This is a genomic window from Rhizobium sp. PP-CC-3G-465 (assembly GCF_004343445.1).
GTDB classification, from domain to species: Bacteria; Pseudomonadota; Alphaproteobacteria; order Rhizobiales; family Rhizobiaceae; genus Ferranicluibacter; species Ferranicluibacter rubi.
Genome location: NZ_SLYH01000013.1, coordinates 1 through 54,653 on the forward strand (window position 1 = coordinate 1; position 54,653 = coordinate 54,653).

Sequence of the window (54,653 nt, forward strand, 5' to 3'; positions counted from 1 at the left end):
CTTCTCCAACCATTCCGTTCCGCTCCTGTCGATGAAGGAGCATATCAAGCGGCCAAAATCACAAAAGAAAAGGTGGGATGTTCATCGCGCTCACGTTTAATAAACAATAGGATCACCGAAATGAGTGCGCTTCCAGTAACCAGGGCGATTTGCCTCTTGCGTTAAAGAGGCCCTAGGCTGTGGACGATTGGTTGGCGCATGTACGTTCCTACATAATAATCGACGCGCGGGTCTGACAGAACGAATGCGGCTGTTGACATTTTATTTCACGGGTTATGACCGCCACTAGCCCCAAGGTGCAGATTTATCGGACGCCTTACCAGATGCCGATCGAAGCGCCGCTGGCGCCCGACATAATTAGGCAGTCTCATGCTCGTACGACCAGATCCCGGAGACCTAAAGGCGGGCCTTGGTTCCGCCGTCAGTGCCGCCGCCGCCGAAAACCTTCATCCGTGGTTCCTAAAGGCGGCGACAGCTTTAATGCATCAATCAAAATTTGTAACCGACGACCGCCATAAACGATGGCTGGATCTTTTTCGCGACGATCGGGCTGTCTGCCGCATCGCCAATCAAAACGCCCAAACCCGCCTCACCCCGAACGAGCCAGTTCTTCGTGACCATATAAGTCGCTGTAGCTGTAAAATCGACGCGCTTGAGACCCGCGTCCGGCTCATACTTGCGCAGGCCAGAAAATTCCGACTGGGCAGGTGTAACACCGAAGTATGATTGCATGTGCTTATCGTTGGCGACTGTGGCCGATACGCCAGCCCCCACAAAGAAACTTTCGTTTACGGGCGCGGTGTATTCAGCGCCAACTGTTCCGATCAGACTTTCGCTCCCATTGATTGTCTGGTCGAGTTCTGCATAAATTTCCAGTCCTTCCCATTTATAGGTAGCCTTCGCTCCGATGGTTGCGGCAAAGTCGATATCGCCGAGGCCTCTTAGCCTGTTGCTGTCATCTTCATCGCGGCCCATTTCGTAGCCCACCTTACCGGCCAGCGAAAAACCATTGTGCTCAAGCACGGTTACGGAAACACCGCGTGGGTCGATCGTCAGCCAGTCGCCATAGGTGATGATGACTGCCGGTATGGGGCTGACTTTAAAGTCGCCGCTACCTTCGTACTCAGGAGCGTACATCGCGCCGGCGCCGATGATCAAACCCCATTTAGGCTCAGCTTGCTGGGGTTCAAAACGAGTATTGTCGAAAGCGGGCTCGGCGACCTGATCCGTAGCGTCGGCGGCAAGCGCGTCGAACGAGAATGCCATCATCGCCAGAGTAGTCCCTATCGCGGATAACCGGGCAAATTGTCTCGTTGTGTTCAGGGGCTGCATTTCTGCTCCATTATTTTGGCCTTTACACGCGATGCCAAAACAGCGACGCGGGTGGTGCTCTTGTTTTGCCATGTGAGCTGCGTCATCGGGATGTTGTTTTGTTACGGTTTGTTACGGCTGCTCAAGGAAACCAGAGTTGGCATCCCGTCTGGTCAGGCGCCTGTAACTTGAAAGCCAGACTGAGGCACTCGTTGGGTTCGCCACCCCTGCGAGGAGTGCTCGTGGCTGTGACGCAGGCATTGTTGCCGTCATGAACGGCATACCAGACCCGTCATCTCGGATTTAAGACCAAGGTGCCTTCAGCTCCATGCTCACCGACGCGGGTGCCTTTTGGGAAAGCGACGGCGTAGCAACGTAGTGAATTGCCCTTCTCCCTACGATTTTGGCCCATCAAATAGCTTTTGGAAAAACCAATCGCACGACGAGCCCAGTCGGCTTGTTGGTATCAAATTCGACGCGACCACCGTGATCGCGAACGATCTCGTCGACAATCGAGAGGCCCAGCCCAAATCCGGTCTGTTCGCTTTTCTTGGTCCTGGCCGCGTCTACCTGAAAGAACGGCTCTAGGACACGTTGCCTGAAGAGCTCGGGTATGCCGGGGCCGATGTCCCGGACCTCGATGCAGAGCGCTTGCTGCGTCAAGCTCAGCGCCATCTCGACTTCTTCCCCGAACTTGATGCCGTTCTCGCAAAGGTTCGTTACCGCCCTTGTTAACGCCATGGGCTTGCCGGGCCAGATTAGGCGACCGGGGCCAGCGTAGCTGATTTTCGCACCAACGTCGGAGAAGTCGTCACAGATCGTCTGCATGATACTCGCGACATCGGTGCGCTCGACAACTTCCTTACCGCGATCATCGCGAAGGTAGTCCAACGTCACATCGATCATGGCGTTGATGTGCTGGACATCAGCGAGTATCTGATCGCGCACCACAGTGTCTGTAATTCGATCCAGCCGAAGGCGCACGCGGGTCAAGGGTGTACGCAGATCGTGACTGACGCTGCGCAGCATGGCTGTTCGACTGCGCATCATGTCGTGGATACGTGTCCGCATGTTGTTGAGAGCCCGCGCTAGGTCTACGATTTCCTCACTCCCTTCTTCCGGCAGGGGTGTAGAATGGGAAAGAAACGCCTCGGTGTCCTTGATCTTGGTGGATATGTTTGCCAAGGGGCCGCTTAGGAACTTGATCGCAAACAACGAGAAAAGAATCCCAAGTATTAGGAAGGCTAACGCATAATACAACATCGGCCCGGTGAGATCATTTGTAAAAATACTGTCGGGATAAGTCTTGTAGAGAAGAACCTCACTATCGTTGACGGGCATAGAGAGCATCGGCGTTCGATCGACAATCAAAACCTTTGCGCCATCGGGTAAGGCTTCGTCAGTCGGAAACAGATACGTGAGAAGATTTCCAAAATTCGACCGAAACCCGTCCGGAGCGGGAAGCGCGTGAAAAGCAGCCTTGCTGATGATCTCGATATCAATGCCGACTTCCGCAGATCGCGAAATGATGCGCTGCCGTTCATCGGCGCCGGCACCATCCAGAAGATAAGCCAGCGTCAGAGCTCGTTGCCCGATGAGGTCGACAGTCACGACGCCATCATATTCAAACATGTTCATGCGTTCGATTAACCTGCCTGACGTTATGACCGACACGGTTGAAAGCACGATGACGAGCATGAGTTGGCTGCGGATCGACTTGACCGCAAAGCTAGGAAAACGCATCAGGCTTCCACGACCGTTGCTGTGAACATATATCCCCCGAGCCGCACCGTTCTCAAAAGCACCGGATCCGAGGGGTCGGCCTCAATTTTCTGACGAAGTCGCCGGACGTGGACGTCCACGCTGCGCTCAATAGGGCCCGCAAGACCTGAGTGCGTCAGTGTTAAAAGCTCTTCGCGCGTAATCACCCGACCCGGGTTTCGGCAAAATGCCAGAAGAAGATCGAATTCGGTCGTCGTGAGCGCAATCCTGGCGTTGGTTGCATCGTGCACCTGCCGCCGTATCGGATCAATGCGCCAGCCGTCGAAGCGAAGGGGCGTCTGGCGGTCGGTCGGGGCAAATCCGTAGGCCGCGCGGCGCAACGCGCTGCGGATGCGGGCAATGACTTCCCGCGGACTGAACGGCTTGGTGATGTAGTCATCGGCGCCGACTTCCAGTCCGACGATCCTGTCCACCTCCTCACCGAGCGCTGTTATCAATATGATCGGGATCGTCTTGTCGGCCCGCAGACGCCGGCAAAGGCTGATCCCATCTTCTCCAGGCAGCATGACATCGAGGACGATGAGATCGAAGGTCACGTTCCGCATGCGGGCGAACATTTCGCTGCCATCTTCGACCGTCGTGGCTAACATGCCATTTTCGCGCATGGTTTCAGCCAGTAGCTGACCTATTTCGCGGTCATCTTCGACGATGAGTATGTGGGGAGTGCGTTTCGTCGTGTTCAACAATGTCTCCCTGGCCCTGTTGGCACGCATCAAATCGTGAGGGACGCTCGAAGCGCCATGACTGATCAAAGCGGCCCCACGATGTATCATGTCAGGCTTCCGTAGTGAGGTTCGTCAAGTTCCTGCGCAGGCAATAGTCCCCGAAACCTCGTTGAAGTCCAGTCGCCCAGATCGGACACGATCAGATGGATTGCCGGAATGACGATCAGCGACAGCAAGGTCGAGGCAAGCAGTCCACCCGAGACTGCAATTGCCATCGGCGCGCGAAACTCACCGCCATCGCCTATCGCAAACATCGACGGCACCATGCCACCAACCATTGCAAGCGTCGTCATGATGATCGGGCGAACTCGCTGTTTGCAGGCCTCTACCATGGCTTCGTAACGTGAATGGCCGTGAGCTTCGATCTCAACCGCGAAGTCGACCAGCATGATCGAGTTCTTCGTCACGATACCCATCAGCATCAAGATCCCGATGACGACGGGAAGCGAAACCGCGGTGTCCGTGAGAAAGAGGGCGGCCGCGACGCCTCCCACCGACAAAGGTAGCGCCGCAAGGATCGTTAGCGGCGTAAACACATTGCCGAACAGCAGTATCAGGACGATGAGCACAAGCATCAGACCGGAACCCATGGCCACAATGAAATTGCTGAACACGTCGCCCTGCGTATCGGAATCCCCGGTCGCCTGGGTCCGCACGCCTTCAGGCAAGGTTCGGACCGTCTCGAGATTGGCCAGCCGATCAGCAGCCTGACCCAATGTAAGGCCGTTGCCTATGTCAGCGCCAATCTTGACAGTACGCTCCCGATCGAGACGGTCTATGGAAGATACCGTTTCGTCGAAGCCGAACTCGACCAAGCTTGACAACGGCACGCTCTGACCGGCGGCCGTAGGCACGCCTAGCAGTTCGATCGTCGCGAGATCGTCGCGGCTGCCTCGTGCCAGCAGCAGACGAATAGGGATTTGCCGACCGCTTTCGATGAACGTCGGCAGATTGCTGTCGATATCACCGATCGTCGAAATTCTGAGAGTTTCAGCAATCATTGCAGTTGAGACGCCAAGGACCGCTGCTTTGTCCGCCTTAACGGTCATTCTAAGCTCAGGTCGCATTGCGGCGTTGTCCGTTGACGGATTGATAAACCCTTCTTGGGTTGCCATTTCTGCAACGATGGCGTCAGCTGCTATTTGAGCCTTGTCGCCATCCGTGCTGAGGACTGCGAATGTAATCTCCCGCTCTCCGCTTCCGGTGAGAAACTGGAGACGAACATCCGGGATCGTCGACAACATTCTCGCTATCGCGTCTTCGACCGCAAACGACGATCGCTCTCGTTCAGACTTGTGGAGAAGATCGATGGAAACCGCGGCACGGCGAACGTCCAGTTCACCGGATGGGCTGGCACCGCCTTGCACAAACACCCCCTTGACCTCTTTTAAGCCACGAATTCGTTGGGCTATCACGTCCGTGACGGCCCGGGTCTCAGCAAGGGTCGATCCCGAGGGAAGTTCCACAGACAAAGCGAGACGGCCTTTGTCCTCTTCCGGCAGAAATCCGGTGGGCACGGTGAGCAGGGCCATGATGGAGACCGCAAAGAAAGACACGGCGGTGGCCAAGGTCGTCCATTTGCGCCGCAGTGTCAGCCTCAGCACCTTCTCGTAGATGCGCCCTGCAAAGCCTTGCGGCTTTTCAGCCGGTGGAATGCTCGACATGATGTAGGCCGCCATGATCGGCGTAATCAGCCGGGCGACAATCAGGGAGAAGAACACCGAAATGGCAACGGTCAGACCAAATTCCCTGAAGTAGAGGCCGACGACGCCTTTCATCAGGCCGACAGGCGCGAATACGGCTATGATCGTCGCCGAGATGGCGATCACGACCAAACCTATTTCACCCGTCGCATCGAGCGCTGCGCGATACGCCGACTTGCCCATATTGCGATGTCGAACGACATTCTCGATTTCGACGATCGCATCATCGACAAGGATGCCCGTGACCAGCGTAATGGCAAGCAGGCTCAGGATGTTCAGGGAGAAACCGAGCATGCTGATGGCAGAGAATGTCGGGAGGATCGACAGCGGCAGGGCGACAGCGGCCACAAGTGTCGCACGCCAGTCGTGCAGGAAAAGGAAAACGACCATGACCGCGAGGGCTGCGCCCTCAAGGAGCGTATTGATTGCCGACTGGTAGTTGCCCGCCGTGAAGCTCACGCTGTCGTCGACAACCTGAACTTTTACGAGGGGATATTGCGATCCAAAAGTCTGCAGCGCTTCGGCCACCGCTGCGGCCACGGCAACGTCACTTGCACCAAGCGATTTGAATATGGAAAATCCGACCACGTCTGAGCCATCCAGAGTCGCAAAATCGCGAGGTTCGGCCACCGTGTCCGAAATCTTGCCAAGCTCGCCAAGGAGAATATGGCGGTTCCCGGGGGTCGCAACCCGAAGCCCTGCAAGGTCGTCGACCGTATCGACCGCTGCTTCCGTCGTCAGCGCCTGCTCACGGCCATTGAGTTCACTTCGTCCGCCCGATACGTCCAGTTGGGTCCGCATCAAACTTTCGTTCACCGTGCTCGCCGTCAGGGAATACGCATGAAGGCGGTTCGGATCCAGTTCCACATGGATCTCGCGATCTGTGCCACCGATGCGATCAATCCGGCCGACACCTGCTACGCCCTGCAACTCCCGGATAAGCTTGTCATCGATGAACCATGAGATATCCGCCTTGCTCATCGCTTCTCCAGAGACGGCATAAGTGACGACAGCCTGTGATTCCTGCTCCATCCGTTCGATGATCGGCTCATTGATCGTGTCCGGCAGGTCGGATCTGATTTTTGTGATGGCATCTCGAACGTCGGTGACAGCGCGGTCGGTCGAGACCACGCCCAGTTCGAACGCAACTCTTGTTGTCGATCGACCTTCGGTGATGGTGGATGTGATCTCGTCAACACCTGTCAGAGAGGCAACCGCGTTCTCGACGAGCCTTGTCACCTCAGTCTCAAGCTCGCTTGGCTTGACCCCGGCCTGTTCGATCGTGACGGTAACAAGGGGTACATTAATGGCCGGAAAATATGTGATCGGCAATTTCGTAAAACTGTATATCCCGGCAATCGTAAGGCCGACGAAGAGCAGGATCGACGGGAGAGGATTGCGGATAGCCCACGCGGAAATGTTCATGTTCATCGCGCGGCACCACCATCGATCTTCAGGAAGGAGAGTTTGTCAGCTTCGGGATCTGTGCTGCGAACGGCCAGGATCTTTTCGCCCGCTTTGAGGAAGCTACCCGATCTAATGACGACGATCTCGCCATCCTTGACACCAGAGAGCAATTCTATCGTGCTACCCGCCGGAGAGCCCAAGGTAACGCTTCGAGCGCGCACTAGGTCGTTTTCGACCACGAAGACACTGGACTTGCCATCCTGGCTTCTGACCGCTGTGGCCGGGACAACAACATTCGACCGTTGACCCGTCTCGATGCGACCGTAGACGAACGCGCCTGGAACCAGACCCTGCCCCTGGACGAGTTCCACCCGCACCAACCCCATCCTGGTGCCAGGGTCGATCCGCGCTGCGCTCAACCGGACACGGCCATGGATCGGGCCGGTTCTTCCTGGAACAATTATCTCAGCGCCCATTCCTTCCTTCAGGCGAATAAAGCTCGCTTCGCTGACACTGGCTTCCACCTCGACCAGACTGTCCTGTGCCATGGAAAACAATGGATCACCCGAAGGCGACGTAACGCTTCCCACACGCGCGTTGCGGATCAGGATGAGGCCCGATGCCGTCGCCCGGACGGTGCTGCGCTCGATCGTCAAAGCAATTTCGGACCGCTCAAGCTCGACCAGTTTTCGATCGGCCTCAGCCAGCGTCAAGGCTTGCTGTGCCATTTCAAGCTGCGACTTCGCCCGTGAAAAGGCGTTTTCGTGTTCATCCAGGAGCTGCTGGGACACGACACCTTTTCCGAAAAGAGACCGGCTTCGCTCCACGGCCTTGCGGGTTTCGCGCGCTGTAACAGAGGCAACGTCGATGCGACTGTTTTCCTGAGCTACGGCTACCGCAACGCGTGACAACTGGACAGTGTTTCTCTCAAGCAGAAGCTCTGCCTGCGCCACATCCAGCAATGCCAGCGGCTGGCCTTTTCTAACAACATCACCTGCCTCCACAAGGATTTGCCTAATCTCCTTGCCCTCGATGAGTGCGTTGACCCTCATTTCCTCTTTCGCGATCAGAGTTCCAACCACCGCGACGTGGTCGTAAACAGTTGCGCGTTCGGCCGCGCCTACTGTGACTGTCTTGACTAGCTGGGCCATCGAACCCCCGGCTGAGGAGAGCGTCATCGATGAAAACAGCGCTGAAATCAGAACGGACTTCGTTGAGCGCCGAATGATGGAATTAAGCTGACTTTGACGTGTCATGGGATGCGCCGATGTTAGCCGTCGGCACCTTGCAGACGATCACTGCTGCGAGTTTATTCAGCGCCGCCCGTGACCGGCATGTTGATTTTTTACGATTTGTTACAGTCGGTCCAGTGCAGTTGTTTCGTCCGTAGCGGCCACTTCCGCCTGCCAAATGGGTCGGCGGCGTTCCCACATGTCTCAAGGCCGTGCTCTACCGGGGCGCCTATTCTGCCATGGACAGGACTACAAGGCATCGGCGCGGCATCCGAAAGCCTCTTTCTGTTGCCACTGGCCTCGTTCGACCTCGCGGACAAGGCGTCCACTACGGAAATCGTGCAATTTATCGCACGGGTGTTGGTGATGGGGCTGGCCGGCTAGTGGTTCGCGATGTTGTGCTGGGTGATCGCGTCGCGTCGTCTGCCGCTGGCCCTGGCGGCTCAGCTTCGATTGTAGCCGAAACGCTCTTCGGCCTTGCCCGCAGCTTCATGTTCGAGGGCCGGTTTCCATCACCTGCCGAGGCAAAAAGAGCGACATTGCAGTTTGCCCGTGTCTGTTTCACGATCGAAGTTTTCACCCTTTCCCAATGCAAGTCAGTACCGGCGCAAATATCGTGATCTTCGTAATTCTAGCCCGCTTCGTGCTGGAGCTTGGAGAGGTTCTGTCGTTGAATGCAATGGAAGAAGCTGATGACATTTATCGCAACATCGAGTTTGATGCGGACATTGAGGCTCTCGACTCGCAGATGAGTGAGATGGTAAAATTTGCCGAGATTGCCGCCTAGCCTGCCGCCGAGATAGAGGATGCCTTCTTCCGGCAGATGCTGGCAATACAGTGTGAAACACTGTCTAATGGACTCGATCCGCTGCGGCGACTACTCCATAGAGTCGTAGATTGATCTCGAATACTGCGCCAACGGTAAACCCTGTTTAATCTTAAAAACTATGTCAGCATTGGCAAGATAGGAACGACCGAAAGAAAACAGCTCTGCTTCGCCGCGGCTTATAGCATTTGCCGCAAGCTCGGGCGTATAGCTTCCGTTGCCGATCAGGATGCCGCCGTAGTGGCGACGGAGAAACTGCGTTGCAGTTTCTCTGAGATAGTCATAGACGACATCTTCTTCGATGCCGACATGGACATAGGCGGCTCGTCGCTTTTCGAGTTCACCCAGAGCGAACACCAGCGTGTCCTGATCGCCTTCTATGTGAAGCATCTCGGACATGTAGTCGGCAGGTGACAGGCGAATGCCGATCCGGTCCGCGCCGATCTCCTCAGCGCAGGCGTCGAAGACGTCGAGTAGAAAGCGCGCTCGGTTCTCCAGGCTTCCGCCCCATCGGTCGGTACGGCGGTTGGTATGCTGCTTGAGAAACTGGTCGATAAGATAGCTGTTAGCACCGTGCAGTTCCACGCCGTCGAACCCAGCACGGCGGGCATTGGTTGCAGCCTGCGCAAAGGCCTGGATCGCGGATTTAGCCTGCAAGTCCGACATCTCGAGCGGCGGCTCGTTGTTGAAAACATAATAGCGCTCTCCGTGCCTTCTGCCATCGTCGAACACGGCAGATGGTGCGAGAGCGGGCGCGCCGCTGTAGAAGGAATGGGCCATGCGTCCCATGTGCCAGAGCTGAGTGAAGATCAAGCCACCTCGCTCATGCACGGCATCGGTGACCTCAGCCCAGCGGCGGATGTGGGAATCGAGATAGAGACCAGGAATGCCAGCGCCACCCCTCGCCTCCGGCGCGACAAGCGTGCCCTCGGTGATCAGCAGGCCCGCTGCGGCGCGCGAGGCATAGTGCTCGATGGCACTAGGCGCCGGAGCGAAATCGAGTTCGGAACGATTGCGGGTGCAGGGCGCCAGCACGATTCTGTTGCTAAGTGTCAGTGTCGAATTGAGACGAAGCGTCGAGAAGAGGCTCGCAACAGTTGCGGGCGGCATATCGCTTGCGACGGGTCCGGAGGTCGGATGGACGTTCACGGAAGCTCTCCAACCATTAGAATTTAAATTTTCAAATTTGACAATAGTTCCTGATTGCAGCGATATCGATGCTTTATTTCTAACTTCAGAATTAGGATTTCTAAATTGGCTTCTATTTCAGGCGTGGATATGAATGCCCTACTGGCGCTGGAAACGGTAGCTCGGCAGGGCACGGTGTTGGCCGCTGCGGCAGAAATGCATGTCAGTCCAGGCGCAGTCAGCCAGCAGATCAAGAAGGCTGAAGCGCAGATCGGGGTGCCGATCTTCCAGCGCAGCGCAAACGGCCTGACGCTGACACTGGCGGGCCAGAAGATGCTGCCGGCGCTGACGTCCGCGAGCCGGCAGATCGCCGAGGCGATCAAGAGCGCGCGACTGTCCGACGAGAATATCCTGACGATCACTGCCGGCTCGGCTTTTGCCGCCAGTTGGCTAGTGCCGCGATTGGGCCGGTTTTCCGCCCTCCATCCGCACTATCAGTTGCGCTTCGTGGCAACGAGCAAGCTCATCGACTTTGCTCGCAGCGATATCGATCTCGGCATACGCCTTGGCACCGGCGCATGGCCTGACGTCAAAGTGGAAAAACTCGTCGATCAGCAGGCGTTTCCGATCTGTGCCCCGACGCTCGCAGGATCGCTGAAACAACCCACGGACTTGGCGCGCGTGCCCGTGCTCTTCGATGAAGGAACCGCTTTCTCTTGGAAATTGTGGTTTGAAAAGGCAGGTCTGGATGCGAAGTTTGCAATCAACGGCCCATCCTTTACCGACCCCCTGCTGGCATTCGGTGCGGTCACGGCCGGCCAGGGCGTCATGCTTGGCTGGTCGATCCTAGTTGCCGATGCCCTTGCCGACGGACGAATCGTCAGGCCATTCGAAACCGCGATCGACAGCGGCATCGCCTATTGGCTGGTCACGACACCAGCATCCTGCCGGACGGAGAAGGTGCGTCTGTTCCGTGCCTGGCTGATCGGTGAACTGATCCAGTCCTTCCCATGAACGACCGCTTCGGCTTTGACACCGCCCTTAGCTTGCGATGCAAATGAAACGGTTCATTTCATTGTAAACCTCTTTGGAGGAACGAGATTTCAACGGCTCGTCTCCCGGCGCGGCTGACCGCACAGTCCCCTGACGATATTCTGCGCTTCTGATCAGCAACTGTTCCTCGCTCGTCCACTCCACGCCGTTCAGCGCCTGTTGTTGGCCTCCTCGGAGCGACTGCCGGGTGACCAAAAACGGTTGCGCCACCTGTCATGAGATGAAATGACATGACCGTCCCATAAAAGGAGATGTGGCATGGACGAAGCTATAGCCTCAACCGTTTCCGATACCGAACTGCTTGTCAAACTCACGGCAAAAATCGTCGCCGCCTATGTTAGCAAGCATGTCATTCCCGCCTCCGAACTGGCAGTCCTTATTGCCGACGTCCATACCGCCCTCAACACCACCTCCGTCGAGGTCCTCCCGCCAGCCGCTGCGGAGAAGCAAAAACCGGCCGTCTCTGTGCGAAAGTCGCTGCAGGACGACCAGATCACCTGCCTGGAATGCGGGAACGGGTTCAAGTCGCTGAAACGTCACCTGATGACGCATCATTCCATTTCCCCGGACGAGTATCGCGAAAAGTGGGCGTTGCCTGCAGACTATCCGACGGTCGCTCCGGCCTATGCAGAAGCACGGTCACGTCTTGCTCGCGAGCTGGGCCTCGGCCAGCGCCGCAAGAAAGCCGCCACATAGAAAGCGACGGATTGCGACACCGCCGAGGCTTGTCGTTCACACGTTCTTCGCAGTCGCGCGATGAAGTTGCCGAGCCGGCTCCAGCACTAGCGGCGCATTCACACCCGCTACGACCGCTGCGCCCACACCTTTTCCTCGAGCATGTGCATTTCAGCGGTCGCTATATTCCAATTGTTTTAAGAGACCTTACCGTAGTTATTCGACAGGCTTGGCAAACCCAGAATCGCTTCATAGCGGAGACACTGGCCCTCAAGCAGCCGCAGCCTTTTTCCAGCCCGACCCGCCGCCCTGCGCCGCCGCCCGGTTTTGCTGGCTGGACTGTGCCGGGTGACCGACCTTTTCCAATTTGAACCTGGAGATCAGGCGCGCGAGCGTCGAGACCTCGTCATCAAGCCTGTTGGTTCCCGCCGTGGACTGTTCCACCATAGCCGCATTCTGCTGGGTCATCTGGTCCATCTGGTTGACGGAAGTGTTGACCTCGGCCAGTCCGGTCGACTGCTCCCTGGACGCGATGGCGATCGAATGAACATGGTCGTTGATCTTCACTACGTGGCTTGCGATGAGCGACAACGCCTCTCCCGTGGCTGTGACCAGCTTCACGCCAGACTGTACCTCCTCGCTAGAGCGATGGATCAATGTCTTGATGTCCTTCGCCGCACCAGCCGAGCGCTGGGCAAGTTCGCGGACTTCCTGCGCCACAACGGCAAAGCCCTTGCCTGCGTCGCCAGCACGGGCCGCCTCAACGCCAGCATTGAGGGCAAGCAAATTGGTCTGGAAAGCGATCTCGTCAATCACGTTTATGATCTGACCGATTTCAGTCGAGGCATTTTCGATCCTGCCCATCGCCGAAACCGCGTCCCGGACCACAGCGCTCGACTGCTCTGTGCTCCGGCGGGCCTCGTCCACCATATGGCTGGCCTCAAGCGACCTGTCCGTGGAATTTTTGACAGCGGACGTGATCTCTTCGAGCGCTGCGGAGGTTTCCTCGAGCGATGCAGCCTGTTGTTCTGTGCGCCTCGACAGATCGTCGGAGGCGGCACGCAACTCACCCGTGCCCCCGCTGATTGTGTCGATCGCGAACTTCACTTCAGCAAGAACGGCCTTTAGGTTCGACATTGTGGTGTTAACGTTTTGCTGCAGTTCATAAAACGCCCCCTGAAAATCACCTTGCATCTCTTCCGTAAGGTCGCCTTCAGCGAGAGCCGCGACGACGCGTCGCGTTTCGGCAACGCCCATATCGACCGATGTAACCAGCTCGTTCACGCTTTTTGCAAACCTGTTGAGATCGGGATTGGCATAGTCCTTGTCGATGCGTTGCGTAAAGTCACCAGCAACAGCAGCGGCAACAACAATGCCGATAGTGGACTGAAGATCAGCGCTTTTCGCCTGAAGAGCCGCTTCCTGGGCATTCAGGTCACGGACCTTGATGCCGTTCTGCTTGAACACTTCGACAGCGCGGGCCATCTCCCCGATCTCGTCACGGCGATCGGCCGACGGAATGGCGCTTGCGAGATCGCCACCAGCAAGTGTTGCCATACTGCGGGTCAGATGGCCAATCGGTTGCGCGATAGCCCTGGCACCAAACACGGCCGATCCGACAAGCGTCAGGACAACCAGCATTCCGATGCCCAGGCTGATTTGAACCGCCATGCTTTGAGCGCTGTCCATTTGAACCCCGGCCGCATCAGCGCGCTTTTTGGCGGCATCGACATTTTCGTCGAGAAGCTTGCTCATCTCGTCTGTCATGCCACTCATCTGCGCTGCATCGCTGCGTTCGCTCGCAAGCGTCGTGGTGACGTCCACGGCGGACGACGCGAGCTTTTCATCGATCCGTCTCGAGAAGGCCTCGAACGTCACCTTCCAGTTGTTGCTCAGATCAAGGATTTTTCGGGTGCGATCAATGTTTGCCTGCAACGTCATCGACGCAAGTGCTTCGTTCAGATATTTTTCAGCCGAAGCGTGGCGCTTCAGGGCGAAGTCTCTCGCCTCGCCAGCTTCGTCCGGCGACTGGGCCAGACGCAGGTCAAGCATGCCAACAATCATCCCCCGCATCGAGGCTTTGGCATCCACCAGATCGCGGGAGATGACCAATTGCTTGCGCCCGAAATCCGAACTGCGGTTGACGGACTGGTTTCCCAACCCGACAGACACCAACATTCCGATGACCATGATGATGCCAACGACGGACATCGCCGTCAACTTCGAGCTGATACGTGTAGGAGTAAGTGCATAGGCCATGTTTGTTTCCTGAAGCAGAGACAGGAAGCCATCATGCTTCTCGTTCCAGCGTTAACAGCAAATAGAATTCATTCTACTGATTGCGGAATTGACGGCTTAAACCCGTTGGTAGCTTCAGTATATAATTACTCACTTAAATTTTTGTTACAGTTTTATAACAGGAGCAAGCGACAGGCAAAGTTGGCTACATTGCCAAGATAAGGCAACTGCTCCTGGGTGGACGCTTGTTTGACGAGTCATTGGATACCCTACGCTCAAAGATATCCGCACTTGTGAACCGGAAGGTGCGCGCGACGAAAACCCGAAAGCCCCTCAACTAGGAAGTAACAAGTTGTTGTCGAATGGTTTCCAGTTGTTCCGTGACGACCACCCAATGGTCCCGCAATTTGACGGCAGTCGCCAGCAATTCGTCAGCGTCGACCAGACAAGCGGCCGGAGGTACGGGTGCTCGAGAGGATGACAATCGGCCAGAACTATGTGTAGCAAACATGATAACTTTTCCCATGGATCGCCCTTTCAAGGATCTGATAGCTGAAGTGCCTGCGATTAGGTATTGTCATGAGTGGGATAGGCCCTAGCGACTTTTGCCTGCAGATCGTGTGCCGGGGAGATTTGTGGTTTTGTCTGCAAGTAGGTGTGTTCCTGGGGAGCATGGCGCACCGACGCCTTGCCAGTCTTAAATGCGCTCAGCATCCGCGAGATTCGGGAGACCTCATCGACCAATGCGTGACTGGCAGCGGTGGACTGCTCCACCATCGCGGCATTCTGCTGTGTGCTTTGGTCCATGCTGTTGACGGCGCTGTTGATACCATGAAGCGCGGTTGACTGTTCCCGGGCGGCCACGACGATCGAGCCGATATGGTGGTCGATTTCCTGGACTTCGTTGATGATAGCGACAAGCGCACCACCGGTCTCCTCGACCAGTGACACTCCGGCTTTGACCTGTTGAGAGGAGGTGGTGATCAATCTCTTGATGTCCTTTGCGGCTCTGGCGGAGCGTTGCGCAAGCTCGCGAACCTCATGAGCGACGACAGCAAAGCCTCTTCCGGCGTCGCCTGCCCGCGCAGCCTCCACGCCGGCATTCAGGGCAAGAAGGTTTGTCTGGAAGGCGATTTCGTCAATCACCCCGATGATGCTTGATATTTCTTGCGATGATGTATCGATCATACCCATAGCGGCCACCGCCTGCTGCACGATCCGACCTGACATTTCAGCCCCGGTGCGTGCCTTTGTGACAAGCTGCCCCGCTTCTTCTGCACGACGGCTCGAATCCGTGACCGCGGTGGTGATCTCCTCAAGCGCGGCAGCTGTTTCTTCGATGGAAGCAGCCTGTTGCTCGGTACGTCTGGCGAGGTCGTCCGCCGCGACGCGAACCTGTTCTGCGCCGGAATGAATTTCCGAGGCGCTGGTGCCGATCTGTCGGATCGTCGCGGAGAGTTGCTCAAGGGCATGATTGAAATCGTCGCGTAAGGGATGATAGGCATCCGGCAGGTCATCGGTGATGCGATAGCTGACATCTTTCTCGACGATGGCTGACATGGCTTTGCCGAAGCAATCCGAGACCCGTTTTTGTTCGGCAGCGATCGCATCCGCCTGCGCTTTCTGCTTAGCGACTTCGGCCTCCTCAATATAGATTGAGATTGCCAGATCCATGTCAAGCAGGACAGCTTTCACCAGGCTGGCAATCGCCTTTCCGAAATCCGCTGCCTGTGTCCGATTTCTGGAGAAGATGCCGCTCTTGGGGAACGTCTCTTCCACGGCACTTTTGATAAGGTGGTCAAGAATGATCGCATAGCCGCCGATGTACCACCTTGGTTCGAGGCCGATGCGGGCGTGAACCGAACCGATCGTCCGGACTTTGTTGACATACTCTTCATCGAAGTTGCCGCCGGAAATACTGTTCCAGTGTCCCTGCTGTGCCCCTTTGGCTCTGGCAATATGATCTTCTGAAGAGAAAAACCGCCGGACTTCAGGACTTTTGCGAAGCTGGGCATAGAATTTATCGAGGCCATGAGGGAGTTCCCGGTCGACTAGGGTCTTGAGCGAGCGAATACTGGCGAGGCCCGCCGCATCAATTTCCATGAATTCGAGGCGCCGGTCGACATCTTGGTTCATCGAGGACGTATTGTCCAATGCGACAGGGGTTTGAAGGGTGGTCCGCAAGCTGGAATGGTTGGCCATGGCTTTCTCCGAGGAAAAGTGGATTGAATAATCAGAGTTAGAATGCGGGTTTTGAGGAAGGCGACCCTCAAACTTCCCTCTTAAGCAACCTGATGCCCTGACTACGTCGTGCTCGTTCTTGTTTCTTTAGCTCGCTCTCAACGAACCTCGACGTAGAGCGAATAGATCTTCCTGTTCATGGGATGATATCCCGTTGGCATCAGCCTTTTTGCGTGCTCATCTCTGGTTCAAATTCCAGAATCCAACAGCATACGTCATGTTGCTTTTAGACCGCTACTTCGCTCAGTGACCGCCATTGGAACGTTTTTTAAACGCCGATCAGCTAGGTCGTGTTCTCACCCAGAGATTCCCACATAAGAGTTTTATTTTGCATTATCATAGGGTTGTGAAGTAGACTCCAACCGTTTCTCAATCAGGCGAAAAGCGCTCAGTTGAGGAACTGGACCGGCAATTCCAGTTAAGAAATGGACGGAAATCGTTCAGGGCCTCAGCTTTTGAAGCTTAACGTAACCAAAGCGACGAGGGTCATATGCAGACGACGGGCATTGTGCAGGGCTACTCAGCCGGTCAGACGAATGATGAAAACTCGGAAAGCCTCCGACGAATGTCGGGCATTTCTTCGCGGCATTTCCTAAAGCTCGTGGAAGATCAAGGCCAGATCGGCTTTTGGTCTTTGGACTTTGCGAACAGTCATATCGTTGGCTCGGTGGGACTGTATCGCTGCCTGGGACTCGAGCCGTCGAGGATGCTGGAATTTTCTGACCTTGTGAAGATGATGCATCCCGACGATCGCGATCTCAACTCGGATATGCTGATCACAATTCAGTCCGGCCAAGCGATCAATAGGGAGTTTCGAGTTATCCGCCCCGATCAGACCCTGCGATGGATCCAGAACAAAGCCGAGGTCATCGTTGATGCCGTAGGGGTCCCGACACGCGCTGTCGGGTTGATCATCGATGTCACCGAACAGCACGAGGCGCGAATAGCCGTCGAGGAGGGGTGGCATAGCTACCGAAGCCTCATCGCGGCGATGGCCGCAGTCAAGTGGCGTATGCTACCAAATGGCAAGATCATCTCTTTGCGGAATTGGGAAGAGCTTTCAGGGCAAACTTTAGCCGAGGCCGACGCCTGGGGATGGTTGGCCGCAATTCACCCAGCTGAGCGCGAAGCAGCGCGTCTCCTTTGGGCAGAGTGCATCTCGACCGGCCGTCCCTATGCCATCGACCTCCACGTCCAGTGTATAGACGGTATTTACCGCCCTTATCTGGTGCGCGGTGCGCCGGTCCTAAATCCGAACGGTAGCGTACGCGAGTGGATTGGCCTTCTTATAGCAACCGCAGCCCGCAATGCCACTGACGGCGGCACAGTTGACGACAAGGCCATGTCATTGAAGGCCGCCCAAATCCGTGCCGCACGGGCGCTTTTAAATTGGAGCATTGAGGATCTGTCAGCAAAAGCCGAAGTGTCAATCTCGACAATTCGTCGCCTGGAACACGACACCGGGAAAGCTATCAGGCTCCATCATATGGAAGCTATCCGCGAGGCTTTGGAACAGGGCGGAGTACGCTTTGGATACGACGTCAATGCTGGAACGACTATCAGCCTGACCGAGGCATCGTCGTAGAAGGAGGCAACACTAAGCGTTCCCAGTGCCACCATGGTACACATGCCAGCAGTTTTGAACCCGACTCGCGCCCCACAGACGCCTATCTGGCATGGGTTCGGTCAAGCAACGACCCTGTTTCTGCCAAGCGTGTCAATACCGCGTGAATTTTCCCCAGAAGGGGGTGCGGATAAAAAGTTGGACTGTTTCATAAGATCAGGCCGAGACTTTACGATATTCGACCGGGCTGAGTGAGCCCAGCGATATCTTGATGCGCTTCTCATTGTACCAGCAGATATAGGCATCCACCTCGCCAACGAACTGTTCGATCGTCATGGCCTTCCACTCCCGAGGATAGAAGAGTTCGTTTTTCAACCGGCCGAAGAAGCCTTCGCACGCGGCGTTGTCTTGCGAGCAACCCTTTCGGGACATCGAACGAACCAGTTTCGCTTCGCTGATCCGGGTTAGCCAGCCTGGCCAGCGATAATGAGCTCCGCGATCGGAATGAACGATTGGCCGTTCTTCTACTTCGGTCACGGTCACAATGGCTGCATCCAGCATGGTGTTGACCAGCTGTGCATCAGGTTGCGTTCCAATCGACCAACTGATGACCATGCCGTCGAAGCAGTCGATGATAGGCGAAAGGTAGACCTTCCCAGCTGGGATCTGGAACTCGGTGATGTCTGTCAGCCACTTCACGTTCGGCGCATTCGCATGGAAGTCGCGATTGATTATGTTCTCGGGCGCCGGACTGCTTTCTCCCATATAGGATCCGAAACGCTTTCGACGTGGTCTTGCGACCACCAGTTGCTCCTGCTTCATTAAGCGCTGGACCACCTTTTCCGAGATTTTCACGCTCTGCCTGGCCAACGACGCCTGTAGTCTGCGATAGCCGTAACAACGATGGTTCGTTTCAAAGATTTCCGTCATGCTGCGGCGGATGGCGACATATTTGTCTGCCAGGCCCGCACGGATCCTGTGGTAGAAGTAGGAGCTGCGCGCCAAGCCCAATTGGGCAAGCAGTTCCGGCACTCGATAGATATTCCTAAGGGCGTCAACCAGCTGTGTCTTCTCCCGATTACTCAGGATCTGCAGATCGACGCCCAGGCCTTTTTTTAGCAGTTCATTGGCCTTCTTTAGGAGATCATGCTCGAGTTGCAACTGGCGGACATCACGCTGGAGGGCTTCAAGCTGTCGCTCGAGTTCTTCACGTTCTGGCGCTTTAGCGTTGGTTTTGCGGCGTTGCATGGATGAAGAAGCCTCCTGACCGAGAAGCTGCGGCCTGCTGATTATTTCTTGGTACAATTGTAAAAAAATCGTAGCGCTGAGAAAGAGCGCCTAGGCAGTTCGGCCCAAGGTTGAGTACTTCTCAATCTGCAATAGGGAACCGCTGCTCGAACAGTGTTCGTGAAACGTCCTTTCCTCAAATTGAGAAATAGAAGAGAGCGGCGTCTCAATTTGTGGCGGGTTGACCACCTCAAGCTTTGATGGCCGCTCTCTACGCTCAAAAGCAGTCAAACGCTTCCTTAAATTTCTTTACGTCAAAATTGGGGATAATTAACGCTTAAGTAGCATAGTCTTATTCTGTTTTATGGCGGCGCTCGTCGAATATTGTCGACAGCACCACCCGTACTTAGGAGGATGCATGCAAGAGCTGCTCAAGCGCGCGAACCAGTTCGACGCTGCGTCGTTTCGCGATCTTCATGTTATTCTCGACGCTCTACCGATCGCGCTGTCCTGGGCCACCTTGCCCGATGGCAAAATACAATTTGTCAATCGCGCCTTCATGCGCCTATTCGGCTACGAGGAGAAGCACTTTGCCACCGTCGATCAATGGATTGCGGAAGTATACAAGAGCAAGTTAGAGCAGACCGCGGCCCGCCGTCGCTGGGCGGCACTGTGGCAAGGCAGACAGTCTGGCGTACAGGAGATCGAGCCGCATGAAATACGCGTGCGATGCGCAGGGGGCTTATTCCGGACGACACAACATCGGGGTATGCTTCTCTGGGACATCGGGATCGGTGTGGCCACCTTTGAAGACATTTCGGACCGCAAGCTCGCCGAAGACGCAATGCGCCGGATCGCGTTCGAAGATCCGCTGACAGAGCTTGCAAACCGCCGGGCGCTTCAAGACAGGTGGCAAATCGAAGTTGGCTGTCGAAGCAAAACCCAGCCGTTAACGATGGCGGTAATACTGGTTGACCTCGACGGCTTCAAGCCAGTCAATGACCAGCTCGGGCACGAGGCTGGGGACGAAATCCTGAAGATGGTTGCGGCCAAGCTCCGGGAATCGGTACGCGATACCGATCTTGTGGGGCGCGTTGGCGGTGACGAATTCATGGTTCTTTTGTCCCGACTACCGGACGCCGGTGAGGCGGAAGCAGTCTGTCGGAGGATCCACGAGGCACTCGCCACGCCATTCCGCTACGAGGGGACCAATCTTAGCATCGGTTCTAGTCTGGGGATCAGCCTCTATCCCCAGGATGGTCAAACACTACAGGCATTGATGCGGCACGCCGATCAGGCCCTGTACCGCCGTAAAAAACAGGATGCGGGGGATGGGAGTGGTTTGTTAACCCCTGCTGCCTGACGGGGTAGGTCCATCCCCTCCCTAATAGCACATGAGAGGCCTTCAAAACTCTTCCCAGTCCACTTGCCCCAGGGCCATGGTCGCTGATCCCCGTGCTGCTCGTGGCAAAGCATATTCCGTTCTGGTCATACGGGCCGCCGGCGCCGGAGCAAGCCGCTGCTGAAGCAAAGGTGCTTTGGCCGCATGGTTGAACTTGAACTGATCGAGAAGTTCGAACAGGGCCGCAGCTTCGCGGCAAATCCATGGCCGGAAGCGGTCTGCTCCTCGACCATCGCAGCGTTCTACTGCGTCCCTTGATCCACCGTGTTGACGGCATGATTTATCTCGCCAAGCGCCGTGGATTGCTCACGGGCCGCCTCAACGATCGCACAATATTGGTCTCAATATCCTGGACCTGGGTTGCGATCTCCTGCAGAGCGGAACCGGCTTTTGTTACGAGCGACACGCCATTCTGTACCTGGATGCCTGGTGCTGTAGTCAGAGTCTTGATCTCCTTTGCCGCCTTTGCAGACCGTTGGGCAAGCTCACGCACCTCCTGTGCAACGACCGCAAAACCCTTGCCGGCCTCACCGGCACGTGCCGCCTAGATACCTGCGTTCAGCGCCAGAAGATTGGTCTGGAAAGCGATTTCATCGATGACACCGATTGTGTTCGATATCTCGCGCGAAGACGCCCCGATTTGGCCCATGGCGCCAATAGCGTCTCGCACCACCTGGCCGGAGTCCTGCGGATACTCGGGCGTCGTCTCCTTGACGCCGGATTGGCTGTGCCGGTCGTCCAGCACCTTAAGCACCAGCGCGTAGGCCCTGTGAACCTTCTAAGAATTCCGCTCTACAATTGTAGCATCTGGAAGTCTCCCGTTTCCAATGCGGCATGTTCAAGTTCGATCTTTAAGTCGATATTCGGCTCGGCTTCAGTGATCACCGTTCAAGACCCCCTAGGGCCCTTGTCACTCCACAACCCCGAAAAGATTACCATCTCTTGGAATTTTCGACTTCCCGCGCGTGGTTAGCAGGAGACTTGCTGCAGGGACTTTCCATCCCTCTCTGATCCTGTGGGGTCGTCCTTCTTTCTCGCGCTGCATATAAAGGTTTTCAGCGAACGCATAAAATTTACAAATCAAATATCCAACTTAGTTGACATCGGTTCAATTTAATTTCAAGGTGGATTGTCGACTGGGAGGCGACCCTCATGGAACTACGATTGTTCACTGCTGCTTTGTATCCGTCCGCCAGGCTCACGAGCCTTGTATTGCCATTTCTTGCGTTTGCGGCAATGCCAGCCCATGCCGAACCCAACGGCGAACTGGTGATTTTGCAATGGCTTACCGGCTCGGAACTCGACAGCTTCAAGCGGATCGAAGCGGCTTTCTCAAAGGCCTATCCTGACGTGACCGTTCGTGAAGTCGCGGTGACTTGGTCGGGCGATCCCCGCGGCAGCCTGCGCGCGTCTCTGATGGGCGGCGAGAGCGCCGACGTCATGGTCAATACTTGGCCGACCTTCCGACGCGAACTCGTAGATGCAGGCCTCCTGCGTCCACTCAACGAGGCTTATGCGGCGAAGAACTGGAGCGGAAAAATCGATCCATCCTGGCGTGACCTCGGCTCGATCGACGGGCAGATGTACGGCCTGACCTACACTTACGGAGACCGTTCCGGCTTCTGGTATCGCAAGCAGACGCTGGCGGAAGCTGGCATCGAAGCGCCGCCTAAGGACTGGAAGGCCTTGCTCGCCAGCTTTGCCAGGCTGCGCGAAAAGAACGTGACGCCGATAGCGGTGCCGGCCAAGTTCTGGGCGCATGCGGAGATCTTCGAGTCACTTCTCCTGCGCATGCAAGGAACCGCGTTTTCCAAAGCTCTGGCAAACCGCGAGGTCGCTTGGACCGACGACCGCGTGAAAAACATCCTTCGCAAATGGCGTGAACTGATCGATGCGGGCTGCTGCGCCAAGCCGGCCGGCATGCTCAGCACCGATTGGGACAATGCCGCCGACCAGGTACTTCAGCAGCGCAGCAGTGCTTATGTGCAGCTCGGCATGTGGATCAGCAACAGGGCTGTCAAGGCCTACAAGCTCGACGGAAAGACGGATTTCGGACTGTTTCAGTTTCCGGCCATGGGCATGGGCCACGACAACGCTTCCAGCCTCGACAGCAAGGAGATCGTCTCGCTGGCAAGCGGACGCAATACGGAGGCCGCCGACGCCTTCCTCGACTTCATGGTCGGGAAGGAGACCGCAACCATCCTGGCGGAAAGCGGGCTGGCGTCACCTTCAAAGCTGGTCGATCCCTCGATCTACCCGCCGGCGATCCAGGCGTCCAACGCCTTCCTAGCGCAGTCGGACGTTACCTTCGTGCTGGGCGATACCTTGCCCGGCGAACTGACGGACGAGTACCGGGTTCAGCTTCAGCGTTTCCTGCAGGACATGAGCGACGCGAATATCGACGCCGTGACGCAGGCGCTGGAAGCCAAAGCAGCGAGCCTGAACTGATATGGTCGCACCCGCAACCGTGGAAAGGCTCGAACGGGAAGCCGAGCCACGCGGCAGGACACGCTGGTACGGAACGGACGGGGGCGCTGCCCTCGTCCTGCTCGCTCCGATGCTGGTGTTGTTTGCCTGCTCCGTGGTTTATCCGCTCATCGAAACCATCCGCCTGTCCTTATATGACGCCCGTGGGCTTGGCGTTCCGCGCTGGGTCGGGTTTGGCAACTACACGACACTGGCCAGCGACCCCAACTTCCGTTCGGCCCTTTCCACGACGCTCACCTGGACGTTGGCGACCACCGTTCTGTCGGTCGGTATCGGCTGGGCGCTCGCCGTGCTCTGCGCCTTCGCACCTCGGGCGACATCTCCGTTCCGGCTGATGATCTTCAGTGCCTATGGCATCGCCGAGGCCGTCAGCGGCTTCATCTGGCTCGGCATCTACCGGCCGGACGACAGCGGTCTTCTCAACGCCATCCTCGGCGCCATCGGGCTTTCCGATCTTCGCCATGCCTGGCTTGGCGATACAACGACGGCGCTATGGGGCATCATCGTCGCTTATGCGTGGACGCAGGTCGGCCTGCCGCTAATGACCTGTTTCGCCGCCGTTCGCACCATTCCGAAAACGATCTTCGAGGCAGCCTATATCGATGACGCCCGGCCACTTTCGGTGATGCGGCATATTCTCGTGCCGCTGTCGCTTCCCGGGCTTGCCGTTGCTGTTTTCATCAATCTTTTGAATAGCCTGCGCGCTTTCGACATGATCTTCGTCCTCACGGGCGGGGGGCCGGCACGCTCTACCGAAACGGTTGGCTATTTCATGTATCGCGAATCTATGTTGCAATTCAAACTCGGATACGGCGCCGCCGCGACCGTTATCCTTCTGCTGGGTGTGTTCATCGTCTCCATTCCGTTGCTGCGGCAAAGATCGGCGGAGGCGAAATGATCGGGCGCGCACCACTTTGGATCTCTATCCTTGTCGGCGTGATCGCCGTCGCCTGGATCGTGCCGCTCGTAGGCCTCCTAATGACCTCCCTGCGCCCGGCGGGCGAGATCGCCTCGGGCGGCTGGTGGAGCCTGACCGAGGTGACGCCGACGCTCGACGCATGGCGAACTGTGTGGACGAAGTATCCGCTGGTCTCGGCCTTCTGGACGTCGCTGTCCCTCACCGGTCTTGCAACGCTCCTGACGATGCTCCTGGCCCCGGCTGCTGCCTTCGCTTTTCAGTTCCTGTCGTTTCCCGGGCGGCGGATCTTGCTGCTCATCATCGTCAATTCGTTCGTCCTGCCTCAGCAGGTTGTCATCATCCCGCTCTTCACGCTCTGGCGGGATCTGGGAATGATCGACAATCTGTGGGCCGTCGTCATTCCCTATGTCGGCCTGTCCTTCGCCTGGTCGATCTTCCTGGTGAAAAATTTTCTAGCCGACTTCCCAAAGGATTTGATCGAGGCCGCACGGGTAGATGGCTGCGCGCCCATCTCAACCTTCCTCTACGTCGTCTTGCCCAACGCCATGACACCGATCGCTGCCATCGGCATCCTGCAGTTCCTGTGGACTTGGAACTCGATGCTGCTGCCGATGCTCTACCTTCGCAGCGAACTGCCATTGACGGTGCTTCTGGCGCGCATTGCCGGCTCCTTTGAGCCCAATCTTGATCAGCAGGCCGTGGCTGCGATCGTGACGACGGCGGCACCACTTTTGGCCTTCATCGTTTTCCAGCGCTTCTTCGCCGCAGATGCGCGCAACAGATCCGGAGGCAAGGAATGAACGACGACCTTGAGCGACGCAAGCGTCCGACGATCCACGATGTCGCACAGCGTGCGGGCGTCGCGGTCGGAACGGTATCGCGCTATCTTAACGGGCAGGAGGTCCGCCGCTCCAAGCGTGCGGACATTGAAAAGGCGGTCGAGGACCTCGGCTTCCGGCGGAGCGCGGTGGCCGCTGCCATGAAGAGCGAGCGAACCGGCCTGATTGGTTTTCTGGCCCCGACATTCGACGAATTCCATGCCGGCCTCCTCAACCATCTCGCACGCAGTTTTCGCCAGAGCGGGCGTAAGCTGCTCACCTATTCGCATGAAACCGACGACGTCCTCTTGCGCGAGGCGCTCGAATTTCTGATCGAACAGCGTGTCGATGCCTTGGTCATGGCCGGCCTCCCGCGCTCCGAGGACCTCATCTCCACGTTCCGTTCCGAAGGTATACCGGTCGTCGTCTACAACAACGATGTGCGCGGCGAACGGCTCGATCGGGTCTTTGTCGACAATTTCAAGGCAGCAAGCCGTGCGGTCGGACATCTCGTCGATGTCGGTCATCGTAACATCGCGCTTGTCGCGGGCGATCCGCTCGACTCCAGCGGTGTGGAGCGGCGTCTTGGGTACGAGGAAGCACTGCGCCGCCACGGTATTCCGCTCGACCCGGCTTATGTTTTTGCCGGCGACTGGAAAACGGAGGCTGGCTACAACGCACTCCAGGGCTTTATGGCACTGCCCGATCCACCGACGGCGGTCTTTTCCTCGAACTACCGCATGACAACTGGCATGCTGGAATGGCTGCGCGGGCACGGCATGCGCACGCCAGAAGATATAGCTATCGTCAGTTTCGACGACGTCGATCTCTTCCGGCTCTACAATGAGGGCATTACGGCCGTGGCGCAGCCGCTCCCGCACATCGCCGACGCCATCGCGAGTTATGTCCTTACGCGCCTCGGAGACGCCGAGGTGCCGGACATCCGCTCCCGCACGCTCGAATGCAGCATAATCCTACGCGGCTCCAGCCGCCGGCCGGTGACAACCCAGACGGACAGGAGTTTCAGTCATGGCACCTATTGAACTGCGCGGCATCGGGAAGGCCTATGGGGCCGCCACAATCATCGACGCACTCGACCTGACCCTCGACGATGGAATGCTGACGGTCTTCGTCGGTCCGTCCGGATGCGGAAAATCGACCCTTCTCCGTATGATAGCCGGGTTGGAGTCCATTTCGCGCGGCGAGGTTCGGATTGGCGGGCGCCGGGCAAATGAGGCCACGCCGACACAGCGCGGCGTCGCCATGGTCTTCCAGAATTACGCTCTCTACCCCCATCTCACGGTGCGTAACAATATCGGCTTTCCTCTGCGGATGGCCGGAATGAAACGGGACGAGATCGCGCGCAAGGTGGGACAGGCGGCGGCGCGCCTGCGCATCGAACCGCTATTGGACCGCAAGCCGGCCGCGCTTTCGGGCGGCCAGCGCCAGCGCGTCGCCATCGGCCGCGCCATCGTTCGGGATCCCGATATCTTCCTCTTCGACGAACCGCTGTCCAACCTTGACGCCGAACTGCGCGTCCAGATGCGGCTGGAAATCGCGAGCCTGCACAAGGCGCTCGATGCGACGATGATCTATGTGACGCACGATCAGGTGGAGGCCATGACGCTTGCCGATCGCATCGTCGTCCTGCGGGCCGGGCGCGTGGAGCAGAGCGGCACGCCGATGGCGCTTTACGACGATCCGGATAATATGTTTGTTGCGGGCTTCATCGGCTCCCCCCGCATGAACCTTCTTCACAGCCGTGTCACGGCGCGCGTCGAAGGCGGCGTCACGGTCACGTTGCGGGATCTGGATGCAGCACCCGTTGCGGTGCGGGTCGCGTCACCGCCGGAACCTGGCACCGACGTCGTGCTCGGGCTCCGGCCGGAAGCCTTCTCCCCGAAGGGCGACGTCGCCATTCGCGTCACGGCCGACGCGGTGGAGAACCTCGGCGGTACCGCCTACGGCTATGTGCAACTGGGCGACGGCGATCCGCTGACGATCGACTTGGGCGGAGACCGCACTATCCGCGCCGGGAGCTCTGTCACGACGGCCTTCGAGTCGGGAAAGGCGCTCCTGTTCGATCCGAAGACGGAACATCGGATCCGCTGATCCCGAAACCTGAATACGCCTCACCGTGACGTACTCCTGCCGGGCACTCGTCGTTTCCCGGGGCGACCCCTCGATCTCTTTTCCAAAGGCTTATTTCCCGTGACCACACACGAACTCTGGTACGACCGCCCCGCATCTGCATGGACAGAGGCACTTCCTGTCGGCAACGGCCGCCTCGGCGCTATGGTCTTCGGCGGCGCTTGGAGCGAGCGCCTCCAGATCAACGAGAGCACGTTCTGGAATGGCGGTCCCTATCAGCCGATCAACGCGCAGGCCGGAGCGAATATCGGCGAGGTCCGCAAGCTCATTTTGGAGGGCCGCTATGCCGAGGCGGAGCGCCTGGCTTACGAGAAGGTCATGGCGTCGCCCGATCTCCAGACGTCGTACCAGCCGGTTGGCGACGTCCAACTGACGTTCCACCACGACCTGACGACGGAGAACTACCGCCGCTCGCTCGATCTCGACGCCGGCATTGCGACCACGCTGTACGACTGCCGCGGCGTGCGTTTCCGCCGCGATGTCTTCGCTACGGCGATCCACAACGTTCTCGTCTGCCGGATCACGGTATCAAAACCCGGCGCACTGTCTATGGGGTGTCTCATGAGCAGCCCGCAGAACGGCGCTGCCGAGGAGCGTTCCGATGACACGATTGGATATCTCGGCCGCAACCGGTCCCAGAACGGCATTCCAGGCCTGCTCCGGTTCGCATTTCGGGCGCGCGTCCTGTCGGAGGGCGGCATGCGCGATCGGGGGCCGGAAGCCGTCCGGGTGCGCGAGGCAGATGCGGTAACGCTCCTCATCGACGTGGGGACGAGTTTTCGCCGTTACGACGATGTTAGCGGCGCGCCCGATGAGGTAACAGCGCACCGGCTCGATGAGATCGCGGCCATCCCCTACCAGACACTTCTGCACGATCATCTTGCCGATCATCGCCGCCTGTATCGCAGCATGTCGATCGCGATCGACGGGCCCGATACGTCAGACATTCCCACAGACCGCCGTATCGCCGCATTCGCCAGTGGTGACGACCCCGATCTTGCGGCACTTTACGTTAGGTTCGGCCGATATCTCGCCTTGGCAAGCTCCCGGCCAGGCACACAGCCCGCCAATCTGCAGGGTATCTGGAACGAGGAGATCCTGCCGCCCTGGAACAGCAAATACACCGTCAACATCAATCTGCAGATGAATTACTGGCTCGCCGATCCAGCCAATCTGCCGGAAACCTTCATACCGTTGATCGAGCTGGTGGAAGATGTCGCCGAGACAGGCCGGGAGATGGCGCGCGAGCATTACGGCGCTCGCGGCTGGGTTCTGCATCACAACACGGACATCTGGCGCGCCACAGGCCCGATCGACGGCCCGCCCTGGGGTCTCTGGCCGATGGGGGGCGCCTGGCTCTGCGTCCAGATCTTCGATCACTGGCGCTTCCATCCGAACCAGCCGCTGCTCGAACGCATCTTTCCGCTGATCAAGGGCGCCGTCGATTTCATGCTCGACACGCTCGTTACCCTGCCGGGCACCGATCTTCTCGTCACATGCCCTTCCCTTTCACCTGAAAATTCCCATCCCTTCGGTTCGACCCTCTGCGCAGGGCCGGCCATGGACAGTCAGATCCTGCGCGATCTCTTCGCGGCGGCCATCGAGGCCTGCAAGCGTCTGGATGTCGAGGCGGCGTGGTGCGAAACCGTCAGGGCTGCCCGCGCGCGCCTTCCCGCTGATCGCATAGGTCAGGCCGGGCAACTTCAGGAGTGGCTGGAAGATTGGGATGTCGATGCGCCAGAGCCGCAGCATCGCCATGTTTCGCATCTCTACGGCGTCTATCCGAGCCTCCAGATCGACACTCTGGTGACGCCGGATCTAACCCGCGCTGCCGAGGTCTCCCTCGACCGGCGCGGTGATGATGCCACGGGTTGGGGTATTGGCTGGCGGCTGAACCTCTGGGCAAGGCTCGGCCGGGGCGCACGGGCCCATGACGTCCTTGCGTTGCTCCTCTCGCCTGAGCGAACCTATCCGAACCTCTTCGACGCCCATCCCCCGTTCCAGATCGACGGCAACTTCGGAGGAGCTGCCGGTGTTCTCGAAATGTTCGTCCAATCGCGCGTCGGAGAAATTCGTCTGCTGCCCGCCTTGCCCTCGACGTGGCCCGCTGGGCGTATTTCCGGCATCAGGGTGCGCGGCGGCATGGTTTTGGACCTGACTTGGGACCAAGGCAAAGTCCAGTCTCTCACTTTGACGGCAGAACATGCAGGAACAGCGATCGTCCGGCATACGGGTGAAGTTCTGGAAATTTTTTACGGCGAAGGAATTAACAACGTCAATTTGAGCTGAAGAATCCGAACGATCAAGATTTGTGCTCCTGGTTGGAAATAAAGGGAAAGCTTTTTAACGGGATTCTTTCATGGGTCACAGGGCCATAAGGCGATCGGCATCCGCTGCGATATCGCCAAACTTGAGGACGCTGAATTCATGGTCAAGCAGATAGTCGACGCATTCAGTAGACGGGATTCGCCTTAACCAATGCCAGCGTCAGAAGTCTTGTTGCAGGATCGCCGATGGAGAAAGAACTCGCCATCGTGGTCCTCGCCGAGCCGATGCAGTACGCGTGCGTCGAACAGCACGTTAGGTCGCGTATTGTCCTCACGCGTCTGCTAACCAATGCGGGCCCTGAGGGTTTTCCGCTGGACCTCGATCTGGACGAGGCGTTCCTCTATGCTCTTTCGTGGCATTTTTCCTCCTCGAAGCATGGCGCGGTAAAATCGTCAGACTGCATTCAGGGTCCTTGCTCTCCTTCATCGGGATCTTGTTTCGACGGTCTGGACAGTCGGCGTTGAAGACAGTTGGCAAGGGTGTGGCCAACAAACGCAGCGGCGCCAACGGAGACAGCTCGTACTATGAAGTCGGCCTCGAATTCCGTCAGCACCAGGTCGGTGACGATGACGCAGATTGCCATGATGATGGCAGTTAGGATGTTCACGCACCTTTCCTCGCCGATAATCCCCCAGCGTGTCTCGTTAACTGGATGCCGAGAAATTGCGAGAGTCCGTTGAATCCGATATAGGCGGCCATGTTCCACGAGAAAAGATCCTGCGGGATCGGACCGAACCATTGCCAAACGGCAATGCTCATCGGCGTGGCGGCGAAGACGCCGAGGGCGATGGAGACCATGTCGATATTATGGTGAAGGAAGCGCGGTAGCCTGTCGGTTCGATGCAGGAAACTAACGGTCGCGAGGCAAGTCACAGACGTTGCGATCAAAATAAGAAGTCTTGTCATACAATTCTCTCCAATCAGAATTTGCACCATGCCGCATTCGGTGGTTTGGCTTCCTGTCGTCAGCTTTTGCGCGGGCGGATGAGTATACCTTTCTGCACTTTCCCGGACCGGTCCAGATCGAAGCTCTAGGTGGCCTCGACGAGTTCGCTGAGGCTAGCAAAACCATAGTTTCTAGAGTCGAATTCGGGCGACTGCTTTGCAACATGACTGCCGACTGCGCCGAGGTTGGTGCATCCGTCCTCGTCGGCCGTCGCCGTGACAGCCTTCGTCAGCATGCCAATCAGGGTTTTGTCGATTGTGCTTTTCTGGGGCACCGGCGGTTTGGGCGGCATTGTCGGCACCGATGATGCGGCTGGGACCGGAACATCCTTCGCGGCGGCCTTCTTGATCGACGCTGGTTCTGGCGTTGTCGCTGTTTCGGCAGTGGCGGGTTCTTCAACCGACGCATTGAGCACGTCGAAATAGATGAACTTGTCACAGGCCGTGATTAAGGGACGAGGGGTCTTGCGCTCCCCGAAGCCGTAGACGGTCACGCCCTGTTCACGGATGCGCGCGGCCAGTCTTGCGAAGTCGCTGTCACTGGAGACGATCCAGAAACCGGAGAAGCGTTCGGTATAGAGCAGGTCCATGGCGTCGATGATCATCGCGCCATGGGTGGCATTCTTACCGGTCGTGTAGGCGAACTGCTGGACGGGCTGAATGGAGTGTTCGAGTAGGCATTCTTTCCAGCCGTTAAGATTGGGCTTGGTCCAGTCCCCATAGACGCGTTTGACACTGGCCGTCCCGTAATTTGCGATCTCGGCCAATAACCCTTTGACGATTTTGGGCGTTGCGTTGTCACCGTCGATGATCAGCGCCAACATTGCGTTTGCCTCTGCCATTCGATCTTTCTCTTTCGGTGATTTCATTCGAGAGCTTTGCGGAAATAGACGACACGGTCCGTCTCAGTGAAGCCCCAGTCGGCATGTGCCTGGTGCGACCGTCTGTCTCTGATACCAGCATCCGAACACAGCTCCTTGAAACCTTGAACCAGCAGACCGTTGGTAATTTCTGCGAGCAAGCCTCGCCCGACGCCTTTGCGCCGGTGCTTTGGGTCTACCCAGATACCTTCGAGAAAGGCTACGGGGTGAGCGGTACAGCCATTGGCGTAGTCACGGATTGATATCTCCGCGAAGCCGACGGGCACGTTGTTGCGGAGCCGGGCAATGTAGCTGGTGCGCTTTCCGCCCTTCAGCATCCGTTCGATATCGACCAGATGTTCATCGACCGAGAGACTGTCCCAAAGTTTGAACCGCATGTCGGCCCATGCCCTGCTATCACACTCGCGCATCTTGCTGATCTCAACTGACATGCCCGGTTCCCAGGATCATTTCCGTTTGAATTTCATTACATGACAGAGTTGATCAGAAGTTTCGGCATGGCATTGTCACCCTCGATCAGCGGGTCCGGCGTATCGGCGCTTATAAGGAAAATCTCTCGCCCGGCGGACGCTCTCCCCGATAAGCGAGGATTTGTCCGCCTTTGAGATCCTGCATTTTGATAAACCAGAGATCCTTGTTGGTTCGGATCGTTGCTGCGGCGATCTTTACCAACTCCGGCTCGACATCCTTGCTGCAGAGAATGGCGAAGTTTTCGTCGTCAGCCATCATTTCGATGAGTGAATGACTTGCCGGTTGATGATTGTCGTTCATCGCACACCCCCAAGACAGACCGGAACCTGTAAATTTCACTGTCTACCATAGGCAAGAACCGCCGCGTCTCAAAGCAAAAATGCAACCCGCAATATTGAGAACGGTGCTGATCCGTGATGTTCTCGTTACGCCATCGCGTTGCCCAGACATACGTCGCAGACGGCTTGTCCTGAAACGGGCTCTTTCCGAAACGACAAGATCATAGTCGGATTGATGAACAAGAGTCGCTGACGAGTCAACGAGAATCCGGCCGCCAAAGCGCACGCGGCTTTTGTCAACCAACGCTTGCAGCCGTCGGTATCAGGACATAAAGCCTCTTGCTGTCGGCCGACGAACTGGCATCGACGCCCGCTACCTCCTGGACAATAACAGCTATCACCGCCCGGTCCGTAACCTGCTCAACCTGCAGGCGGAGGAGGACGAAGCAGTTGACCTGGTGCAGGAGCGGCTTCTTCGGCCGCCGCTGCAAAACGGTCAGCCACGGCAATCACCGAAGTGTTGACACCCTCCCTCTTCAAGGCGCTGATAGGTTGTCTGCCATTTGGAGCAAGCACCAGATCCCCTTTGCGAGTAATCGGAGCGGGGAAGCGTGGGTCGTCCAGCTTGACTATGAAACCGCTGCCGCCGATCGAAGCATGTCACGCACGCTGCATAACACTTAAAGCGCCGAAACGCTTTCGCCTCGGAGAGGCAGCATTCGATAAGCACCGCTGTGAATAGAGCGGCTGGTTCTATGCATATCCCTTTTGTGCAGGAGAAGTCGTTATTTTTAACAATACCTTAGATTTGCTGGGCTACGGTTCCGAAGCAGCGCTCACGCGGGCATGATGCCATCTGCAGTTCTCCCGCACGTCTTGGGAACATCCTGCAATCAATCTACTGCTGGAGGCATCAATGCAGCAATCCATGCCATCGTCGGCGCGGAGCGACAAATTCGTCGTCACCTCTATCGCGATTGTCTTCGTGCTCGTCACAGCTCTGCTTGGCGCACTCGTCGCGCAATCGATTTACACGATCACAGCAACCTCAAACGCGATTGATGACATTCGGGCAAAGCATGCGGCCGTTGGTGCGAAGGAGTCGCTGCGCAAACAGCTTGGTGCCATCGTCCGTGACAATGCTTACTGGGATGATGCCTTCCGTCAGATAAGTATGGCGGAAACGAAACGCGACTGGATCATCGAAAACTGGGCATCGACCACTGCCGACTATCCTCTTTATGATACCGCAATCGTTGTCGACGGCCAAAACACCCCCATAGTTGCCTACCGTCTTGGCGAGGCGATGGACATGAGCCCTGCCGAATTCTTAGGACCGGCGTTCGACGAAATGGTATCGGCGGCACGGAAAGCGCAAATCACGGATCCTGTTCCCGTTTACTTCATTCGATCGGCGGCCGGGGTAGCCCTTATAGGTGCGGCCTCCATCCGGCCAAACGCGCCCGATGACCCAGTCAACTCACAAAATTACCATGTACTGGTGTTTGCCAAGCATTTGACGTTTGCGGTTGTGTCCGAGGTATCCGAGACCTTCAGCCTCGCCAACCTTACGCTCGACCGGGATAGAATGGCGAACGCGCTTTCAATCCCGTTGCGCGATATCTCCGAAAGAGACGTCGGCTATTTCAACTGGCCATCTCAGATGCCGGGAACGACCAGTTATCTGAAGGTGAAGAACACTATTGGGATTGCCGCTATCATCCTCGTTCTATTTCTCTGCGCGATCTGTGCAGTAGGACTTCTGACCACGAGAAGGTTGCGCGGCAGTGAAGCGCGTGCCCGCTTCAAGGCCACCCACGACGCTCTCACTGGCTTGTTTAACCGCTCCGGACTTATCGAAAGAATGAGTGAAGCCTCGCGCGCGTCCCGGCCACAAGCTGCGGCCATGCGCTTGCACTTCATCGATCTTGACGGCTTCAAGGGCGTCAACGACGCTTGGGGGCATGGCGTGGGTGACGACCTTCTCGTTGCCGTCGCTCGCCGTTTGTCGGATATGCTACCTTGCAACGTGCTGGTAGCGCGCTTCGGTGGTGACGAATTTGCCGTGGCAACCGTCGAGCCCATAGCCACGGCGGTGGTGCAGACAATCGGGCAGCAGATACAAGTCGCGCTCGAACGCGTGTTCGAAATTGACGGACGGACAATAGAGATTGGCGCAAGCGTCGGCGTGGCCGTCGCTGCAACTGCAGCGCTCGATGTCGGAGATCTCATCCGCCGCGCGGACATCGCTCTCTACCGGGCAAAGGACCTGGGTCGTGGCATCACGGTCGAATTCGAGGAAGGCTTCGATGAGGACGCCAAGACGCAGGCAGAACTCGAGCACCAGCTTCGCGAGACACTAGCAAACGACGGTATCGACGTCGCCTATCAACCACTTGTGCATGCGGATTCAGGCGAGATATGCGGCGTGGAAGCGCTGGCGCGCTGGCGCACGCTAGATGGCAGAAATCTTGGTCCGGACATCTTCATCCCCTTAGCGGAAAAAGCCGGTCTGATTGACGTGCTCGGGATGCAAGTCCTTACGAAGGCCCTGCAGGAAGCCAAGCACTGGCCGGGCATCGCACTGGCCGTAAACGTCTCACCATTGCAGCTCAAGAACCCAAAGTTTGTCCAGAATGTTACCGAGGCCTTGAGAAACGCGGAATTCGAGGCTGCGCGATTTACCATCGAAATCACAGAGGGCGTTTTGATCTCCGACCCCGATCAGGCTCAGAGGGCGATCACCGCCCTTAAGCAGGTGGGTATCAAGATTGCCCTTGATGACTTCGGGTCCGGGTTTGCCAGCATCGGCGCACTTCGTCAGTTCGGATTTGACCGCATGAAAATCGATCGGTCTTTAGTTCAGGCATTGGACAACGACGAGAATGGCGGCGCCGTGCTTCAGGCAACCATCGCTCTGGCGAACGCCCTGCAGATACCGGTGACTGCTGAGGGCATCGAGACCGAGGAACAGGCGATAGCGGTTAGGATTTCGGGTTGTGACGAATTGCAAGGTTACCTGTTCAGCAAGCCAATCACGGCTGAAGAACTGGGCATATATTACTTTGGCAAAGTAGCGGTGGATGTTTTGGAAGTTTTGGACATGTATAACCGGCAGGTGAAACAGGCAATATAATTGGTCAGCCATGTATATTCCAAGGAAGACGGAATATAAATTAGACCCTCAATCCGATGTGAGCTGCCCACTTCGCTTTATGACATTCGACTTCATCGCCACAACGTGCTGACCGGGAGATCGGTTCTTCGTCAACGCATTCAGGTCAGGAAATGATCGCCTGGCGGACACCGCTCTCAAAGAGCCGCAGTATTCTGTTGAGCCTTTCGCCCCGCAAGATGAAATACCTGGTCTCCTGGTCGGATGATCGAAGTACGATGCGTGACCGAAAGGATCGTCAGATTTTTGGCGAGAGAACGGAGCCCATCCATGATTTCCGCCTCCGTTTCCGCGTCGAGGGCCGAACTTGCCTCGTCGAGGATGCTTGCCAGAAAGAGCCGGGACGCGAACTGGTCCCGCCGATTGCTTGCTTTATCAGTGATTTACGAAGGCGGTTCTCGGAGCCATGCCGCCTCTATTGGCGGGGTCGGTTTGCAGATCATCCGCGATTGGGTCGAGCGCTTCAACCGGCACGGTCCAGATGGCCTGAAGAGTGGAAAGGCCAAGGGCCGTGAGCCGTTGCTGAACGACAAGCAGCGCAAGGCGCTCGTCGAGGCGGTAGAAAAAGGCCCCGTTCCCTATCTTGATGGCGTGGTGCGCTGGAGGCTCGTCGATCTTGTGCAATGGCTTTGGCAGGAACACCGTATCTCTGTGAGCCGTCAGACGCTTGGGCGCGGACTGCATGCGATGGGCTATCGCAAACTCACGGCCCGGCCGAAGCATCACGCGCAGGATAGCCAGGCGATGGAAGAATTTAAAAAAACTTCCCCGCCGCTGTGGCAAAAATTGCTGCCGGAGCAGCCCGAGGAAAGCGAGTAGAGATTTCGTTCCAGGACGAGGCCCGGATCGGACAGAAGAACAAGATCACGCGCCGCTGGGCCAGGCGCGGAACGCGGCCTTCAGCACCGCACAATCAGCGCACAAGGTCGGCCTACATCTTCGGGGCAATCTGCCCGAAATTCGGCAAAGCGGCGGCACTTGTCATGGCTCGGGTAGCGACACCCATGCGATGACCCAGCATCTCGCCGAAGTCTCCCGTCACGTCGCAGAAGACGCGCACGCCATTCTTATCATGGATCAGGCGGGCTGGCACATGTCCAACAATCTCATCGTCCCCGGCAACATCACCATCCTGCCGCTGCCGCCGAAGTCTCCGGAATTGAACCCGGTTGAAAACCTCTGGCAGTTCATGCGCCAGAACTGGCTCTCGAACCGGGTCTTCAAATCATACGAAGACATCGTCGACCATTGCTGCGACGCCTGGCGGAAACTCGAAAGTCAGCCATGGCGCATCATGTCCATCGGGCACCGTAAATGGGCACATGAGTTCTAATCATTGAGCGTTGGTATAAGGGGATTTGTATTGGGTAACGAGCACGGGCTTACACAGTTGGGGTTGTTTTGCCCTTCGCCACGCGGGCGACGCCCGTTCAAGACTGCAAAGGCTTTCCAAGTGCTCGACAAAGTTTTCGTCACCAACGCACCAATGCTGCTAGTCTGGTTATGCCGGAGGCTGCGAACAGCCTCCGGCATAAGCGTCGATCATCAGTAGCCGGCATTTAGACGGAAGGACGGATCGTTGATGTCATAAATGAAGGCACCGGCGTCCCGCTTCTTCATGTAGTCATCTTGGAAAAAGGGAACGAGCTTTTCAACTTCGATATTGCTCTTATCGAACGGAATGACCGGGACGTAGACGGCTTTCTTAAAGGGCTTTCCTTCGAAATGCGCCTTGATTTGCTGATAGGCGACATCGGCTTCCAGCGTCGCCGTCTCGTTCACGTCCATGGTTGTTTTGCCTTCCTGGACCCACTTCCACGATTTTTCCTTGCCATTGCTGGAACCGAGCCAGTATTTGCCGGGATCAAGACCCGCTTCCTCCATCGCCTGCAGGGCACCTGCCATCATCTCGTCGTTCTGCACATAGGCGCCATCGAAGCCGTCAGCACCGAGGCTGGTAATCGCATCCTGCATGACTTTCTTGGCCGGATCGGCAAACCAGCCGCCGGACCCCCAAAAAACCACCTGAAGGTCCTTGCCGCCCGCACCCTTGACGCCGACGCTATCGCCCAGATTGCCGATATCGAGGCCCGCATCCTTATAGGCCTTGATGAACCCTTCCGTCTGTCCGGAGGCCGTGCCCTGCCCGAGCTTGCCTTCAATCATGATCAGGCGTTTCGCTTTTTGCGCGATCGCGGACTTGCCCGCCAACTCTCCTATGTGGATCCAGTCGTAGCCGGCAAAACCGGCCAAGCCAGGTTCGTTCGGCGGGTTGTGCGTCAGGTGGAACTCGGGAATACTGGCGCTCTTTGCCAGTTGCAGAGTTTTCGACGTGGTTTCAGGCGAGTTCTGCACGACAAGCAGCGCATCGACACCCTGCGTGATGAAATTTTCGACTGCGGAAATCTGCTCGGGAGCCGTGCCCTGGCCTACGACGTCCAGCACGGTCCAACCCTCCCGGTCGGCCAGCGTCTTGAAGACCTCAAAGCCTGCTTTATAGAAATCGTCCGAGGCATCCATGTAGTAGCCGATGACCTTCCCCTTGGTATCGCTTGCTTGGCTGCCTGCCGCAAAAGCCAATGTGGCCAGAGCGAGCGCTATCGTCATTGTCAGTGCGATTCTCTTCATTTTCCTTCTCCCATTTTGTTCTTCTCCTCAAAAGACGTGTCGGATTAGCGATCTCGGTATCCCTAGATTTTCATCTTCGCCGAGCCCTCCTCTATTGCCCGTGCCGCCGCGGCACGCGCGGTCGATTGATCACGCCTGAACGCTCGGAAGTGGGAAACGCGTGCGGACACATCGCCCATCGATACGGCGATAATGACGATGAGACCCTTGGCCAGAAACTGGACTTCGGACGGCAGGCGCAGCAGGTTCATCGCGTTCGCGATCGACCCCAAGAACAAGACGCCGATTAGGGTGCCGACAATGCTGCCCCGGCCGCCGCTGAGTGCCGTCCCCCCGATCACGACCATGGCAATCGTGTCGATCTCAAGATTCTGCCCTAGCGTGATGATGCCCGTATTGATGCGCGCGAGGAGCATCGTCGCGCCGACCCCGACGAGCAGACCCTGGATGAGATAGACGGACAGTCGCATCATCCTGACGTCGATCCCGGCCAGAAATGCGGCACGGGGATTGGTACCTACGGCGTAGAGCCGCCGACCGTAGGTGGTATAGGTCAGTAACAGGCCGCCCAGCAACGTGATGACGAAGAAGAGCAGCACATAAGGCGGCAATCTTAGGACGAGTCCCGTAACGGGATCCTGCATGCCGTCAAGAAGGTTCACTGTGAGAAAATCGAGTTCCCCTTTCATCACGACTTCGCGCGAATTCGACAGAAGCAGCGCGATCCCCTGAAAGGAGATCATTCCCCCGAGCGTGATGATGAAAGGTTCGATGCTGGTGCGCGAAATGATGAATCCCATAATCGCTTCGAGGAGAACCGCGCATCCAACGCCGAGCAGGATCGCCGCGCCGATGGAGAACCCCCACTGGGAGATCGCAAGCGCAACCACAATCGACACTAGCGAGGCCAGCATGCCGACCGAGAGATCGATGCCCCCCGATATCATCACCATGGTCATGCCGACGGCGATGATGCCCGGCACAGCGACCTGCTGGAGGATATTCAGAATATTCACGGGACTTATGAACGTCGGAAATTTCGAACCGCCCGTCATAATCAGTTGAAGAGCAACGATGACCACGACGAAGCCGGCGAAGATGGACAGCACCGTCAGGTTCTCATGCTTTTTGAATAGCGAACCTCTGTCCTGCGCTGTTGTGTTCGAATTGACTGTGTTGCTCACGTGCCGTCTCCTATCGAAAGGGTGAGGATGTTTTCCTCGGTGATGTCCTCTCCAGCCAGTTCGCCTGCGATCCGGCCCTTTCTGAAAACGATCACGCGGTCGCTCATGGACATGACCTCCGGCATGTCGGACGAGACCATGAGAACGGCTTTGCCTTCCTTCAGAAGATCGACCGTGACCTTGTAGATTTCCTGCTTGGACCCGACATCGACGCCGTGAGCGGGCTCGTCGAGAATGTAGATGTCCCCGCCCGTATTGAACCATTTGGCCAGAACCACCTTCTGCTGGTTGCCGCCGGACAGGTTGAGGACCCGCGTGCGGGCGCCGAGCGCCTTTATGCTGAGAAGCCGGATGTATTTTTCGCCGACGCGATGGTCCTCTGACGGCCTTGCCACGAAGCGGCGGCTCTTGGCCATGTTGGCGACGGCGACGTTGTCGGCGATCGATTTCTCCAGAAAGAGACCTGTATGCTGCCGGTCCTCGGTGATGAAGCACATCCTGTTGCGGATCGCGTCCTTCGGGCTTGACAGCGTGACGGCCTTGCCATCGATCAGGATGTCGCCATGCGCGAGCCGCGCCGCGCCGAACAGAAGCTCCATCAACTCGGACCGACCCGACCCGACCATGCCCGCAAACCCAAGGATCTCGCCGCGACGCAGCGTGAACGAGACGTCTTGCACGCCGTTTCCGGTGAGATGCCGAACCTCCATGGCGACGGGGCCGGGCGCGATGCGCTCGCGCTGGTAGAAGCTCGACGGATCGCGCCCGACCATGTCACGGATCAGCGTCGTGCGCGGCAGTCCGGCAACGGGATGGACGCTCACCTTGCGGCCGTCGCGGATGATGGTTGCGCGGTCGCCGATTTCGTAAAGCTCTTCCAGATGGTGCGAGATATAGATGACCCCGATCCCGTCCCGCTTCAGGGTTCTCACGATATCGAGCACGGTGTCGATTTCGCTCAACGAGAACGAGGCAGTCGGCTCGTCGAGAATGATCACGTTGCTCTTGAACACCAGCGCCTTGGCGATCTCGACGATCTTCTTCTGCCCGCTGGTCAGGGACTTGAGGCGCGTTTCCGGCGCAAGATCGCATTTGAGATACCGTAGAACCTCCTCGGCGCGCCAACGCATATCCTTGTACCGCTGCAAACCCCACCGGGACATTTCGGAGCCGGTGAAGATATTCTCCGTGATGTCCAGATCGTTGAAGACGATATGTTCCTGATAGATGGTGTGGATCCCCATCCTCAGCGCCGAGCGCGGCGTGAGCCGGACCTCTTTCCCGTTAAAGAAGATCTGCCCACCCTCGTCTGGCTGGTAGGCGCCCGAGAGGATCTTGATCAGGGTCGATTTGCCTGCGCCGTTCTCACCGCACAGACAATGCGCCTCGCCCCGTTTCAGATCGAACGAGATGTCGGCGAGCGCTTTTACCCCCGGAAACGTCTTCGATATGTTCGACAGTCGTAAAACCTCTCCCATTCCGCCCCTCCCAAGGTGAATGCCGATTGCAACAGTGTCAGGTGGCCGAGAAGTCAGGCACCTTGACGATCTCGCCACCCTTAAGCGCGGACTGGTGGGCGCAAATCCCCACGGCGGTCCAGTTCGCCGATTGTTCGGCGTTCGGAAACGGTGCCCGGTCCTCGATCAGCGCGCTGACGAATTCATTGACCATATGCGGATGCGAGCCGCCGTGCCCGCCGCCCTGAACGAACGACAGGTGATCCTCGTCGGCGACGCCGCGTGTGAACTTGCGGATCGGCTCCGGTAAAAGATGCGCGAAGTCCGGTACCTCGACGCGTTCGGCAATGTCTGCCTCCAGCCTTGTGGCAGTGTGAAGCACCGGCAGTTCGCCGGACATCAGCTCCCACTCGAACGACTTCTTCGAGCCGTAGACGTCGATGCTCTCGCGATACTGGCGTGCCGTGTCCCAAAGGAAGCGCCAGACATGGGCGGTGACGTCGCTGTCGCGGATCTTGATGTGGCAGGATTCCACGGCGAATGTCGAGCCCGACCGGCGGGCGCATTCGTCGTTGACGGTGCCCGAGCCGAAGCAACTGACCGACTCCGCCATGCCGTCGACCATGGCCATCAGAGGACTGACGACATGGGTCGCATAGTGCATCGGCACCATGTCTTTCCAGTAGTCCGGCCAGCCTTCCATGTCCTGCGGATGCGATGCCTGGAGATACTGGATCTTGCCGAGCTCGCCCTTGTCATAAAGGTCTTTCACGAAGAGATATTCGCGGCTGTAGACGACCGTCTCGGCCATCATGTATTTCAGCCCGGTCTCGCGGACCAGCTCAACGATCTCCTTCGCCTCGTCCAGCGTCGTCGCCATTGGGACGGTGCACATGACATGCTTGCCGGCCTTCAGCGCGGCGATCGTCTGCGGCGCGTGATCGGGGATCGGGCTGTTGATGTGCACGAAATCCACGTTCGGATCATCAAGCATATCCTGAAAATCGGTATATCGCGTATTGATGCCGAACCGGTCACCGACCTCGTCCACCTTGCTTTGGGTCCGCTGGCATATAGCGGCCACCTCCGCATCTGGATGCGCTTGGTAAATCGGAATGAATTCCGAGCCAAATCCAAGCCCAACAATGCCAACGCGCGCCATTTTCATATTTACCTCCCTCGAATACGTGAGAAGTATTGGCCCTTTGAATTGTATTAACCATGAGCATTCACGCGAGAATATTGAGATTTCCCGCATGCCCATCGCGTCTTCAGCCAGAGATCTGGAGAAAGGAACGTCCGCGAACCTGATCCCTGAATTCCCGCGGGGTAAGTCCCGTTTCCTTCTTGAAGAATACACTGAGATACTCTGGATGCTCGATCCCGAGCACCTCGCTGATTTCGGCAAGAGACATGTCCGTCTCCAATAAAAGTTCACGCACCGCGCAGGTCCGCACGCGCAAGATCTCCTGGTGCGGTGTGCGGTGGAGTGCCTCTCTGAACCGCGTCTCAAGGACCCGCCGAGAAAGCGGAACAATTTTCAGCACGTCCTCGACCCTGATGTTCATATGTGCGTTCTGGCGGATGAAGGCGACAGCTTTGGCAACATGAGGATCGCCGACCGTGAGCACGTCGGTCGAAACGCGCTTGCGGACTCCAAGCGGCTCGATCGAGTGCTTATTATCGCCATGGCTCCCGCCATCCATCATGTGATCCAGCATCTCGGCGGCATAGGCACCGGTCCTGAAGGCGTTGGGGATGACGCTAGACATGCTGGGCGTCGCCAGTTCGCAGAGTAGTTCGTCATTGTCCACGCCGATGACTGCGATATCCTGCGGAACCTTGAAGCCGTAGTAACGGCAGATCTCCAGGAGTTGCTGGCCGCAGCCATCGTAGCAGGCGAGGATACCAACCGGTTTCGGTAAGCTCTTCAGCCAGTCGCGGATCGCTTCACGCTGGGCCCACCAGCGCACGCCCGGCTCCGGTCGAACCGGTAGATTGAAGATTCTCGACTGGATCATGTCAGCCCGCCCCAACAGACGCTCGAAGGCCTGCTGCCGCCACAGGGACCAATTGTAGAACGGATCCCCGAAAAAGGCGAAGTTCTGAAAGCCGCAATCGGTGAGATGATCGAGAGCCAGCCGTGCGATCGCCTCGTCATCAGTTTCCACCCACGGGATGCCTTCGATCAGCCGCGCGGCGCTTACATCGACCGTTGGAACGTTCATCGCCTTGATGATCCGTGCCATATGGTCGGTTTCTATTCGTGCGATGACCCCGTCGAACCTCCAGTTCCCTGCGAAGGATACGTCGATTTCATGTCGGCCGTGCTCGGTCAGATAAATGTTCCAGCCTTGCCGCGACCGCGAATAGTCGTGAATTCCGCGCAGGACGCCGCGAGCGTAGCCGTTGGAAGTTTCAACGATGATCGCAACGTTTTTTTCTTCAGTCACCAAGCCCTCCCAGACCTCCGTACCGATGGATGACCGCGCGTCACCCGCCAGACTCCAAACATGGTGTAGCTGCCCAGGCTGTTCACAGCCTATCAGCCATCATGAGCCAAACAAGCTGCGCAGGAATTGCGCGCCCTGCCTCGCAAGCTCGTCCTGTGAAGATGCAAGCGGACGCCAGATAGATGCTGCCTTTGCTATTTCGATCGTGCCGGGAGTGAAGGATTCGATCACCACCGCACCGTCATAACCGATCTCGCGCAACGCATCACGGATGCCTATCCAGTCTATGTGGCCCGTGCCGGGCGTACCGCGATCGTTCTCGCACGCATGAAAATGGCCCAGCATGCCGCTTCCGAGCGTGCGGATCACGTCGGGAATGCTCTTCTCTTCGATATTTGCATGAAACGTATCAAGATGAACCTTGTAGACAGGACTGCCCACCTCCTGCACCAGAGCGACTGCCTGTTGAGCGAGGTTGATCATGTCGGTCTCGAACCGATTGAGGGGTTCGACGCCGATGGTGATTCCAGCATCGCTCGCGACCGGACCGAGCGCACGAAGGTGATCGACGCACCAAGCCCATTCCTGCTTTCTCTTGTTCTCCGACACGAGGCGAGTCTTGCCAACAGCCGAATAGATTGGCCCGGAAAAGAGCCTGCTGCCCGCCTTTGCTGCGAAATCGATACCTTGGCGGATGTAATCGGCGCCGTTCCTGCGCACGGCCTCGTCATCGCTCGAAATATCCCTGCCCGTTCCGAATGCGCCGCAGATAGTCACGCCCAAGCCGTTGTCATCTGCGATCTTTCTAAGGAGACCAGCATCGATAATCGAAGCATCCTCGAGCGCGATCTCGATGACGTCAAAGCCCATCTCCTTCGCCTTGGCGAGAATGTGAAGGTCCGCCGTGGCGAATGGGGACGTCCACACCCATGTGTTTACACCGATCTTCATTGTGTTCTCTCCCATTTTGCCCACCTCACCCACACGGGTTTCCCTGCTGCTGGGTTGCCGGTAATTATCAATGTCAATCCGCTGGACGGCTGCGTAAATGAGTATTCGCGCAAGATTTATGTGAAATGCGGTAGAGTTGCTCAGTTCAATTGCCGCTGACCTTGGCGCCTAAACCAAGCATCGAGACAGCGCAGCCGTCTGGGCCGATCGCTTGACTACCATCGTTTGTTTTCACTTCGTACAGCCGCTCGTCTGCGTCTTCCAGCGCATCCAGGAAAACCAATCCATCCGTTACCTTAGTAGTGCCAGCGATCAATGGACCCATCGCGGCTTCCACACTGCTCTCGACCAAAAACTGTCCTTGGCACGGAGCGCATTGCGCTCAACCTGCCAGCCGGATAACGGCGCAGCCGTAAGGTCCGAGCGTTAGCGTTCTACAGACAGGATCTCCCGTCAGGAGGTCGGTCCCTTCGGGAATGTCTGTCAGTTCTGTTGTTGCATCTCGGCATTCAGCAGGAACAAGAGCTTGCGGCCGTCTGCCTCGCGAAGCGTGACTTCGATGTTTGCCGGCAAGTTCGGCACGAGAGGCTGGATGCCACTTAGCTTGCCGAGAAATATCCGAAAATCGCGGTCAATTGGCAGAGGTACTCCCACGCTACCACTAGAACCTCCAATGGCCGACTTCAAGACGATCGTCACCGAAGCGGCCTCTCCCCAAACAGAGCTAGACTTCTGAGGAAAGTCGGCCCTCACGCTGCGGTGAGCGAATAAACTGATCAACAAGCGCCTCAGTCCACTAACATATTCGATATGCAAGCCGTTGATCTGACGAGCATCAAGCAATGGGCCTGCTGGTAGTCTAACAATAGGCTGAGTGATTGTTGCCTCGCTGGCCAAGCAAGATCATACTCCCGGCGAGCGGGGCCACTCTTAACTCGGCGTTTTTCGCAGTGCCGATTCTGGGCCGTTAAATGTCAAGGCCTTGAAGGAGTCGCAACAGACTTCCGCCGTCCAATTCGCGCGGAATCGCGGTCCGTTGGAACCTTGGCTTCTAAATACTAAGTCACTATGTGTCGCCGGGGCTTTGCCGAAATGACGATCCAGATGCCGGCGATAGCGATGATCGTCCCGGTAACGATGCGGGCGTCGATCTTGTCCCCGGTGAAGGCAACGCCGAGCACCATGGTCATCAATGGCATGGCCAGCGTCAACGGCACGACGAGATTGGCTTCATAGCGCTGCAGTAGGCTGAAATAGGTTGTGTGAGCCCAACCGGTCACGACAATCGCGGAAAAGACGATAGCCGTGGCGATCGTCCATCCGCCGGCAAGCGTCGATGCCATCTGTCCGTGCTCAAGGAAGACGGAGGCGAGAGACAGAGGAAGAAACGACACGAAACCAACCCAAGCCTGAAGGCGCAGCGGCGCGATGGCGTCGATACGCTTCAGGAGAACCGCGCCCGATGCCAGAGAAGTCGTCGAGATCAGAATGGCGAAAAGTCCGGGCGAGAGGCTGAAGCCGCTCGGATCCCAGATGACGACGATCACGCCACAAAGGGCCAAAAGGATGCCGACTGCTCGAAATGAGGATAGTTTCTCGCCGAGAAAACAAACCGACAATATGGTCGTGATCGGGATGCCGAACTGCAGGACGATCGACGCTGCGGACGGCGAGCTCGATGTCAAGCCGAGGAACAGAAAACCGAAATGCCCGGCTCCCATGAATAGGCCCGCAAGCAGGATGCGGCCGATCTGACGCGGTATGGGTAGCAGCAATTTCGACAACAGGACTGCGACCAGCAGAAAGCGGATTGCCGCATAATAGAACGGCGGAACACCCATGCCACTCAGCACGACTTTGCCGACGATGACATTGATTGCCCACACGAGGCAGACGAGCATGAGAAGAATGAAGTCGCGTCGACGCATCAGTGCGATACCGTGCGCGATGGCTGGCCCGCCATTTCGGTATTCTCCGGATAATGGCAGGATGCGAAATGCCCGACGGACATCTGCCGCAGAGCCGGTTCGAGCTTCGCGCAGGTCTCGGTTGCCTTCCAGCACCGGGTGCGGAACCGGCACCCACTTGGCGGATTGAGCGGGCTCGGCACATCTCCCTGCAGCACAATCCGGTCGCGCGATCGCTCTGCGCGTGGATCGGGCAGCGGCACGGCAGAAAGCAGCGCCTTGGTATAGGGATGCCGCGCCCTGGTGTAGAGATCCTCAACGGAGGCGATCTCAACGATGTTTCCAAGATACATGACAGCCACGCGATGCGAGATGTGCTTCACGACAGCAAGATCGTGGGCTATGAAGAGATAGGCGACGTCGAGACGCTTCTGCAGCGATTGCAGAAGGTTGAGAATGCTTGCCTGGATCGAAACGTCGAGTGCCGAGACCGGCTCGTCGAGAACGATGATTTTCGGCTCCAGGGCGACCGCCCGGGCGATGCCCACGCGCTGGCGCTGGCCGCCGGACAACTCGTGTGGATAGCGGTCGGCGAATTCGGGCGATAGTTGCACGAGGCTGATCAACTCGCTGACACGATCCCGGACGGCCGCTGGCGGAAGGCCGGAAAGCCGAAGGGATTCACCAAGGATGCGCTTTACTTTCATGCGTGGATGGAGCGAGGCCATGGGATCCTGAAAGACGATCTGCAGATCGCGGCGCAGATTGCGCAACTCTTCACGCGACGCGCTGGCGATGTCGCGCCCGGCGATCTTGACCTCACCACCCGTCGGTTCGATCAGCCGCATGATACAGCGCCCGAGCGTCGACTTGCCGCAGCCGGATTCGCCGACGAGACCAAGCGTCTCGCCCTTGTTGATCGAGAAGGAAACGCCGGTGACGGCCCGTACGTGCCCGGTCGGCTTGTTGAAGACTAATCCGCTGCCAACGGGAAATTCCTTGAACAGCCCATGCACTTCGAGGATCGGCTCTCGCCCTTTGTCGCTTATCATGGCATCGCCTCGAAGTGGCTGAAAAGGTGACAGGCAGTGCTGACATTGGCGATGGTCGCCAAAGCCGGCTGCGCGGCGCCGCAGAGTGGGATCGCGATGTGGCAACGCGGACGGAAAGCGCATCCCGGCGGCCGGTTGCGCAGCGAAGGCGGCGTACCCTCGATCGGGGTCAGTGGACCATCGGAGCCGCCAAGCTTCGGAAGGGCCGCAAGCAACCCGCGCGTATAGGGATGATGCGAACTGTAAAAGACGTCGTCGACGGCACCGCGCTCGACGATCCGGCCGCTATACATGACAGCGACCTCGTCGGCCGCGCCGGCAACCACGCCGAGATCGTGGGTGATGAACATGAGGCCTATACCGAGATCCTCCCTCAGCCGCTGCAGGACATCGAGGATCTGTGCCTGCACGGTGACGTCGAGCGCTGTCGTCGGCTCGTCGGCGATCAGGAGGTCGGGGCTATTGGCGATCGCCATGGCGATCATCGCGCGCTGGCGCATACCTCCGGAGAATTCATGGGGGAACTGCCGCGCGCGGCGATCCGGCTGGGGGATCGAAACCATTTCCAGCAATTCGACCGCCCGGTCGCGGGCGCCGCCTCTGGACAGCGTGCGATCGTGCAGCCGCAATGCCTCGCAAATCTGTTCGCCGATGGTCAGCACCGGATTGAAGGCGGACAGCGGATCCTGGAAAATCATGCCGATGCGGGCGCCACGCAGCTTGCGCATTTCCTGTGGCGGCAGGCCTATCAATTCATGACCCTTGAACTTGACGCTGCCGGTGATTTCTGCGGATGGCGGCAGTAGTTGCATGACCGCCATCATGGTGACGCTCTTGCCAGACCCGGATTCCCCGACGATGCCGAGCACCTTTCCGGCGTCAAGCGCCAAGTCAATGCCGCAGATGGCTTCGGCAGGGCCGGCGGGCCCGTTGAAGGTCACGCGCAAGTCCCTGATCTCGAGGAGCGGTGCATCTTCATGAACGTTCATCGCGGGCTCCTATTCAGACTTCGGATCGAGAAGGTCACGTAGGCCATCGCCAACAAAGCTGAACGCGAGCACGACGGAAAGGATCGCAACGCCGGGACCGAAGGCGATCCACCAGCTATAGAAGCGCGATGACCCCTCCGAGATCATCGCCCCCCATTCGGGCGTTGGCGGCGTGGCGCCAAGACCGATGAAGCTGAGTGACGACGCAAGTAAAACTACCTGGCCGAAATCCATCGTCGCATTGATCAACACCGGCGTCCAACAGAGCGGCAGAATGTGAACACAGAGTACGCGCACCCTCCCCGCGCCGCCGGCGATGGCGGCCTCGACATGTTCCCTCTCCTTGACCTCCAGCACCTGCGCGCGCATCAGCCGTGCATAGATCGGCCACCAGACGATGACCATTGCCAGCGCCGCATTGAACAGGCCCGGGCCGAGCGTAGCGGCAATGGTCATGGCCAGAAGGATCGGCGGAAAGGACAGCGTCACATCAACGAGACGCATGATGAGGCCATCGATGACACCGCCGATGTAACCGCCGATCGCGCCCAGCGTCGCCCCGATCGCGACAGCGGCACCGACGACGAAGAGTGCAACCGGGATGGAATAGGTCGCGCCGAACAGCGTGCGGGAAAGCACGTCGCGGCCGAGCGCGTCCGTACCCAGCCAATGCGCGATGGTCGGCTCCTGCAGCCGCTTGCCGGCGATCTTGATCGGATCCGGCAGCCCCCAATGGCTGACGGTGAGCGCAGCGAAGATCCAGAACAGGATCACCGCGCCGCCGATCAGGACCGGAAGAGGAAGGCGCCCGATGGCACAAAGTTGAACGCCGAGCAGGGAAAGAGGACTGGCCATGGGCACCGGGTCCCGCCTGGCGGATTGGCAAACGGCTTCAGAGTCGCTGAGCATTTTCATCACCTTTCCACTCATTGCAGCTTCACCTTCGGGTTGACGAGGGCATAGGCGATGTCGGTGAGCAGATTCGCCGACAGGAAGGCCAGTGACCCGACGAGCGTCACGCCGACGATACCCGGGAAATCGAGCGACCTCGCCGAGCTGACGGCATAGGAGCCGATGCCCGGCCAGGAAAACACCGTCTCCGTTAACACTGCGCCTGTGATCAGATAGGCAAAGGAAAAGCCTATGATGGTGAGCGCCGGTATCAGCGCGTTGCGCAGGGCATGGCGGATCAGCACCCGCAATTCGCCGGCGCCCTTGGCGCGTGCCGTGCGGATGTAATCCTGGCCGAGCACGTCGAGCAGGCTGGAGCGCACCAGCCGCGCAATCACGCCGACGACGGACCAGGCAAGGACGACCGCCGGCAGGATGAGATGGTGCAGGCTTTCAAGGAAAAGCTGCCCGTTGCCCGCAAGCAGCGAGTCGATCGTATAGAAACCCGTGATGCCCGACGGTGGTGTGCTGCGCGCATCGAGCCGCCCGGGACCGGGCAGCCAGCCGAGCTTGACGGAAAACACGTAGAGCAGAATGAGTCCTGACCAGAAGACAGGCAGGGAGGAGCCAAGCAGCGCGATCACCCGCGAGATATGATCGGCAGGGCGATTTCGGTAATGGGCGGACAGAACGCCGATGGCAATGCCGAATAAGGTGCCAATAATCATCGCAGCAATCACCAGTTCTAGCGTCGCCGGCAGGCGATCGCCAATATCCTCGGCGACATTACGATGGGTGGTGAAGGAAACTCCGAGATCGCCGTGAACGAGATTGCCGACATAGACCAAGTAGCGCTCGGGCAAGGACTTGTCCAAACCCCACTTCGTCTTTGCGGCCGCAACAATTGGCGGATCGTTCATCTGCCGTTCGGGAACGATGGCCGAAAGCGGGTCGCCCTTGGTGAATTGCGACATGAAGAAAGCCACGGTCGCCACGCCCAGCAACAACAGGGGCGTGGCAATGATACGGCGAAGGATGAAGCGAAGCATCGCCTACTTCCTGCTCAGTTCCGAGATCGGCAGATTGCAGCAGGCGCTATAACGAACACCCTGGATATCGCTGCGATAGGCGAGCACGAGATTCGGGCTGACCATCGGAATGATGATCTTGTCCTTGGTGATTTCCTTGGCAAGTTCGTGGAACAGGCCAATCTGATCTGTTTGGGATGCCGCGAGCGCCTTTTCGAGCAGTGAGGTCTCCTTCGGATTGATGATCGAGGGCTGAGCCGCAGCACCGGCGCGCTTGGACCAAGAGGTGCCCGGCATCATGGCGAAATAGCTCGCATATTGGCCGGTGCCGTAATAATCGGGCGCATAATAGACTGCGGTCATCGGAATGCCGTCACCGTTCAGTTGGTCGCGCCAGACGGGATAGGTGACCGGCTTCAGATCGAGCGAGATATTGACCGCAGCCAGATCCTGCTGGACCTTCTGCATCATCAGGTTGATGTCGACTCCATAGACGTTGTCGTTCGGATAGACGGCTTCCATCTTGAAACCATCGGCAAGGCCCGCCTTCGCCAGCAGCGCTTTGGCCTTGTCGAGATCCATCTTCGGCTCAGCCAGGCCATCGGTGCCGGGGAACCCGTTGGGGATCGGCGACGGCTGCTTCTTGCCCTCGCCGCCAACCGTGAAGTCGATCATGCCGTCATAATCGATCGCCAGCGAGATTGCCTCTCGCACATCAAATGTCAGCGGCACAGCGTTGGATTTCGCGCCGGCGCCGAGGCCGATATAGAGATAGTTGTAGGACGGGACGCTCTTGACGGTAATCTCGGGCGAGTTCATCGACTTCGCCGTATCGAAATCGACCTGCATGGCGATATCGGCATCGCCTGACTCCAGCATCTGCGACTGGGCGACAGAATCCTTGGCCTGACGCATCACCACCTGCGTAAATGCCGGCTTGCCGTCCCAGTAGGCGTCGTTGCGGGCCATGCGCACTTCGTCCTCCGGTTTATAGGAGGTCAGCACAAAGGGACCGCTACCCGCCGAATTGGCGAGGAACCAGTTTTCCGACTTGTCGGATTTATCTGCGCCGGCGTCCGCCGTCGCTCCGGCGGCGATTGCGACATCGCTGTTGATGATGCCGGTATAAGTGCCCGTCAGCTTGTTTAGGAATTCCGAGTTGGGCGCCGTGAGCTTGACATCGATGGTCGCCGCATCGGGCGTCGTGATCGCATCGATCCCATCCATGAAGAAGGAGGGGTTGCCCTTGAGATTCTTCAGCCGCTCCCAGGTCCATTTCACGTCCTTCGACTCCACCGGCGATCCGTCCGCAAACTTTGCCGCGGGATTGAGGTGGAAGATGAACTCAGTCTGGTTGGCATTGACCTCCCATTTCGTCGCCAGCTTGGGCACGATCGACTTATTGTCCGGACCAAGGCCAACGACGGTGTCGTAAAGCGCGCTGAGCACGATCTGGCAGGTGTCGCAGAAGGCGCGGGCCGGATCGAGCGCGTTGACATCCATCGACCGGGCGATGACGAGCGTAGTGGCATCTGCTGCAGCTGCCGGCGCGTGAGCGGTCGTCAGCATCTGAGCCGCCGTCAGAGCGGCTGCCACACCTCCTGCCGCGCGTGAAGAAAGCATCCTGGATAACGATAGAGTTGTCATACACTTCCCCTCGGCTTCTGCGAGCCTGATTTTGTGAATTCCCGGTCTCGTTTTTCATGCTGCCTTGTTTGCGAGCCGTGCCAGAACGGCGGTCTTTGTTTGCGGTCGCAATGTCGGCAGGCATTTCTTCAGTTCGCCGAATGCCTCGTCGGTGGCGGCAAGCGTCTTTTCGACGTCCGCCGTCGTCAGCGCCGAATTGACGAACATGTTGTGATAGGGATGCAGATAGACGCCGCGGCGCACGGCCGCTGCCGTCCAAAAATAGCCCTTGCGCATATCGGGATCCTCGTCGAAGAGGATCTGCGGCATCTGCGCCGGGCCGGTCTGGCGCAGGACGAAACCATGCGACAGCGCCTGGCTGGCGAGCCCATCGCGCAGCAACTGCGCATTGAAGACAATCCGCTCTAGATAATTGGTGTTCTTGATCTCGTCGAGCGTCGCGATCGCCGCTGCCATTGGCACGGCGGAAAACCAGAACGAGCCGGTGACGAAGATCCTACCGGCAGCGGCCCTCGCCTTTTCCGAGCCGAGCAGAGCCGAGATCGGGTGGCCGTTCGCGATCACTTTGCCCCAGGCGCTGAGATCCGGATCTACCCCGACAAGCGACCAGCCGCAATCGCGCGCTAGACGGAAACCGGCTCGGACTTCATCAACAATCAGCAGGGCGTCGGCCTCATCGCAGAGCTTACGCACGCCTTTGGCATATTCCGCCGAGGGCAGTTCCTGGTCCTCGAACACCTCATGACGAAAAGGCGTGGCAAAAACGCCCGCGACATCGCCATCAGCGCTCAGTATCGCAGCTTTCAGGCTGTCGAGGTCGTTGTAGTCGAAATGGATGACATGGGCCCGATCTTCCGGAAGGATGCCGGATAGGTTCGGCGTGTTCCAAGGCGCTGCGCCATGATAGGCGCCGCGGGCAACGAGGATTTTACGACGACCGCGATAGGCGCGGGCAACGACCATCGCCATGGAGGTCGCATCGCTGCCATTCTTGCAGAACATCGACCAAGCGGCATGATTGATCATTGACACGAAGGTCTCAGCGAGCACTACCATGGTTTCGGAAGGCCCGGTCATCGTGTCGCCAAGAGCGGCCTGCGTGTTGGCAGCCGCGTCCACCGCCTTGTTGCGGTATCCGAGCAGATTGGGACCGTAAGCACACATGTAATCGATATATTCGTTGCCGTCGGCATCCCAGAGGCGGGTGCCTTCGGCACGCGAGAAGAACTGCGGATAGTCCTCGGGCAGCAGGGCCACCGATTCATGACCATACATGCCGTTCGGGATGACCGCCCGTGCGCGATCCTGAAGTTCTTTATTCCGTGAGTTTCCGGCCATGATCCTGATCTTCCTTTTTCAAGTCGGCAGGCGAAACTGTCTCGTCCCGACGCCGCGAAGCTGTCGGATTGCCACGCCATCGAGAGCGGCTTGCCATCGAATGACTTGATGCTATTCATATAAAATTCGATTATCAAGCGGTATTTGCTGATTGAATAACCAAAAATTCTTATTGCCTAAAAATGGGACAGAAAGCATAGATGGTCGGCAAAAATCGTGCTTTCTTGCATATATACGCACCAGTACGAGAATTTAGGCTGTATGATATTGCCAAGATAGGGAATAGCGGCGATTGGATAGTGACATAAAATTCGACTAAATCCCCTGATCGCAGCAAGACTCCAGAACTAGATTACCTCTGTCTTGACGAATTCGCCGGCCAAAGCGAGCGGACAGACAGCTTAAAAACGATTGTTATCTCGGGCAAAAGCGCCAGGTCGGAATTCTATGAACTCGGGAAGAAAACTGCGGAGATAGGTCACCGAAGCCCGCGTCGATTCTTCGACATACTCATCGGTGATGCGCCCGTATACGCTGTAGGACAGCGCCCATATGCCATCCATCAGTGCGATCGAGATGGCGATCCGCTTTTCGAGATCCTTGATCTTAGGCATTTCGAAATAGTGATCGAGGAATTTTACACGGCCTCGCGCCAGATCGGCGTTTCCATTAAGGTCGGTGTTGCGTACGTCGACGCTCACCCCTGCCCCCATGAACAATCGCAATGCCGCCGGATGGGCATTCAGATAATTCGCGCCGATCCTTTGACGAGACGCCACCACCTCCTGCCACCCCGAAATTGGAGGCTGCAGCGGCTCCTGAGCCATCGTGCGCAAGGCGTTGTGAAACCGCTCGGCAAGCGCAACGAAGGCCGCATTCCGGTTCGGAAAGAAATGATAGACCGATGCCAGCGGCACACCCGCCTTTTCAGCGATCTGCGCGAGGCTAACGTCATCGTTGGTGCGATCTGCAATCAAAGCTTCGGTCGCATCGAGGAGAACCTCGAAACGCTCAACGCCGCGCTTGCGCATTGGCACGCGATGCACGGCACCCTCGTTGTCGGACCGGAAATTGCTCAAATGGCCATCGCCTCGATTTTCACCAATCGTGCTTGCACCGAACCGTGAGCATCGGCAAGACAAAACAAGGGGGTTAGGCCGTTTTTTGACAGAGAAATCTGTTCATTCAGTGCATCATCTCGGACAAAGATCGCGGGAGTTATATGTTAAGTGAGCAACTAGCTAGCCGCGATCAAATACCCTCACCAACCTTTGCTGCCGCTTCGATTTCGCCAGAATATCAAAGATGACCGCTGCCAGAACCAGACTGCCTCCAACCCAAGTGGCCCAGGCAGGAAGTTCCCCGAAGGCCAGCCATACCCAGACCGGCGCTAGCGGGTTTTCCATGCTGCCGATCAGAGCTGAACGCGTCGCATAGATCAGCCGGGTTCCGACCGTCATCGATAGCAGGCCGAGACCGAACTGAACGGTTCCGAACAGCAAGAGGTCCAACATGACCGGGGCCGTCACCTGCATGGGCTGAGCGAATGGGAGCACCACAAGCGCGCAGAGAAAGGCCGAGAGACACGCGGCCGGGAGCATGGAACATGCCTGTTCTTGCGGATGATGACCATCATTGGCGCATAGGATAGCGGCATCGTCGCTGCGAATGCGTAGCCTGCGAAATAACTGCCCGTAGCTTGCGGGTTGACGATAATCATAACGCCGACAAGTGCCATGAAACGGTGAGAAGATGTTTTCCGTCAACAACATAAATGCAGTTACACGGTTCAGCGCGGAATGGAAAAATGGTCAGCTCTCAGTGGAAATCAGCAGATAGGGGACTGGCAAAATCGCGGGTCGGGCTCGTGTTGGTGACGCCCAACTTTCTGAAACGAATTCACGGCCACAGCATCGCCGATGAGGAGCCCTCAGTGTTGCTCCATGGAGGCAAGCTAGTTCCTATCATTCACGGTACCACCTTTGCTGAACTAAATGATGAAAGTCCCATGCTCGCGTCGCGCAACGGACTTAATACGGCAGATGACAGCATGGCCGATGTTGCTACTAGCATTACAGTTGCGATTTTGATTTCAAGTGAGCGCGTCGAGAGTTAGCTTGATGCGCTCGTCTCCAGCATGACCATGCGATGACATAGGCAG

At 57.6% G+C, this 54,653-nt stretch carries 43 protein-coding genes and 3 pseudogenes; 14 read left to right on the forward strand and 32 right to left on the reverse strand.

Annotation, left to right across the window (positions count from 1 at the left end):
* Nucleotides 1-489 precede the first annotated feature (489 nt).
* The 5 genes from C8J33_RS23350 to C8J33_RS23370 form a co-directional block, all read right to left on the reverse strand.
* Nucleotides 490-1,404 (reverse strand): MipA/OmpV family protein, encoded by a 915-nt coding sequence (locus tag C8J33_RS23350; protein ID WP_245507264.1) that lies wholly within the window; start codon nt 1,402-1,404, stop codon nt 490-492.
* A 318-nt stretch (nt 1,405-1,722) separates the two neighbouring features.
* The gene (locus C8J33_RS23355) at nt 1,723-3,054 is read right to left on the reverse strand and encodes an ATP-binding protein (RefSeq protein ID WP_132665532.1); all 1,332 of its coding nucleotides are present in this window, start codon (nt 3,052-3,054) and stop codon (nt 1,723-1,725) included.
* Nucleotides 3,054-3,806 carry a response regulator transcription factor gene (locus tag C8J33_RS23360; RefSeq protein WP_110731167.1) on the reverse strand — a complete coding sequence of 251 codons (753 nt, stop codon included), beginning with the start codon at nt 3,804-3,806 and terminating at the stop codon, nt 3,054-3,056. Before C8J33_RS23360 ends, C8J33_RS23355 begins: the two co-directional genes overlap by 1 nt.
* A 56-nt stretch (nt 3,807-3,862) precedes the next feature.
* A complete protein-coding gene (locus tag C8J33_RS23365; RefSeq protein ID WP_132665533.1) occupies nt 3,863-6,952 on the reverse strand; it encodes an efflux RND transporter permease subunit in 3,090 nt (1,029 codons plus the stop codon).
* Nucleotides 6,949-8,184 carry an efflux RND transporter periplasmic adaptor subunit gene (locus C8J33_RS23370; RefSeq protein WP_132665534.1) on the reverse strand — a complete coding sequence of 412 codons (1,236 nt, stop codon included), beginning with the start codon at nt 8,182-8,184 and terminating at the stop codon, nt 6,949-6,951. The genes C8J33_RS23365 and C8J33_RS23370 overlap by 4 nt, the downstream gene beginning before the upstream one ends.
* A gap of 592 nt (nt 8,185-8,776) precedes the next feature.
* Here C8J33_RS23370 and C8J33_RS27140 point away from each other — a divergent pair.
* Entirely contained in the window at nt 8,777-8,947 is a 171-nt protein-coding gene (locus tag C8J33_RS27140) for a hypothetical protein (RefSeq protein WP_165906871.1), read from the forward strand.
* Nucleotides 8,948-9,037: 90 nt separating this feature from the next.
* Here the strand turns inward: C8J33_RS27140 and C8J33_RS23375 are convergent, their stop codons facing one another.
* Complete coding sequence (locus tag C8J33_RS23375; protein ID WP_132665535.1) at nt 9,038-10,135, reverse strand: alkene reductase; 1,098 nt, start codon at nt 10,133-10,135, stop codon at nt 9,038-9,040.
* A 54-nt stretch (nt 10,136-10,189) separates the two neighbouring features.
* On the opposite strand from C8J33_RS23375, the gene C8J33_RS23380 reads away from it, so the two are divergent.
* Together C8J33_RS23380 and C8J33_RS23385 are read left to right on the forward strand one after the other, a co-directional pair.
* Complete coding sequence (locus C8J33_RS23380) at nt 10,190-11,128, forward strand: LysR substrate-binding domain-containing protein (RefSeq protein ID WP_132449992.1); 939 nt, start codon at nt 10,190-10,192, stop codon at nt 11,126-11,128.
* A gap of 297 nt (nt 11,129-11,425) precedes the next feature.
* The gene (locus C8J33_RS23385) at nt 11,426-11,863 is read left to right on the forward strand and encodes a MucR family transcriptional regulator (RefSeq protein ID WP_132665536.1); all 438 of its coding nucleotides are present in this window, start codon (nt 11,426-11,428) and stop codon (nt 11,861-11,863) included.
* A 249-nt stretch (nt 11,864-12,112) separates the two neighbouring features.
* Here C8J33_RS23385 and C8J33_RS23390 read toward each other — a convergent pair whose 3' ends face one another.
* Together C8J33_RS23390 and C8J33_RS23395 are read right to left on the reverse strand one after the other, a co-directional pair.
* Complete coding sequence (locus C8J33_RS23390) at nt 12,113-14,101, reverse strand: methyl-accepting chemotaxis protein (RefSeq protein ID WP_132665537.1); 1,989 nt, start codon at nt 14,099-14,101, stop codon at nt 12,113-12,115.
* A 546-nt stretch (nt 14,102-14,647) separates the two neighbouring features.
* Nucleotides 14,648-16,282: a methyl-accepting chemotaxis protein gene (locus C8J33_RS23395; protein ID WP_110731346.1), complete on the reverse strand. Its 1,635-nt coding sequence runs from the start codon at nt 16,280-16,282 to the stop codon at nt 14,648-14,650.
* A 529-nt stretch (nt 16,283-16,811) separates the two neighbouring features.
* Between C8J33_RS23395 and C8J33_RS23400 the strand changes: the two genes are divergently transcribed.
* Nucleotides 16,812-17,906: a PAS domain-containing protein gene (locus C8J33_RS23400; RefSeq protein WP_110731347.1), complete on the forward strand. Its 1,095-nt coding sequence runs from the start codon at nt 16,812-16,814 to the stop codon at nt 17,904-17,906.
* A 195-nt stretch (nt 17,907-18,101) separates the two neighbouring features.
* Here C8J33_RS23400 and C8J33_RS23405 read toward each other — a convergent pair.
* Nucleotides 18,102-19,169 (reverse strand): annotated as a pseudogene (locus C8J33_RS23405) (IS3 family transposase); the annotation flags it as partial.
* 361 nt (nt 19,170-19,530) lie between these two features.
* Between C8J33_RS23405 and C8J33_RS23410 the strand changes: the two are divergent.
* The gene (locus C8J33_RS23410; protein ID WP_165929868.1) at nt 19,531-20,475 is read left to right on the forward strand and encodes a sensor domain-containing diguanylate cyclase; all 945 of its coding nucleotides are present in this window, start codon (nt 19,531-19,533) and stop codon (nt 20,473-20,475) included.
* 42 nt (nt 20,476-20,517) lie between these two features.
* Here the strand turns inward: C8J33_RS23410 and C8J33_RS27660 are convergent.
* Nucleotides 20,518-21,199 (reverse strand): annotated as a pseudogene (locus C8J33_RS27660) (methyl-accepting chemotaxis protein); the annotation flags it as partial.
* 527 nt (nt 21,200-21,726) lie between these two features.
* Here C8J33_RS27660 and C8J33_RS23420 point away from each other — a divergent pair.
* From C8J33_RS23420 to C8J33_RS23445, 6 genes are all read left to right on the forward strand, one after another.
* Complete coding sequence (locus tag C8J33_RS23420; RefSeq protein ID WP_245507265.1) at nt 21,727-22,962, forward strand: ABC transporter substrate-binding protein; 1,236 nt, start codon at nt 21,727-21,729, stop codon at nt 22,960-22,962.
* Nucleotide 22,963: 1 nt separating this feature from the next.
* Complete coding sequence (locus C8J33_RS23425) at nt 22,964-23,899, forward strand: carbohydrate ABC transporter permease (RefSeq protein WP_245507266.1); 936 nt, start codon at nt 22,964-22,966, stop codon at nt 23,897-23,899.
* Nucleotides 23,896-24,720 (forward strand): carbohydrate ABC transporter permease, encoded by an 825-nt coding sequence (locus C8J33_RS23430; RefSeq protein WP_110731302.1) that lies wholly within the window; start codon nt 23,896-23,898, stop codon nt 24,718-24,720. Before C8J33_RS23425 ends, C8J33_RS23430 begins: the two co-directional genes overlap by 4 nt.
* Nucleotides 24,717-25,781, forward strand: coding sequence for a LacI family DNA-binding transcriptional regulator (locus C8J33_RS23435; RefSeq protein WP_132665540.1), 1,065 nt, complete (start codon nt 24,717-24,719; stop codon nt 25,779-25,781). Before C8J33_RS23430 ends, C8J33_RS23435 begins: the two co-directional genes overlap by 4 nt.
* Nucleotides 25,768-26,850 carry an ABC transporter ATP-binding protein gene (locus tag C8J33_RS23440; protein WP_110802889.1) on the forward strand — a complete coding sequence of 361 codons (1,083 nt, stop codon included), beginning with the start codon at nt 25,768-25,770 and terminating at the stop codon, nt 26,848-26,850. The genes C8J33_RS23435 and C8J33_RS23440 overlap by 14 nt, the downstream gene beginning before the upstream one ends.
* Before the next feature lie 99 nt (nt 26,851-26,949).
* Complete coding sequence (locus C8J33_RS23445; protein ID WP_110802890.1) at nt 26,950-29,178, forward strand: glycoside hydrolase family 95 protein; 2,229 nt, start codon at nt 26,950-26,952, stop codon at nt 29,176-29,178.
* 442 nt (nt 29,179-29,620) lie between these two features.
* Here the strand turns inward: C8J33_RS23445 and C8J33_RS23450 are convergent, their stop codons facing one another.
* The 5 genes from C8J33_RS23450 to C8J33_RS23470 all read right to left on the reverse strand — a co-directional run bounded on the left by C8J33_RS23450 (nt 29,621) and on the right by C8J33_RS23470 (nt 31,814).
* Complete coding sequence (locus tag C8J33_RS23450) at nt 29,621-29,824, reverse strand: hypothetical protein (RefSeq protein ID WP_110731306.1); 204 nt, start codon at nt 29,822-29,824, stop codon at nt 29,621-29,623.
* Nucleotides 29,821-30,123 (reverse strand): hypothetical protein, encoded by a 303-nt coding sequence (locus C8J33_RS23455; RefSeq protein WP_132449725.1) that lies wholly within the window; start codon nt 30,121-30,123, stop codon nt 29,821-29,823. Before C8J33_RS23455 ends, C8J33_RS23450 begins: the two co-directional genes overlap by 4 nt.
* Before the next feature lie 125 nt (nt 30,124-30,248).
* The gene (locus C8J33_RS23460) at nt 30,249-31,004 is read right to left on the reverse strand and encodes an NYN domain-containing protein (RefSeq protein WP_132665541.1); all 756 of its coding nucleotides are present in this window, start codon (nt 31,002-31,004) and stop codon (nt 30,249-30,251) included.
* A 23-nt stretch (nt 31,005-31,027) separates the two neighbouring features.
* Nucleotides 31,028-31,474: a GNAT family N-acetyltransferase gene (locus C8J33_RS23465; protein WP_110731200.1), complete on the reverse strand. Its 447-nt coding sequence runs from the start codon at nt 31,472-31,474 to the stop codon at nt 31,028-31,030.
* A gap of 109 nt (nt 31,475-31,583) precedes the next feature.
* A complete protein-coding gene (locus C8J33_RS23470; protein ID WP_110802893.1) occupies nt 31,584-31,814 on the reverse strand; it encodes a hypothetical protein in 231 nt (76 codons plus the stop codon).
* Between the two features lie 894 nt (nt 31,815-32,708).
* On the opposite strand from C8J33_RS23470, the gene C8J33_RS23475 reads away from it, so the two are divergent.
* Together C8J33_RS23475 and C8J33_RS23485 are read left to right on the forward strand one after the other, a co-directional pair.
* Nucleotides 32,709-34,928 (forward strand): putative bifunctional diguanylate cyclase/phosphodiesterase, encoded by a 2,220-nt coding sequence (locus tag C8J33_RS23475; protein ID WP_132665542.1) that lies wholly within the window; start codon nt 32,709-32,711, stop codon nt 34,926-34,928.
* Between the two features lie 342 nt (nt 34,929-35,270).
* Nucleotides 35,271-36,300, forward strand: a pseudogene (locus tag C8J33_RS23485) (IS630 family transposase); the annotation flags it as partial.
* Nucleotides 36,301-36,512: 212 nt separating this feature from the next.
* Here C8J33_RS23485 and C8J33_RS23490 read toward each other — a convergent pair.
* The 17 genes from C8J33_RS23490 to C8J33_RS23565 form a co-directional block, all read right to left on the reverse strand.
* Nucleotides 36,513-37,574 carry a substrate-binding domain-containing protein gene (locus tag C8J33_RS23490; protein WP_165910831.1) on the reverse strand — a complete coding sequence of 354 codons (1,062 nt, stop codon included), beginning with the start codon at nt 37,572-37,574 and terminating at the stop codon, nt 36,513-36,515.
* An 83-nt stretch (nt 37,575-37,657) separates the two neighbouring features.
* Entirely contained in the window at nt 37,658-38,779 is a 1,122-nt protein-coding gene (locus tag C8J33_RS23495) for an ABC transporter permease (RefSeq protein WP_165910830.1), read from the reverse strand.
* Nucleotides 38,776-40,257, reverse strand: coding sequence for a sugar ABC transporter ATP-binding protein (locus tag C8J33_RS23500; RefSeq protein WP_110731194.1), 1,482 nt, complete (start codon nt 40,255-40,257; stop codon nt 38,776-38,778). The genes C8J33_RS23495 and C8J33_RS23500 overlap by 4 nt, the downstream gene beginning before the upstream one ends.
* 37 nt (nt 40,258-40,294) lie before the next feature.
* A complete protein-coding gene (locus C8J33_RS23505; RefSeq protein ID WP_132665543.1) occupies nt 40,295-41,404 on the reverse strand; it encodes a Gfo/Idh/MocA family protein in 1,110 nt (369 codons plus the stop codon).
* A 103-nt stretch (nt 41,405-41,507) separates the two neighbouring features.
* The gene (locus C8J33_RS23510; RefSeq protein ID WP_110731202.1) at nt 41,508-42,689 is read right to left on the reverse strand and encodes a xylose operon transcription regulator XylR; all 1,182 of its coding nucleotides are present in this window, start codon (nt 42,687-42,689) and stop codon (nt 41,508-41,510) included.
* Nucleotides 42,690-42,788: 99 nt separating this feature from the next.
* Nucleotides 42,789-43,640, reverse strand: a complete 852-nt coding sequence (locus C8J33_RS23515; RefSeq protein ID WP_110731193.1) for a sugar phosphate isomerase/epimerase family protein — start codon at nt 43,638-43,640, stop codon at nt 42,789-42,791.
* A gap of 145 nt (nt 43,641-43,785) precedes the next feature.
* Nucleotides 43,786-43,965, reverse strand: a complete 180-nt coding sequence (locus tag C8J33_RS23520; RefSeq protein ID WP_110802896.1) for a hypothetical protein — start codon at nt 43,963-43,965, stop codon at nt 43,786-43,788.
* Nucleotides 43,966-44,123: 158 nt separating this feature from the next.
* Entirely contained in the window at nt 44,124-44,537 is a 414-nt protein-coding gene (locus tag C8J33_RS23525) for a hypothetical protein (RefSeq protein ID WP_132665544.1), read from the reverse strand.
* Nucleotides 44,538-44,698: 161 nt separating this feature from the next.
* A complete protein-coding gene (locus C8J33_RS23530; protein ID WP_110731190.1) occupies nt 44,699-45,568 on the reverse strand; it encodes a DMT family transporter in 870 nt (289 codons plus the stop codon).
* Nucleotides 45,568-46,596, reverse strand: a complete 1,029-nt coding sequence (locus C8J33_RS23535; protein ID WP_422038982.1) for an ABC transporter ATP-binding protein — start codon at nt 46,594-46,596, stop codon at nt 45,568-45,570. The genes C8J33_RS23530 and C8J33_RS23535 overlap by 1 nt, the downstream gene beginning before the upstream one ends.
* Nucleotides 46,596-47,588, reverse strand: a complete 993-nt coding sequence (locus C8J33_RS23540) for an ABC transporter ATP-binding protein (protein ID WP_110731188.1) — start codon at nt 47,586-47,588, stop codon at nt 46,596-46,598. Before C8J33_RS23540 ends, C8J33_RS23535 begins: the two co-directional genes overlap by 1 nt.
* Before the next feature lie 9 nt (nt 47,589-47,597).
* The gene (locus C8J33_RS23545) at nt 47,598-48,443 is read right to left on the reverse strand and encodes an ABC transporter permease (RefSeq protein ID WP_110731201.1); all 846 of its coding nucleotides are present in this window, start codon (nt 48,441-48,443) and stop codon (nt 47,598-47,600) included.
* Between the two features lie 71 nt (nt 48,444-48,514).
* Nucleotides 48,515-49,528, reverse strand: coding sequence for an ABC transporter permease (locus C8J33_RS27365; RefSeq protein ID WP_207904058.1), 1,014 nt, complete (start codon nt 49,526-49,528; stop codon nt 48,515-48,517).
* A gap of 3 nt (nt 49,529-49,531) precedes the next feature.
* The gene (locus C8J33_RS27370) at nt 49,532-51,130 is read right to left on the reverse strand and encodes an ABC transporter substrate-binding protein (RefSeq protein ID WP_422038979.1); all 1,599 of its coding nucleotides are present in this window, start codon (nt 51,128-51,130) and stop codon (nt 49,532-49,534) included.
* 78 nt (nt 51,131-51,208) lie between these two features.
* Nucleotides 51,209-52,492: an aminotransferase class III-fold pyridoxal phosphate-dependent enzyme gene (locus C8J33_RS23555; protein ID WP_110731185.1), complete on the reverse strand. Its 1,284-nt coding sequence runs from the start codon at nt 52,490-52,492 to the stop codon at nt 51,209-51,211.
* A 401-nt stretch (nt 52,493-52,893) separates the two neighbouring features.
* Complete coding sequence (locus C8J33_RS23560; RefSeq protein ID WP_110731184.1) at nt 52,894-53,571, reverse strand: TetR/AcrR family transcriptional regulator; 678 nt, start codon at nt 53,569-53,571, stop codon at nt 52,894-52,896.
* A 162-nt stretch (nt 53,572-53,733) separates the two neighbouring features.
* On the reverse strand, nt 53,734-54,264 hold the full coding sequence (locus C8J33_RS23565) for a DMT family transporter (RefSeq protein ID WP_110802898.1): 531 nt from the start codon (nt 54,262-54,264) through the stop codon (nt 53,734-53,736).
* Between the two features lie 35 nt (nt 54,265-54,299).
* Between C8J33_RS23565 and C8J33_RS23570 the strand changes: the two genes are divergently transcribed.
* Nucleotides 54,300-54,608 (forward strand): hypothetical protein, encoded by a 309-nt coding sequence (locus tag C8J33_RS23570; RefSeq protein ID WP_165929869.1) that lies wholly within the window; start codon nt 54,300-54,302, stop codon nt 54,606-54,608.
* Nucleotides 54,609-54,653 lie beyond the last annotated feature (45 nt).

What these genes read in the sequence shown, in the direction of transcription:
- C8J33_RS23350 (WP_245507264.1), bottom strand. Translation starts at nt 1,404, where the DNA reads ATGGCAAAACAAGAGCACCACCCGCGTCGCTGTTTTGGCATCGCGTGT.
- C8J33_RS23355 (WP_132665532.1), bottom strand. Translation starts at nt 3,054, where the DNA reads ATGCGTTTTCCTAGCTTTGCGGTCAAGTCGATCCGCAGCCAACTCATG.
- C8J33_RS23360 (WP_110731167.1), bottom strand. Translation starts at nt 3,806, where the DNA reads ATGCGTGCCAACAGGGCCAGGGAGACATTGTTGAACACGACGAAACGC.
- C8J33_RS23365 (WP_132665533.1), bottom strand. Translation starts at nt 6,952, where the DNA reads ATGAACATGAACATTTCCGCGTGGGCTATCCGCAATCCTCTCCCGTCG.
- C8J33_RS23370 (WP_132665534.1), bottom strand. Translation starts at nt 8,184, where the DNA reads ATGACACGTCAAAGTCAGCTTAATTCCATCATTCGGCGCTCAACGAAG.
- C8J33_RS23385 (WP_132665536.1), top strand. Translation starts at nt 11,426, where the DNA reads ATGGACGAAGCTATAGCCTCAACCGTTTCCGATACCGAACTGCTTGTC.
- C8J33_RS23390 (WP_132665537.1), bottom strand. Translation starts at nt 14,101, where the DNA reads ATGGCCTATGCACTTACTCCTACACGTATCAGCTCGAAGTTGACGGCG.
- C8J33_RS23395 (WP_110731346.1), bottom strand. Translation starts at nt 16,282, where the DNA reads ATGGCCAACCATTCCAGCTTGCGGACCACCCTTCAAACCCCTGTCGCA.
- C8J33_RS23400 (WP_110731347.1), top strand. Translation starts at nt 16,812, where the DNA reads ATGCAGACGACGGGCATTGTGCAGGGCTACTCAGCCGGTCAGACGAAT.
- C8J33_RS23410 (WP_165929868.1), top strand. Translation starts at nt 19,531, where the DNA reads ATGCAAGAGCTGCTCAAGCGCGCGAACCAGTTCGACGCTGCGTCGTTT.
- C8J33_RS23425 (WP_245507266.1), top strand. Translation starts at nt 22,964, where the DNA reads ATGGTCGCACCCGCAACCGTGGAAAGGCTCGAACGGGAAGCCGAGCCA.
- C8J33_RS23430 (WP_110731302.1), top strand. Translation starts at nt 23,896, where the DNA reads ATGATCGGGCGCGCACCACTTTGGATCTCTATCCTTGTCGGCGTGATC.
- C8J33_RS23435 (WP_132665540.1), top strand. Translation starts at nt 24,717, where the DNA reads ATGAACGACGACCTTGAGCGACGCAAGCGTCCGACGATCCACGATGTC.
- C8J33_RS23440 (WP_110802889.1), top strand. Translation starts at nt 25,768, where the DNA reads ATGGCACCTATTGAACTGCGCGGCATCGGGAAGGCCTATGGGGCCGCC.
- C8J33_RS23455 (WP_132449725.1), bottom strand. Translation starts at nt 30,123, where the DNA reads ATGACAAGACTTCTTATTTTGATCGCAACGTCTGTGACTTGCCTCGCG.
- C8J33_RS23460 (WP_132665541.1), bottom strand. Translation starts at nt 31,004, where the DNA reads ATGGCAGAGGCAAACGCAATGTTGGCGCTGATCATCGACGGTGACAAC.
- C8J33_RS23465 (WP_110731200.1), bottom strand. Translation starts at nt 31,474, where the DNA reads ATGTCAGTTGAGATCAGCAAGATGCGCGAGTGTGATAGCAGGGCATGG.
- C8J33_RS23470 (WP_110802893.1), bottom strand. Translation starts at nt 31,814, where the DNA reads ATGAACGACAATCATCAACCGGCAAGTCATTCACTCATCGAAATGATG.
- C8J33_RS23475 (WP_132665542.1), top strand. Translation starts at nt 32,709, where the DNA reads ATGCAGCAATCCATGCCATCGTCGGCGCGGAGCGACAAATTCGTCGTC.
- C8J33_RS23490 (WP_165910831.1), bottom strand. Translation starts at nt 37,574, where the DNA reads ATGACGATAGCGCTCGCTCTGGCCACATTGGCTTTTGCGGCAGGCAGC.
- C8J33_RS23500 (WP_110731194.1), bottom strand. Translation starts at nt 40,257, where the DNA reads ATGGGAGAGGTTTTACGACTGTCGAACATATCGAAGACGTTTCCGGGG.
- C8J33_RS23505 (WP_132665543.1), bottom strand. Translation starts at nt 41,404, where the DNA reads ATGAAAATGGCGCGCGTTGGCATTGTTGGGCTTGGATTTGGCTCGGAA.
- C8J33_RS23515 (WP_110731193.1), bottom strand. Translation starts at nt 43,640, where the DNA reads ATGAAGATCGGTGTAAACACATGGGTGTGGACGTCCCCATTCGCCACG.
- C8J33_RS23520 (WP_110802896.1), bottom strand. Translation starts at nt 43,965, where the DNA reads ATGGGTCCATTGATCGCTGGCACTACTAAGGTAACGGATGGATTGGTT.
- C8J33_RS23530 (WP_110731190.1), bottom strand. Translation starts at nt 45,568, where the DNA reads ATGCGTCGACGCGACTTCATTCTTCTCATGCTCGTCTGCCTCGTGTGG.
- C8J33_RS23540 (WP_110731188.1), bottom strand. Translation starts at nt 47,588, where the DNA reads ATGAACGTTCATGAAGATGCACCGCTCCTCGAGATCAGGGACTTGCGC.
- C8J33_RS23545 (WP_110731201.1), bottom strand. Translation starts at nt 48,443, where the DNA reads ATGGCCAGTCCTCTTTCCCTGCTCGGCGTTCAACTTTGTGCCATCGGG.
- C8J33_RS27365 (WP_207904058.1), bottom strand. Translation starts at nt 49,528, where the DNA reads ATGCTTCGCTTCATCCTTCGCCGTATCATTGCCACGCCCCTGTTGTTG.
- C8J33_RS27370 (WP_422038979.1), bottom strand. Translation starts at nt 51,130, where the DNA reads ATGCTTTCTTCACGCGCGGCAGGAGGTGTGGCAGCCGCTCTGACGGCG.
- C8J33_RS23555 (WP_110731185.1), bottom strand. Translation starts at nt 52,492, where the DNA reads ATGGCCGGAAACTCACGGAATAAAGAACTTCAGGATCGCGCACGGGCG.
- C8J33_RS23565 (WP_110802898.1), bottom strand. Translation starts at nt 54,264, where the DNA reads ATGTTGTTGACGGAAAACATCTTCTCACCGTTTCATGGCACTTGTCGG.
- C8J33_RS23570 (WP_165929869.1), top strand. Translation starts at nt 54,300, where the DNA reads ATGGTCAGCTCTCAGTGGAAATCAGCAGATAGGGGACTGGCAAAATCG.